48 protein-coding genes and 1 pseudogene (2 of these 49 cut by a window edge) are annotated in these 57,199 nt (G+C 73.1%); 29 read left to right on the top strand and 20 right to left on the bottom strand.

Annotated features, from left to right (window positions below; genetic code table 11):
- The 7 genes from ABFJ78_RS34470 to ABFJ78_RS34440 form a co-directional block, all read left to right on the top strand.
- A protein-coding gene (locus ABFJ78_RS34470) for an MFS transporter (RefSeq protein WP_436391209.1) crosses the window boundary here: on the top strand, positions 1–316 show its final stretch. The gene continues 1,052 nt to the left of window position 1, outside the view; 316 of the gene's 1,368 nt are visible here — the last part of the coding sequence; the start codon falls outside the window, past its left edge; it ends in the stop codon at positions 314–316.
- A complete protein-coding gene (locus tag ABFJ78_RS34465) occupies positions 313–1,302 on the top strand; it encodes an L-idonate 5-dehydrogenase (RefSeq protein WP_436391208.1) in 990 nt (329 codons plus the stop codon). Before ABFJ78_RS34470 ends, ABFJ78_RS34465 begins: the two co-directional genes overlap by 4 nt.
- Positions 1,299–2,267 (top strand): sugar kinase, encoded by a 969-nt coding sequence (locus tag ABFJ78_RS34460; protein WP_436391207.1) that lies wholly within the window; start codon positions 1,299–1,301, stop codon positions 2,265–2,267. Before ABFJ78_RS34465 ends, ABFJ78_RS34460 begins: the two co-directional genes overlap by 4 nt.
- Positions 2,268–2,383: 116 nt before the next feature.
- On the top strand, positions 2,384–3,520 hold the full coding sequence (locus ABFJ78_RS34455) for an adenosylhomocysteinase (protein ID WP_436391205.1): 1,137 nt from the start codon (positions 2,384–2,386) through the stop codon (positions 3,518–3,520).
- A gap of 63 nt (positions 3,521–3,583) precedes the next feature.
- A complete protein-coding gene (locus ABFJ78_RS34450; RefSeq protein ID WP_436391203.1) occupies positions 3,584–4,459 on the top strand; it encodes an LLM class F420-dependent oxidoreductase in 876 nt (291 codons plus the stop codon).
- A gap of 173 nt (positions 4,460–4,632) precedes the next feature.
- Positions 4,633–5,910 (top strand): hypothetical protein, encoded by a 1,278-nt coding sequence (locus ABFJ78_RS34445; protein WP_436391201.1) that lies wholly within the window; start codon positions 4,633–4,635, stop codon positions 5,908–5,910.
- Between the two features lie 166 nt (positions 5,911–6,076).
- Positions 6,077–6,724 (top strand): GTP pyrophosphokinase, encoded by a 648-nt coding sequence (locus tag ABFJ78_RS34440; protein ID WP_436391199.1) that lies wholly within the window; start codon positions 6,077–6,079, stop codon positions 6,722–6,724.
- A gap of 1 nt (position 6,725) precedes the next feature.
- On the opposite strand, the gene ABFJ78_RS34435 is transcribed toward ABFJ78_RS34440, so the two are convergent.
- Together ABFJ78_RS34435 and ABFJ78_RS34430 are read right to left on the bottom strand one after the other, a co-directional pair.
- Positions 6,726–7,367, bottom strand: coding sequence for a TetR/AcrR family transcriptional regulator C-terminal domain-containing protein (locus ABFJ78_RS34435; RefSeq protein WP_436391197.1), 642 nt, complete (start codon positions 7,365–7,367; stop codon positions 6,726–6,728).
- Positions 7,364–8,683: a cytochrome P450 gene (locus tag ABFJ78_RS34430; RefSeq protein ID WP_436391195.1), complete on the bottom strand. Its 1,320-nt coding sequence runs from the start codon at positions 8,681–8,683 to the stop codon at positions 7,364–7,366. Before ABFJ78_RS34430 ends, ABFJ78_RS34435 begins: the two co-directional genes overlap by 4 nt.
- 59 nt (positions 8,684–8,742) lie before the next feature.
- On the opposite strand from ABFJ78_RS34430, the pseudogene ABFJ78_RS34425 reads away from it, so the two are divergent.
- A pseudogene (locus ABFJ78_RS34425) lies at positions 8,743–9,111 on the top strand (ester cyclase); the annotation flags it as partial.
- A 46-nt stretch (positions 9,112–9,157) separates the two neighbouring features.
- Here ABFJ78_RS34425 and ABFJ78_RS34420 read toward each other — a convergent pair.
- The gene (locus ABFJ78_RS34420) at positions 9,158–10,129 is read right to left on the bottom strand and encodes an EamA family transporter (RefSeq protein ID WP_436391193.1); all 972 of its coding nucleotides are present in this window, start codon (positions 10,127–10,129) and stop codon (positions 9,158–9,160) included.
- 68 nt (positions 10,130–10,197) lie between these two features.
- Between ABFJ78_RS34420 and ABFJ78_RS34415 the strand changes: the two genes are divergently transcribed.
- Entirely contained in the window at positions 10,198–11,055 is an 858-nt protein-coding gene (locus ABFJ78_RS34415; protein WP_436391191.1) for a LysR family transcriptional regulator, read from the top strand.
- Here the strand turns inward: ABFJ78_RS34415 and ABFJ78_RS34410 are convergent.
- The gene (locus ABFJ78_RS34410; protein ID WP_436391189.1) at positions 11,043–11,693 is read right to left on the bottom strand and encodes a DUF998 domain-containing protein; all 651 of its coding nucleotides are present in this window, start codon (positions 11,691–11,693) and stop codon (positions 11,043–11,045) included. The genes ABFJ78_RS34415 and ABFJ78_RS34410 overlap by 13 nt on opposite strands.
- A gap of 210 nt (positions 11,694–11,903) precedes the next feature.
- On the opposite strand from ABFJ78_RS34410, the gene ABFJ78_RS34405 reads away from it, so the two are divergent.
- Complete coding sequence (locus ABFJ78_RS34405; protein ID WP_436391187.1) at positions 11,904–14,363, top strand: M14 family zinc carboxypeptidase; 2,460 nt, start codon at positions 11,904–11,906, stop codon at positions 14,361–14,363.
- Positions 14,364–14,409: 46 nt separating this feature from the next.
- Here the strand turns inward: ABFJ78_RS34405 and ABFJ78_RS34400 are convergent, their stop codons facing one another.
- From ABFJ78_RS34400 to ABFJ78_RS34375, 6 genes are all read right to left on the bottom strand, one after another.
- Positions 14,410–15,171: a LysE family transporter gene (locus ABFJ78_RS34400; RefSeq protein ID WP_436391185.1), complete on the bottom strand. Its 762-nt coding sequence runs from the start codon at positions 15,169–15,171 to the stop codon at positions 14,410–14,412.
- 70 nt (positions 15,172–15,241) lie between these two features.
- Entirely contained in the window at positions 15,242–16,336 is a 1,095-nt protein-coding gene (locus tag ABFJ78_RS34395) for a J domain-containing protein (RefSeq protein ID WP_436391183.1), read from the bottom strand.
- A gap of 429 nt (positions 16,337–16,765) precedes the next feature.
- Positions 16,766–18,349, bottom strand: coding sequence for an AMP-binding protein (locus ABFJ78_RS34390; RefSeq protein WP_436391181.1), 1,584 nt, complete (start codon positions 18,347–18,349; stop codon positions 16,766–16,768).
- A gap of 119 nt (positions 18,350–18,468) precedes the next feature.
- A complete protein-coding gene (locus tag ABFJ78_RS34385; RefSeq protein ID WP_436391179.1) occupies positions 18,469–19,074 on the bottom strand; it encodes a hypothetical protein in 606 nt (201 codons plus the stop codon).
- Complete coding sequence (locus ABFJ78_RS34380) at positions 19,071–19,430, bottom strand: hypothetical protein (RefSeq protein ID WP_436391177.1); 360 nt, start codon at positions 19,428–19,430, stop codon at positions 19,071–19,073. The genes ABFJ78_RS34385 and ABFJ78_RS34380 overlap by 4 nt, the downstream gene beginning before the upstream one ends.
- Positions 19,431–19,755: 325 nt before the next feature.
- Positions 19,756–22,197 carry an ATP-binding protein gene (locus tag ABFJ78_RS34375; RefSeq protein WP_436391176.1) on the bottom strand — a complete coding sequence of 814 codons (2,442 nt, stop codon included), beginning with the start codon at positions 22,195–22,197 and terminating at the stop codon, positions 19,756–19,758.
- A 93-nt stretch (positions 22,198–22,290) separates the two neighbouring features.
- Between ABFJ78_RS34375 and ABFJ78_RS34370 the strand changes: the two genes are divergently transcribed.
- Both ABFJ78_RS34370 and ABFJ78_RS34365 read left to right on the top strand, forming a co-directional pair.
- A complete protein-coding gene (locus tag ABFJ78_RS34370) occupies positions 22,291–22,713 on the top strand; it encodes an ester cyclase (RefSeq protein WP_436391174.1) in 423 nt (140 codons plus the stop codon).
- A complete protein-coding gene (locus ABFJ78_RS34365; RefSeq protein WP_436391172.1) occupies positions 22,710–23,129 on the top strand; it encodes a nitroreductase/quinone reductase family protein in 420 nt (139 codons plus the stop codon). Before ABFJ78_RS34370 ends, ABFJ78_RS34365 begins: the two co-directional genes overlap by 4 nt.
- On the opposite strand, the gene ABFJ78_RS34360 is transcribed toward ABFJ78_RS34365, so the two are convergent.
- The 3 genes from ABFJ78_RS34360 to ABFJ78_RS34350 form a co-directional block, all read right to left on the bottom strand.
- The gene (locus ABFJ78_RS34360) at positions 23,107–23,856 is read right to left on the bottom strand and encodes a transporter substrate-binding domain-containing protein (protein ID WP_436391170.1); all 750 of its coding nucleotides are present in this window, start codon (positions 23,854–23,856) and stop codon (positions 23,107–23,109) included. The two genes, ABFJ78_RS34365 and ABFJ78_RS34360, sit on opposite strands and share 23 nt — an antisense overlap.
- A gap of 49 nt (positions 23,857–23,905) precedes the next feature.
- Complete coding sequence (locus ABFJ78_RS34355; protein ID WP_436391168.1) at positions 23,906–24,937, bottom strand: aldose epimerase family protein; 1,032 nt, start codon at positions 24,935–24,937, stop codon at positions 23,906–23,908.
- 61 nt (positions 24,938–24,998) lie between these two features.
- Complete coding sequence (locus ABFJ78_RS34350) at positions 24,999–26,234, bottom strand: helix-turn-helix domain-containing protein (RefSeq protein ID WP_436391166.1); 1,236 nt, start codon at positions 26,232–26,234, stop codon at positions 24,999–25,001.
- 243 nt (positions 26,235–26,477) lie between these two features.
- Between ABFJ78_RS34350 and ABFJ78_RS34345 the strand changes: the two genes are divergently transcribed.
- The 7 genes from ABFJ78_RS34345 to ABFJ78_RS34315 all read left to right on the top strand — a co-directional run bounded on the left by ABFJ78_RS34345 (position 26,478) and on the right by ABFJ78_RS34315 (position 41,679).
- Entirely contained in the window at positions 26,478–28,472 is a 1,995-nt protein-coding gene (locus ABFJ78_RS34345; protein WP_436391164.1) for an MMPL family transporter, read from the top strand.
- The gene (locus ABFJ78_RS34340; protein ID WP_436391162.1) at positions 28,469–29,866 is read left to right on the top strand and encodes an MFS transporter; all 1,398 of its coding nucleotides are present in this window, start codon (positions 28,469–28,471) and stop codon (positions 29,864–29,866) included. Before ABFJ78_RS34345 ends, ABFJ78_RS34340 begins: the two co-directional genes overlap by 4 nt.
- A gap of 92 nt (positions 29,867–29,958) precedes the next feature.
- Entirely contained in the window at positions 29,959–31,683 is a 1,725-nt protein-coding gene (locus ABFJ78_RS34335; protein WP_436391161.1) for a fatty acyl-AMP ligase, read from the top strand.
- Complete coding sequence (locus ABFJ78_RS34330; RefSeq protein ID WP_436391159.1) at positions 31,680–37,862, top strand: beta-ketoacyl synthase N-terminal-like domain-containing protein; 6,183 nt, start codon at positions 31,680–31,682, stop codon at positions 37,860–37,862. The genes ABFJ78_RS34335 and ABFJ78_RS34330 overlap by 4 nt, the downstream gene beginning before the upstream one ends.
- Entirely contained in the window at positions 37,862–39,439 is a 1,578-nt protein-coding gene (locus ABFJ78_RS34325; protein WP_436391157.1) for an acyl-CoA carboxylase subunit beta, read from the top strand. The genes ABFJ78_RS34330 and ABFJ78_RS34325 overlap by 1 nt, the downstream gene beginning before the upstream one ends.
- A 29-nt stretch (positions 39,440–39,468) precedes the next feature.
- Positions 39,469–40,419: an alpha/beta hydrolase gene (locus ABFJ78_RS34320; RefSeq protein ID WP_436391484.1), complete on the top strand. Its 951-nt coding sequence runs from the start codon at positions 39,469–39,471 to the stop codon at positions 40,417–40,419.
- 114 nt (positions 40,420–40,533) lie between these two features.
- Entirely contained in the window at positions 40,534–41,679 is a 1,146-nt protein-coding gene (locus ABFJ78_RS34315; RefSeq protein WP_436391482.1) for a lipase family protein, read from the top strand.
- A gap of 3 nt (positions 41,680–41,682) precedes the next feature.
- Here ABFJ78_RS34315 and ABFJ78_RS34310 read toward each other — a convergent pair whose 3' ends face one another.
- On the bottom strand, positions 41,683–42,327 hold the full coding sequence (locus ABFJ78_RS34310; protein WP_436391155.1) for a cutinase family protein: 645 nt from the start codon (positions 42,325–42,327) through the stop codon (positions 41,683–41,685).
- Between the two features lie 131 nt (positions 42,328–42,458).
- Positions 42,459–43,124 (bottom strand): TetR/AcrR family transcriptional regulator, encoded by a 666-nt coding sequence (locus tag ABFJ78_RS34305; protein ID WP_436391153.1) that lies wholly within the window; start codon positions 43,122–43,124, stop codon positions 42,459–42,461.
- A gap of 69 nt (positions 43,125–43,193) precedes the next feature.
- On the opposite strand from ABFJ78_RS34305, the gene ABFJ78_RS34300 reads away from it, so the two are divergent.
- Positions 43,194–44,372 (top strand): PucR family transcriptional regulator, encoded by a 1,179-nt coding sequence (locus tag ABFJ78_RS34300; protein WP_436391151.1) that lies wholly within the window; start codon positions 43,194–43,196, stop codon positions 44,370–44,372.
- Here ABFJ78_RS34300 and ABFJ78_RS34295 read toward each other — a convergent pair.
- Complete coding sequence (locus ABFJ78_RS34295) at positions 44,362–45,216, bottom strand: SDR family oxidoreductase (RefSeq protein ID WP_436391149.1); 855 nt, start codon at positions 45,214–45,216, stop codon at positions 44,362–44,364. The two genes, ABFJ78_RS34300 and ABFJ78_RS34295, sit on opposite strands and share 11 nt — an antisense overlap.
- A gap of 118 nt (positions 45,217–45,334) precedes the next feature.
- On the opposite strand from ABFJ78_RS34295, the gene ABFJ78_RS34290 reads away from it, so the two are divergent.
- Positions 45,335–45,739, top strand: coding sequence for a winged helix-turn-helix transcriptional regulator (locus tag ABFJ78_RS34290; RefSeq protein ID WP_436391147.1), 405 nt, complete (start codon positions 45,335–45,337; stop codon positions 45,737–45,739).
- A 6-nt stretch (positions 45,740–45,745) separates the two neighbouring features.
- Here the strand turns inward: ABFJ78_RS34290 and ABFJ78_RS34285 are convergent, their stop codons facing one another.
- Positions 45,746–46,525: a hypothetical protein gene (locus tag ABFJ78_RS34285; protein WP_436391145.1), complete on the bottom strand. Its 780-nt coding sequence runs from the start codon at positions 46,523–46,525 to the stop codon at positions 45,746–45,748.
- Between the two features lie 66 nt (positions 46,526–46,591).
- On the opposite strand from ABFJ78_RS34285, the gene ABFJ78_RS34280 reads away from it, so the two are divergent.
- From ABFJ78_RS34280 to fgd, 7 genes are read left to right on the top strand one after another with little or no spacing between them, the layout of a single operon-like run.
- Positions 46,592–47,359: an SDR family oxidoreductase gene (locus ABFJ78_RS34280; RefSeq protein WP_436391143.1), complete on the top strand. Its 768-nt coding sequence runs from the start codon at positions 46,592–46,594 to the stop codon at positions 47,357–47,359.
- Positions 47,356–48,234: an SDR family oxidoreductase gene (locus ABFJ78_RS34275; protein ID WP_436391141.1), complete on the top strand. Its 879-nt coding sequence runs from the start codon at positions 47,356–47,358 to the stop codon at positions 48,232–48,234. The genes ABFJ78_RS34280 and ABFJ78_RS34275 overlap by 4 nt, the downstream gene beginning before the upstream one ends.
- The gene (locus tag ABFJ78_RS34270; RefSeq protein ID WP_436391139.1) at positions 48,234–48,974 is read left to right on the top strand and encodes an enoyl-CoA hydratase family protein; all 741 of its coding nucleotides are present in this window, start codon (positions 48,234–48,236) and stop codon (positions 48,972–48,974) included. Before ABFJ78_RS34275 ends, ABFJ78_RS34270 begins: the two co-directional genes overlap by 1 nt.
- Positions 48,964–49,827 carry a CoA transferase subunit A gene (locus ABFJ78_RS34265; protein ID WP_436391137.1) on the top strand — a complete coding sequence of 288 codons (864 nt, stop codon included), beginning with the start codon at positions 48,964–48,966 and terminating at the stop codon, positions 49,825–49,827. Before ABFJ78_RS34270 ends, ABFJ78_RS34265 begins: the two co-directional genes overlap by 11 nt.
- Positions 49,824–50,555, top strand: a complete 732-nt coding sequence (locus tag ABFJ78_RS34260; protein ID WP_436391135.1) for a CoA-transferase subunit beta — start codon at positions 49,824–49,826, stop codon at positions 50,553–50,555. The genes ABFJ78_RS34265 and ABFJ78_RS34260 overlap by 4 nt, the downstream gene beginning before the upstream one ends.
- The gene (locus ABFJ78_RS34255; RefSeq protein ID WP_436391134.1) at positions 50,552–51,607 is read left to right on the top strand and encodes an NAD(P)H-dependent flavin oxidoreductase; all 1,056 of its coding nucleotides are present in this window, start codon (positions 50,552–50,554) and stop codon (positions 51,605–51,607) included. Before ABFJ78_RS34260 ends, ABFJ78_RS34255 begins: the two co-directional genes overlap by 4 nt.
- A gap of 6 nt (positions 51,608–51,613) precedes the next feature.
- Positions 51,614–52,618, top strand: coding sequence for a glucose-6-phosphate dehydrogenase (coenzyme-F420) (gene fgd / locus ABFJ78_RS34250; RefSeq protein WP_436391481.1), 1,005 nt, complete (start codon positions 51,614–51,616; stop codon positions 52,616–52,618).
- Here fgd and ABFJ78_RS34245 read toward each other — a convergent pair whose 3' ends face one another.
- From ABFJ78_RS34245 to ABFJ78_RS34235, 3 genes are read right to left on the bottom strand one after another with little or no spacing between them, the layout of a single operon-like run.
- Positions 52,619–53,770, bottom strand: coding sequence for an acetyl-CoA C-acetyltransferase (locus ABFJ78_RS34245; protein WP_436391132.1), 1,152 nt, complete (start codon positions 53,768–53,770; stop codon positions 52,619–52,621). It abuts the gene before it with no gap.
- Between the two features lie 22 nt (positions 53,771–53,792).
- Positions 53,793–54,554, bottom strand: coding sequence for an SDR family oxidoreductase (locus tag ABFJ78_RS34240; protein WP_436391130.1), 762 nt, complete (start codon positions 54,552–54,554; stop codon positions 53,793–53,795).
- On the bottom strand, positions 54,551–55,696 hold the full coding sequence (locus tag ABFJ78_RS34235) for an acyl-CoA dehydrogenase family protein (RefSeq protein WP_436391128.1): 1,146 nt from the start codon (positions 55,694–55,696) through the stop codon (positions 54,551–54,553). Before ABFJ78_RS34235 ends, ABFJ78_RS34240 begins: the two co-directional genes overlap by 4 nt.
- Before the next feature lie 82 nt (positions 55,697–55,778).
- Between ABFJ78_RS34235 and ABFJ78_RS34230 the strand changes: the two genes are divergently transcribed.
- Positions 55,779–57,199, top strand: partial view of a FadD3 family acyl-CoA ligase gene (locus ABFJ78_RS34230; RefSeq protein ID WP_436391126.1) — the 5' portion only. It continues 112 nt past the right edge of the window; only the first 1,421 of its 1,533 coding nucleotides appear in the window; its start codon is at positions 55,779–55,781; the stop codon falls past the right edge of the window.

The following is a 57,199-nucleotide window of genomic DNA, read 5'->3' as shown; positions in this document are numbered from 1 at the left end:
GCTCGCACTCGAAGTCGGCATGATCATCGCGCTCAACGTCGGCGTGCTCGGCCTGTTCTCGCTGGAGAGCGTGGCGATGGCGGAGCTGTTCGGCGCCCGCACCCGGTTCACGCAGCTCGCGCTGGCCAAGGAGATCGGCGGCATCCTCGCCACCGCCATCGGCCCGGTGGTCGCCGCGACGCTCACCGCGGCGACCGGGCACTGGTGGCCCGTCGCGGCGATGCTCGTCGTGTACTCGCTGATCACGCTGGTGGCGACCGTCCTGTCGCCGGAAATGCGCGGCCGCGACCTGGTCAGGCTGGAGGACGCCGCATGAAGGCAGTGATCGTCCACGGCGCGGGCGACGTGCGCGTCGACGACGTCCCGGACCCGGTGCCCGGCGCGGGCGAGGTGCTCCTCGCCGTCGAGTGGGGCGGGATCTGCGGTTCCGACCTGGCCTACTGGCGCCACGGCGCCTCCGGGACGGCGGTGCTCAAGCACCCGCTCGTCCTGGGCCACGAGGTGGCCGGGCGCGTCGACGGCCGGCCGGTCACGGTCCACCCTGCGCAGGTCGTCGGCGGCGAGCCGCTGCCGGAGCGGCTCGCCGGGCGCACCAACCTGCACCCGCGGGTCCGCTACTTCGGCTCCGCGGCCTTCGACCCGCACACCGACGGCGGCTTCTGCGAGTACAAGGTCGTCCCGGCCGCACAGGTCCGGGCGCTGCCGGACGGCGTCGGTACGCGCGAAGGCGCGCTGGCCGAACCCCTGGCCGTCGCGCTGCACGCCGTCCACCGCGCCGGTGACCTGCGCGGCCGCGACGTCCTGGTCAACGGCGCCGGGCCGATCGGCGCGCTGGTCGTGGCCGCCGCCAAGTACCGGGGCGCCCGCACGGTCGTCGCGGCGGACCTCACCGCCGAAGCCCTGGACATCGCGCGGGCCATGGGCGCCGACGACGTGCGCGACCTCGGCGCCGGCGACCGGCTCCCGGATGACGTCGAGATCGTCTTCGAGGCCTCGGGCGCCCCGGCCGCGCTGGGCGGGGTCCTGCGGGCGACCGCCCGCGGCGGCACGCTCGTCCAGGTCGGCAACCTGCCCGGCCGGCCCGCCCCGGCCGAGCTCGGTGACCTCGTCACCCGCGAGATCACCTGGACCGGGTCCTACCGGTTCGCCGGCGAGCTGGACGACGCGTTGACGGCGTTGGGCGACGGCCTCGACGTCACGCCGCTGATCACCCGGACCTTCGCCCTGGACCGGGCCGCGGAAGCACTGGCGGCGGCCGCCGGGGGAGCCGGCAAGGTCCTGCTGCGGATCGGGGAACGATGACGGGATCGGTCGTCACGCTTGGGGAGACCATGGCTCTCCTGACCACGCCGCCGGCCGGGCGGATCACCGGCGGCGCGGGGCTCGCGGTCGGCATCGGCGGCGCCGAGTCCAACGTCGCGATCGCGCTCGCCCGGCTCGACGTGCCGTGCACGTGGATCAGCCGCGTCGGCGACGACGCGCTCGGCACCCTGGTGGTGAAGGAGATCCGCGGCGAAGGCGTCGACGTCGTGGTGCGGCGCGACGACACCGCGCCGACCGGCATGATGCTCAAGGAACTGCGCGGCGGACGCCCGTGGCGGGTCCGGTACTACCGGCGCGACAGCGCGGCGTCACGGCTCTCGCCGGACGACGTCGACGAGAAGCTGATCGCGTCGGCGTCGATCCTGCACCTGACCGGCATCACGCCCGCGCTCGGTCCAGGGCCGCTCGCCGCCGTCGAACGCGCTGTCGAGCTGGCCCGCGCGCACGGGACGCTGGTGTCGTTCGACGTCAACCACCGCCGGTCGCTGTGGCCGGAATCGACGGCGGCGCCGGTGCTGGCGCGGCTCGTCGCGGCCGCCGACCTCGTGTTCGCCGGTCCGGCCGAAGCGACGCTGGTCTTGAGCGGCGAGTGGCCTCCTTCGGACGATTCGACGGTGGCCGAGGGCGCCGCCCTGGCCGCCCGGCTGACCGGCCGCGGACCCGCCACCGCCGTCGTCAAGCTGGGCGAGCTGGGTGCCGTGGCCCGGCACCGGGGCGAGACCGTGCACGTCCCGGCGCGGGCGGTCGACGTCGTCGACACGGTCGGCGCCGGGGACGCGTTCGTCGGCGGCTACCTGGCCGAACTGGCCGCCGGCCGGTCCGTTCACGAGTGCCTGGCGACGGCGACCGCGCTCGGCACGGCGGTGTGCACGGTGCGGGGCGACTGGGAGGGCATCCCGACCCGGGCCGAACTGGCCGCTTCGGACCTCGCGGTCGTGCGGTAGCTTCGAGGCATGGACGGACGGGCGATCTTCGGCGATCACTCGTACCGTTGCGACTTCTACGGTTGACGGATCCGCGCGCCCGGATCCCGCTTTCTTCGTCAACCGTAAGGAAAGTCATGTCTTCATCCCCGCACGCCGGTACGCACTGGGCCCTCAAGCACATGCCGCTGACCGCCACCGCCGTCGAAGAGGCCGCGCCGGTGCTCGCCGGGCGGCGCCTGGCGATGTGCCTGCACGTCGAACCCAAGACGGCCGCCCTGGTCACGCTGCTGGCCCGCGCCGGCGTCGAAGTCGCGCTGACCGGCTCGCCCGGCACCACCCACGACGACGTCGCTTCCGCGCTCCGCGAGCTCGGGGTGGCCGTGCACACCCGCCGGGCCGACGACGAGGCCGACCACGCCCGGAACGTCGCCGCGGTGCTCGCGTGCGAGCCGGATCTCACGCTCGACAACGGCGCCGACCTGACGCTTTCGCTGCTGCGGTCGGGCGTCCCGTCGGGCTGGCTCGGCGGCACCGAGGAAACCACGACCGGCGGCATCCGGCTGCGGGAGGAGCGCGTCGGCCGTCCGGTCGTCGTGATCAACGACTCGCGGCTGAAGCTGCTGGTGGAGAACGAGTTCGGCGTCGGCCAGAGCGTCGTGCAGGGTTTCCTCAACGCCACCAACCTGATGGTGCCGGGGATGCGCGCGGCGGTGCTCGGCTACGGGCCGTGCGGCAAGGGCGTCGCGGACACCCTCGCGCGGCTGGGCGCGCGGGTCGCGGTGTGCGACACCGACCCGATGCGGGCGCTGCAGGCCATTTTGGACGGTCATCGAGTCGGATCGTCGGCCGAGGTCTTGTCCGACGCCCAGGCGGTGTTCACGGCGACGGGCGCTCCGGGTGTGGTCGGGGCCGAGGAGCTGGCGGCCATACCCGACGGCGCCCTGATCGCCGGCGTCGGGCACTTCGCGTGGGAGATCGACGCGGTAGCGCTGCGGGCGGCGACGGTCCGCACGGTCGAGTACGGCGCGCCGGGCCGGCGGACCGGGCACGTGCTGGCCGACGGCCGGGAGGTCGTCGTCCTCGACCGCGGCCGGATGCTGAACCTGACCGCCGCGAACGGGAATTCGATCCAGGCCATGGACCTCGGGCTCACCCTGCAGGTCCGCAGCCTGGCGGCGGTGGCCGCGGGCGGGCTCGTCGACGGAGTTCAGCCGGTGCCGGCCCCGGTCGAGCACCGGATCGCCACCGATCTGGTGGCCGCGCTGGCTTGACCTGGAGCGCGCTCCAGCCTCTAGCGTGAGGTCACGCCGACCACACGTCAGGAGCACGCTTCCATGGAACTCGGTTTCCACCTCCCCATCTTCGACATCGACGGCGGGACCACCGCCATCGCCGGCGAGCTCGCCCGCGTGGGCGCCGCGGCGGAGGAGGCCGGGGCGACCTGGCTGTCCTTCATGGACCACTACTTCCAGATCGAGCCCACCGGCCTCCCCGCCGAGTCGAACATGCTGGAGGGCTACACGACCCTGGGCTTCCTCGCCGCGCACACGTCCCGGCTCGAGCTCGGCCTGCTCGTCACCGGCGTCACCTACCGGCACCCCGGCCTGCTCGCGAAGATCGTCACCACCCTCGACGTCCTCTCGGGCGGCCGGGCCGCACTGGGAATCGGCGCGGCCTGGTTCGAGCGCGAGCACCGGGGGATGGGCGTGCCGTTCCCGCCGGTCGCCGAGCGGTTCGAGCGGCTGGAGGAGACGCTGCGGATCTGCGGGCAGATGTGGGACCCGGCGGACAACGGCCCGTTCGACGGCAAGTACTACCAGCTCGCCGAGACGTTGTGCGCGCCGCAGCCGATCAACCGGCCGAAGGTGCTCATCGGCGGCGGCGGGGAACGCAAGACGCTGCGGCTCGTCGCCCAGTACGGCGACGCGTGCAACCTCTTCGCGTCGTCGCCTTCGGACGTGACGCACAAGCTGGACGTGCTGCGCCGCCACTGCGACGACGTCGGCCGCGACTACGACGAGATCCGCAAGACGGTCCTGGCCAACAACCCGCGTCCGACGCCGGAGACCCGCGACGACTTCGTCCGCGCCATGGCGGACTACGCGAAGCTCGGGATCCAGCAGGCGATCATCACGCCGACGACCGGCTCGCCCGCCGCGTGGATCGAGGGCATGGCGCCGGCCGTGCCGCAGCTGGCCGGACTGGGCTGAAGCTTTACCTCCGGATAACCCGCGCTCTGGTAGTCAGGAAGCGGCCGGCGGTCCGCCGGCCGCTCTTCTGTGTCCACTGTGGACTTCGTCTGGTCTTTTTCCTTTTGCGGTGAACCGTTCCCGGTGTAGCGCCGTGTGCCGTGGTGAGGTGGCGACCAGAGAGGAGGGGCTCGATGCCCCACGCACGCAGTACCGGACGACACCGCAAACCGGCGACGATCGGGCTGGTCGCGCTGCTGGGAGTCGCGGGGGCGACCGCGACGGCGATCGCGCTCAGCAGCCCGGCGAGCAACGCGGCCACGGAAAGCTGCGGCGGCCTGGACACGGCGCTGCAGAACAACCTGACGTTCATCGCGGGCCAGCAGGCCGCCCCGGACGCCCAGTCGGCGGCGAGGATCGCCAACCGCCAGGCGGTGGTGGACCAGATCCAGCAACGCCGGGCGGCCGCGGGCTGCGGCGGCGAGGTGGCGGCGAACGCGGTGGCGGCCCAGTGCGCGGCGGTCGCGCAGGCGGGTGAGAACGCGGCGGCCGAAGAAGACGCGAAGGGCAAGGCGGCGAACGGCAAGGCCGCGAAGCAGCAGGGCATGGCCGCTGAGAACGGTGCGGCGGATGAGAACGGCATGGCCGCCGAGAACGGTGCCGCGGACGAGAACGGTATGGCTGCCGGGAATGGGGCGGCCGACCAGAACGGCATGGCCGACGCCAACGGCATGGCCGACCAGCAGGAAGCCGCCGCCCAGGGCGAAGCCGCCGCCGGCAATGGCCAGGCCAGGCAGAAGAACAAGGCGGCGGGCAAGAACGCCAAGGCCGAGCAGCAGGATGCCGCCGCCCGAGACGAGGCGGCCGCCCAGGCCTGTGAAGTGGTCGAGCAGTGCGTGGCCCAAGCCGCGGGAGCCGCCGACGCCAACGGCATGGCCGCCGAGAACGGCATGGCCGACGAGAACAAGGCGGCCAAGCAGAACGGTATGGCCAACGAAAACGGCATGGCCGACCAGAACGGTATGGCCGGTCAGCAGGGCATGGCCAACGAGAACGGCGCAGCCAAGCAGAACGGTATGGCCGACCAGCAAGGTATGGCCAACGAGAACGGCATGGCCGACCAGCAGGGCATGGCCGACCAGAACGGCATGGCCAACGAGAACGGCGCGGCCGCCGAGAACGGCATGGCCGAGCAGAACGGCGCGGCCGCCGAGAACGCGGTCGCCAACGTCGACTGCGCCGCCATCCTCGACTGCGTCGCCCAGGCCGCGGCCGACCCGGCCGCCGCCGCGGACCAGCAGGGCATGGCCACCGCCCAGAACGACAACGGCCAGCACAAGGCCAAGGGCAAGAACAAGAACGACAACGCGGCCGAGCAGGCCGCCGCGGTCGCCGTCGCCGAAAAGTGCGTCGCGGCCGGCAACCAGAACGAAACCGCAACCGCGACCGAAAGCGTGACCGCCGGCAAGTGAGACCAGGTGGGTGTGCGCCGGTGGCGGGCCGGTGCACACCCACCGTCAACTCGAAGTCACCCGATCCGGTGACCGGCGGGAACTCCGCCCCACCGCCGTTCGTTGATCAGACGAAGCGCAGTAACCTGGAGCGCGCCCAGACGACCATCGACAGCACGAGGCTTCAGTGACCACCGATCCGGCGGCCGACGACCTGCGGGAGGCGGCCGACGAGCTCGCCGTCGCCGGGCAGCTCCCGCGGTTCCTGCTGATGTACAAGTTCGCCATCGAAGAGCTGATGACGAAACTGCGGATTCTCAGCGAGGAATTCGACTTCGTCCACCAGCACGACCCGATCGAGCACATCACGAGCCGGGTCAAGCGGCCGGAGGCCATCAAGGAGAAGGTCCGCCGCCGCGGCCTGGGTGACGACTGGGTCGCCGCCGCGCACGTCCTCGACGACATCGCCGGCATCCGCGTCGTCTGCCCGTTCGTCTCCGACGTCCACGAGGTCGCCCGGATGCTCACCGCGCAGGACGACGTCGAGCTGTTGCGCACCAAGGACTACATCACCCGGCCGAAGGCCAACGGCTACCGCAGCCTGCACCTGATCGTCCGGATCCCGGTGTTCCTGTCCGACCGCGTCGAGAAGGTCAAGGTCGAGGTGCAGCTGCGCACGATCGCGATGGACTTCTGGGCGGCCGTCGAGCACAAGCTGTCCTACAAGTACGCCGACCGCGTCCCGGACGACTTCGCGGGCGAGCTCGCGGCCGCGGCCCGCACGGCCGCCGACCTCGACGCCCGGATGGCCGCCCTCCACGAACGCATCCGCTGAGTCACGGCGCCAGCGCGTCGAGCAGGATCCCCAGCCCGAACTCGAACTCCGCCTCGTGGTCGCACACCGCCAGATAGGGCGCCGCCTCGGCGACGGCCGGCAGCCCGGACGCCGAGAGGTCCGCGAGGCGGCCCAGGTCGCCGGTCCTGCTGAACGTCGGGGCCGCCTCGACCTCCCGCATCAGCGTGCCGATCAGGAAAGCCAGCACCGCGCGCAACCCGTGCACCGCGCGCTCCGGCGGGTAGCCCGCCGCGAGCAGCGGGCCGAGCACCGCTTCCACCGGCGCGAGCGCCGTCATCGACGCCAGCTGCCGGGTCAGCACGAGCGGCGCCGCGCGCGGGTGGTCGAGCATCGCGTCCCGGAAACCGTGCGCCAGCCCGGCCATCGTCTCCCGCAGGCCCCCACCGGGCACCGGCGCCGGGATTGCCGCCAGCAGCACCTCGGCGACCCCGTCCAGCAGGGCGTCCTTGCCGTCGACGTGGTTGTACAGGCTCATCGGGTCGACGCCGAGCCGGCGCGCGAGCTTCCGCATGCTCACGGCCTCGAGCCCCTCTTCGTCGACGAGCGCGAGGGCCTCCCGCAGGATCCCCTCCCGCGACAGGCCGCCGGCCTCCTTGGGCGGCCGCCCGCGCCGGGCCGTCACGGGGTGAGCACCGCGGGCAGCACCTCGTAACCGCGCAGGATCCGCGTGTCGCGGCGCCGGCCCCCGGGCAGCACGCGCAGCCCGGGGAACCGGTCGAAGATCGTGCGCAAGCCGATTTCGCCCTCCATCCGCGCCAGGGACGCCCCCAGGCAGTGGTGGCGGCCGGAGCCGAACGACACGTGGTCGCGCGCGCCGTCCCGCGTGACGTCGAACGTGCCCGGGTCGGCGAACACCAGCGGGTCGCGGTTCGCGCCGGCCAGCACGGTGGTCACCAGCGCCCCGCGCGGCAGCGGGACGCCCGCGACCTCGGTCGCGCGCGTCGCCAGGCGCCCGGTCAGCAGGACCGGCGGGTCGTACCGCAGGACCTCCTCGACGGCGTTGCCCCACAGTTCCGGCCGCTCGCGCAGCACGGCGAGCTGCCCGGGATCGCCCGCCAGCAGCGCGATCCCGCTGCCGAGCAGGTTGACCGTCGTCTCGAACCCGGCCGCCAGCACCAGGCCCGCGGTGGACTTGAGCTCGGTCTCGGTGAGCCCGACGCCGCCGTCGCGAGCCGCGACGAGCTTGCTGAACAGGTCCTGGCCCGGGTGCCGGCGCAGGTGGTCGAGGTGCTCGCCGAGCCAGGCGTCGAACTCGGCCAGCGCGGTCTCGACGTCACGGAACGTCCGCCAGCCCAGGCCGAGGTCGAGGCTGGGGGCCGCGGCCGCGCCCAGCGACAGCACCTTGCCCAGGTCCGACGGCGGCACGCCGAGGATTTCGCTGATCACCGTCACCGGGAGCAGCCCGCAGTAGGACTCGACGAGGTCGAGCGGACGGCTCGGGTCGAGCTCATCGAGCAATCCGTCCGCGATCTCCTGGACGCGGCCGCGCAGCTGCTCGACCGCGCGCACGGTGAACACGCCGGTGACGAGCTTGCGGTAGCGGGTGTGCTCGGGCGGGTTGACCGCGAGCAGCGACGGCGGCCGCACCGGGTGCAGGTGCTCGCCTGCCGACCACTCGACCAGCCGGCCGAGCGGGGAGCCGTCGGAGCCGATGACGCCGACGCGGAAGTCGTCGCTGGACAGCACTTCCCGCACGGCGGCGTGCGTGGTGGTCATCCAGCCGAAGCGGGTGCGGGCGAGCGGGCCGGCCGCGCGGATCTCCTCGAAGAGCCCCGTCAGGTCGCGCCCGTCGGCCGCGGCGACCACCATCCGCCCCTGCAGGTCCCCGCGCCGGGCTTCGCGGCGCAGCACGGTCCGGGGGAGCGCGTGGCCGAGCCCCCACCTGATCACCGGCTTGGCGCGGGCGAGGGTTCCTGCGAGCACGGCGTCCCCTTCCATCGGCGTGCCTACAGTGTAGGTTATCGTCGATTACCTACGTCGTAGATTTAAGGAGCGCGATGAGCGAGTTCGACATCCCCGGTCCGGAAGTCCTGGCGGCGCGGCAGAAGCTGGTCCTCGACCACTTCCGCGACGAGGTCGCCCAGGACTGGGACGCGACGCTCTCGACGTTCCCGCACCCGCACTACGAGGTCGTCGCGACGATGACCGTCCACGACGGCGACGGCGCGGTCCGCGGCTACTACCACGACACCCGCACCGCGTTCCCCGACCAGCACCACGAGCTGATCGCGCTGCGCCACAGCGCCGACGCGGTCGTCGTCGAGTTCTGGCTGCTGGGCACGCACCTCGGCCCGTTCGGCGCGATCCCGGCGACCGGGTCCCGCTTCCGCGTCCGCATGACCGCGTACTTCGTCTTCGACGCGGAGGAAAAGCTGGTCTGCGAGCGCATCTACTTCGACACGCTCTCGATGCTCAAGCAGCTGATCGGCGGGGTGGACAAGAAGAACCCGAAGAACTGGCCGCTGCTGCTGCGCGTGGCCCGGGGCTTCCTGGCGATGTCGGGCGCGCAGCCCGATCCGCGGCTGACGGAGACGACGGAACCGGTCCTGCGGGAGGTCTGAGCACCGCGAGGACGTTGACCGCGACGATCACCGCGATCGCCGCCCACGACAGCTCGTCGAGGCGCTGGCCGAGCACGACCCACCCGACGAGCGCCGCCAGCACCGGGTTCACGCTCATCACCGTGCCGAACACCGACGCCGGGACCCGCCGCAGCGTCAGCAGGTCGGCCAGCATCGGCACCGCCGACGACAGGACGCCGGCGGTCACCGCCGCGAGCACCGCGCCGAGGTCCGGCCGGTGCGCGATCATCGCGAAGACGCCGACCGGCACGTACGCGAGCCCGGACGCGCCCGCGGCGGCCGCCGAGCCCGCGACGCCGGGGATGCGCGCGCCGACCGCCCGGTTGAGCAGGATGTAGGCCGCCCAGCACGCGGCCGCCAGCAGCGCCAGGCCGATGCCGAGGTAGTCCGTGCTCGGCCGGGGCCGCACCAGCACCACCACCGCGGCCGCCGCGACCAGCGCGCCCAGCAGGTCGCTCCGCCGCCGCGACCCGGCGAGGGCGACGCCGAGCGGGCCGAGGAACTCCAGCGTGACGGCCAAGCCGAGGCCGACGCGGTCCACCGCGCTGTAGAGCGAAAGGTTCATCGTCCCGAACACGAGCGCCAGGGCCAGCACGAGCCGCCACTGGGCGGCGGTGAACGCGCGCAGGCGCGGCCGCGCGGTCGTGAGCAGCACCACGGCCGCGACCCACTGCCGGACCGCGACGACGCCGGCCGGCCCGAGGTGCGGGAAGGCCAGCGCCGCGACCGACGCCCCCACCTGGTTGGCCAGCCCGCTGCCCGTCATCAGCACCGCGCCGCGCCAACGTCCTTCGCTCGTCATGCCCCGACTATCGGCGCCCGCGAAGCATACGCAAAATGCATCCGACACGTCGGCTATACGCTGGCCGCATGGATGCCTCGCTGGAGCTGCGCCACCTGCGGCACTTCGTCGCGGTCGTGGACAGCGGGAGCTTCACCGACGCCGCGATCGAACTCGGCGTCTCGCAAGCGACGGTGTCGCGGACACTGCTCGCGCTCGAGCGGATCCTCGGCGTCCGGCTGCTGCACCGCACCAGCCGGACCGTCGAGCCGACCACGGCCGGCGTCACGGTCCTCGCCCGGGCGAGGACTTTGCTGGCCGACGCCGAAACGCTGGTGCACGAGGTCACGACCGGGCACACGCGGCTGCGGCTGGGGCACGCGTGGTCCGCCCTGGGCAAGCACACCGCGGAGTTCCAGCGGCGCTGGCACGACCGGTACCCCGACGTCGAGCTGCAGCTCGTCCGGACCAACACGGCGACCGGCGGACTGGCCGAGGGGCGCTGCGACCTGGCCGTCGTGCGCACCGCCGTCGACACGCGCCGGTACAGCCACGCGCTGGTCGGCCGCGAACGCCGGTGCGTCGCGCTCGCCTCGGACGACCCGTGGGCGCGGCGCCGCGTGATCCGGTTCGCCGAACTGGGGGAGCGGACGCTCGTCGTCGACCGGCGCACCGGCACCACGACGCCGGACTTGTGGCCCGAAGAGGCACGGCCCGCGGTGGAGTACACGCACGACATCGACGACTGGCTGGCGGCGATCGCGACCGGGCGCTGCGTCGGCGTCACCCCGGAGGCGACCGCGGCGCAGTACCGGCGTGACGGCATCCGCTACCGGCCGCTGCGCGACGCGGACCCGGTGCCGGTCCGGCTGATCTGGCGCCACCACGACGCCCACCCGGCGACGCACCTCGCGGCCGCCCTGCTGACGGAGCTCTACCGCACCTGACTCCGCGCCGGAGCGAGCAGGACGCCCAGCGCGACCAGCTCGGTCAGCGCCATCCCGCGTTCGACCAGGCCCAGCGGGATGAGCGTCCACCAGCGGCCGCCGTCGGCCGCGGCCACCACGACCGCGCCCAGGATCACCGCGAACCAGGCCAGCGACGCGATCGCCAGCACGCGCGCCAGCCGGCGGCGGCCGGGGGAGTCCGGGAACGCCGTGCGCGCCGCGACCAGCACCGCGAGCGGGAGCGCGACGAACGCCACCACGCTGGCGATCCGGTGCAGCGTGCCGCCGAAGTCCGCGCGCGAGACCGTGGCCCAGTCCGGCTTGGGGAAGGCCACGATGACCAGCAGCCCGACCGTCCACAGTGTCCCGAGCAGGGCCGCGGGCACGGGCAGCCGCCGCTGGCTGTGCAGGACGGCGAGCCCCGCCGCCGAGCCCAGCGCCACCAGGATCACCGCGAGGTCGAACACCCACTTGTGGTCCGACAGGCCGTATTCGCTGATCGTGCGGCGGGTCGCGCTGATCTCGTCGGTCGGCGGGATGACCTGCAGCAGCAGCACCAGGGCGGCGCCGACCGCGAGGGCGGCGATACCGCTCAGCGAAACCGCGAGCGAGGTTCGTCGCGCAGGGACCGTGACCATGAACCGACAGTAGCCGACTGCCGGTTGAACTCCCGGTGAAATGTCCTTTCGGGCGGCCGAAGGTGTGAAAGCGGGGTGAAGGCTGTACGACTTACGGCGGTTACCGTAGCCCGTTTTCGTCCATTACGGTCATCCGCTACCGGTACGTCCGTGCTGTGCCGGCCTCGGTCAAGGAGGTCTTTGCCTGTGGGGAATTCACCAAGAAGACTGGTGCTGGCGGCTTCGGTCGTGGCGCTGGCGGCGGCGTTCGTCGCGTTACCGGCCGGTACCGCCGGCGCGGCCCAGAACATCCTGCGTGCCGACAAATCGGTACCACGCTCGTGCTTCGCGAAAGTGCAGCCCAAGGGCACCTCGGGCGTCGATCGCCGCGAGCTTACGTCCACTGTGGACGGTTTGGTGCAGGCCCGGCTGCGGCCGGTCCCCGGCACCGAAGGCGACTGGGACGTCGCCGTGTTCGACAAGGCGACGGGCGCGGTGGTCGCCGCCTCGACGGCGTTGCGCACCCACGAACTCGCCGAGAGCTTCGTGAAGAAGGGGCAGCAGCTCGTCGTCCAGGGCTGCCGCTACGGCGGCCCGGCCGGCCAGGCCCAGCTCGGCGTCGACTTCCTCGCGCTCACGCCGCAGGGCACGCCGACGACCGTGCAGAAGGCGCAGCTGGTCCGGGTGGAGACGCCGACGCGCGCCGACAAGAACAAGCTGACCGCCTCCGGCCTCGACGTCACGGAGAAGGGTGACGCGACCGGGGTCGAGGTCGTCCTCGCCGACGACGCCGACCGCCAGACGCTCAAGAACACCGGCTTCAAGTCGAAGGTCATCGAGGCCGACCTGTCGGCCAAGTCCGTGCAGGACGCGAAGACCGACCGCCAGTACGCCGCGACCACGGCCGCCTCGGCGCTGCCGTCCGGGCGCACGAGCTACCGGCACCTCTACGACTACAACTACGAACTGAAGGAGCTGGCCCGCAAGAACCCGGGCCTGGTCTCGGCGTTCACCATGCCCGAGTCGACGTGGGAAGGCCGTGACGTCGTCGGGATCGAGATCGCCACCGACGTCAAGAACGTCACCGACGGCAAGCCGGTCAACTTCACCATGGGCGTGCACCACGCGCGCGAGTGGCCGGCCGGCGAGCACGTCATGGAGTGGGCGTACGAGCTGATCAACGGCTACTCCCGCGACGCGGCGATCCGGAGCATGGTCGGCAAGACCCGCAACATCGTCGTGCCGATCATCAACCCGGACGGGTTCGAGATCTCCCGCGAAGCCGAGCCCAAGGGTGACTTCACCCGGTTCGACTACGAGATGAAGCGGAAGAACTGCAACGTCAACGACTCGCCGGCGCAGTACTCCACCGGCGTGTGCAAGGCCAACCCGGCCGGCCGCCTGCGCGGCACCGACCCGAACCGCAACTACGGCGGGTTCTGGGGCGGCAACGGCGCCGAGATCGCCTGGAGCGGCGACACCTTCCGCGGGTCCGCGCCGTTCAGCGAGCCCGAAGTGCGCAACGTGCGCTCGATCGTGTCCTCGCGCCAGGTGACGAACCTGATCACGATGCACACCGTCGCGGCGCTCGTGCTGCGCCCGCCGGGCGTGGCGGACGTCCGCCCGCCGCTGGAGGAGCCGGCCTACAAGGCCCTCGGCGACAAGCTGGCCTCGCGCAACGGCTACGTCAGCGAGCCGAGCTGGGCGCTGTACGACACGACGGGCACCACCGAGGACTGGTCGTACTGGGCCACCGGCGGCTGGGGCTTCACCATCGAGGTCGGCGGCAACGGCTTCCACGGGCCGTACGCCGACAGCGTCGTGGCCGAGTACGAGGGCCTGGCCCCCGCGGCCGGGGCGGGCAAGGGCGGCAACCGCCAGGCGTTCCTCGACATGCTGGGCAACGCGGCCGACCCGCAGCAGCACTCGACGCTGATCGGCTCGGCGCCGAAGGGCTACCAGCTCAAGCTGCACAAGACGTTCCAGACGCCGACGTCACCGGTGATCCAGCCCGACGGCTCCACCAAGCCGCCGATCTACATCACCGACGACCTGAACTCGAAGCTCACCACCACCGGCGGGCGGTTCGCCTGGTCGGTCAATCCGTCGACCCGGCCGTACGTGGCCGGCCGCTACGGGCGCGACCCCCAGGGCCCGGCGCAGCAGGGCTTCGCGGTCGCCAACCCGGCCGGTGTGCCGCCGATCAACCAGAACTACCCGGCGGACGCGACGGCGGAGAGCTTCACCTTCCACGTCGACGGCCTGCCGAAGGTGGACAACGGGAAGTTCAGCGTCAACATCAACTGGGCCAACACCGCGACCGACTGGGACCTGTTCGTCTACGACGCGGCGGGCAACCTGGTCAGCTCGTCGGCCAACGGCGGCACGACGTCCGAGCACGCCGTGCTGTTCGACCCGCCGGCCGGCGACTACAAGGCCGTGGTGGTCAACTACGACCAGGCCGACCCGGCCACGGTCGACGACTGGACCGGGGACGTCTCGTTCGCGTCGCCGATCCCGCCGACGTACGGGACGAAGGAGGCCTACCAGCTGACCTGTTCGTCGCCGAAGGGCCAGCTCGTGGGGGTCGCGGACGTGTTCGTCGACCGCGGCCAGACGGTCGACGTCGGTGAGGTCTGCACCCGCTCCGCGCACGCGCAGAAGCAGCGCGCTTCGGGTGGGGCCCGGTAGTCGGTTCGTTGCTCGTGAAGGCCTCCTCGCTTCGGCGGGGAGGCCTTCACGGCGTTACGGCGAGGGTGACGCCCAGGACCACGAGGATCGTGCCCACGACGCGGTTGAGGGCCGGTTCCGCGCGGGCGTACCAGCGCTGGGTGGCGGGGGAGGAGAACAGCAGCGCGACGCTGAGGTGCCACGCGGTGGACGCGACGACGATCAGCGCGACCGCGGCGAGCTTGACCGCGGTGGGCTCGGTGGGCGGCAGCGTCGCGGTCAGCACGCTGCCGAAGAACGCCGCGGCCTTGGGGTTGGTCAGGTTGCTGACGGCTCCCCGGCGGAAGTTCACCGCGTGCCGGGCGCCGGGCAGGTCATGCCGGGTGCTCGCGGGCCGGGGATCGCCGGGCCTGTCCTGCGGGCCGGTCTTGAGCGGCTCGCTCTGTGGGGCCGCTTGCTTGCCAGGCCCGCCCGGCCGGGCGTCCCCGAGCGGCTCGCTCTCCGAGGCCGTTCGTCCGCCGGCACCGGCGTCCGGTGCGCGGGCCCGCCACCACAGCCGCACTCCGAGCCAGGCGAGGTACCCGCCGCAGACCACCCGCAACGCCGTCGCCAGCCACGGGGTCCGGGCCAGCACGCCGCCGAGCCCGAACACGGCGACCGCGGCCAGCACCCCGCCCGCCGCGACCACCCCGAGCGCGACCGCCACCGCCGCCCGGCGCGTCCCGGCCGCGGCCGTGTGCGCGATGAGCACGAAGTTCGGCCCCGGCGAGACGGCCGCCGGGAGGTAGGCCAGCAGCACCGTGCCCAGTGTGGCCGCGGCGGTGTTCACGGCGGACAGCCTGGCACGGCGGCCACCGGGCAGCGCACCGCGGCGGACTCCGCCGACGTGGCCGTGGCGCTCACGCCGCGCGGCCGCCCCCGCCGACCACCTGGTCGCGCATGGTCCGCAGCGCCTGGTGATCCACTGTGGACGGATCGGCGGCCAGCCACTCGCCGATCTCGTGCAGGAACTCCTCCGGCGTCATCGGCGCCGCGGGCAGGTCGCCCGGATCGGCCGTGGTCAGCTCGCCGCTGCGGCTCGGGTACACGATCATCGCCCCGCGCAGCGCGACCCCGGGCAGCAGGTCGCGGTAGGCGGCGAGGCTCTCGGCGAGCCGGCTGCCGCCGCCGCGGAACGGGCGGCCGTTGCGCAGCAGCCTGCCGTCTTCGGCCGTCTCGTAGTGCCCGGGCAGCCACAGCTTCGACTCGATGAGGACCAGGCGCTTCCCGCACAGCACGGCGTGGTCGACGTCGGCGAACACCGAGCCGGGCCAGGCGAGCCCGTGGAAGATCCGCGCGCCGGGCAGCCGGGTCAGGTAGGTCTCGAGCAGGTCGGCGGTGAGCCGCTCGGCCAGCTCGTCGCGCTCGCTGCCGGGGGCGCCGAAGACGGTGCGGCCGCCGAACTCCTCGGCGTAGGCCTCTCGGGCCCGGCTCGCCCGCAGGTAGCCGCGGGCCAGGCGCTGGACGAGCAGCGCGGTGCCGGCGGTGAGCAGCAGCCAGACGATGAGCACCGGCGTGCTGAACCCGACCCCGGTGACCAGCGGCAGCAGCACGAGCACCATCCCGCCGAGCGCGGCGACCACGGGCGTGTGCCCGGGCCCGCGGCGGCGGCCGTGGCGCATCCGGGTGTCCTGCCCGGCGAAGTGCCACCAGCTCAGGTCTTCGGCGTCGAGTTCGGGCAGGTCGGGGACGAAGCCGGGCTCGTCGCCGAAGCGCCGCCGGGGCCGCGGCCGGACCGGGACCGGCACCACGGTCGCGCCGCCGGAGTCGTACCGCGCGCGGGCGACCGGGTCGCCCAGGACGTCGTAGGCCTCGCGGAGCAGGCGGAACGTGCCGACGGTGCCGCCGCCGTCGGGGTGCATGGTCTTCGCCAGCCGGCGGTAGGCCGTCTTGACGTCGGCCGCCGTGGCGTCCCGGCGGACGCCGAGCACCTCGTAGTAGTCGACCTCGGGCACGCGGGCGTTCACCTCCGGATGGCTGCGCGAAGACTTTATGGGACCCGGTTTCCCGGTCTCCCACCGCCTCTTCGGCGCGTCGGGGTGATGCTCCTCCGGCGCAGGTCAGTGCGGTGTCCGAAGTTCTACCGCCGACGGTGCTCGCGGCGCGCGGCCGGTCTCCGCGCTCCGGCCGGTCGCGTGATCGGGCGCCGGGCGGGCTTTCCGGGGCGTTTGCCGTGGTCCGCGAGTGTCCATTTCGGACCGCGTGTCACTCGGAAGTGTTGTCGCGGCGCGGTTTCCGGGGATTTCGGTGACTTTTCGTAGCGGTAATTCACTCGAAGAGACGCGAACAGGTGTTCGATTCGGCGGGTATCGTGGAGGCATGTCCTCCCTCAGACGTGACGGGCCCACCGCCACCCCACCTCGGCAGCGGGCCCGTCACCCCCGTCAGTGTTCGCGCAGCAGGAAGCGCTGGAGCTTCCCGCTCGCGTTGCGCGGCAGCGCGTCGATGAACCGCACCCGGCGCGGGTACTTGTACGGCGCCGCAACGGCTTTGGCGTGCTCCTGCAGGGCGTGCACGATCTCCGGGCCGGGGGTGACGCCCGCGCGCAGCACGACGAAGGCGGTCACGACCGCGCCCCGGTCCGGGTCAGGCGTGCCGACGACCGCGCACTCCTCGACGTCCGGGTGGGCGAGCAGCACCTCCTCGACCTCCGGAGCGGCGATGTTGTAACCGGAGGAGACGATCATGTCGTCGCTGCGCGCCACGAACCGGAAGTAGCCGTCCGCGTCGCGGACGTAGGTGTCGCCGGTGATGTTCCAGCCGTCGCGGACGTAGTCGGCCTGTCGCGGGTCCTCGAGGTAGCGGCAGCCGGTGGGTCCCTGCACGGCGAGCAGCCCGGGCGTGCCGTCGGGCACCGGCGTGCCGTCGACGTCCAGGACGGCGGCGCGGAACCCGGGCACGACGGTGCCGGTCGTGCCCGGACGGGCGGCCTCGTCGGCGGCGGAGATGAACACGTGCAGCATCTCCGTGCTGCCGATGCCGTCGATGAGCGGGCGGCCGACGACGTCGCGGTACCGCTCGGCCACGGTGGCGGGCAGCGCTTCGCCTGCTGAGACGGCGCGGCGCACGCCGGCGAGGAGGGCGCCGTCGCCGGAGCCGAGGATCGCGCGGTAGGCGGTCGGTGCGGTGAAGAGCACGGTCACCGACTGCTCGGCGACGATCGAAGCCAGTTCCTTGGGCGTGGCGCGTTCCACCAGGAGCACGGACGCGCCGGCGTGCAAGGGGAAGACGAGGAGGCCGCCCAGGCCGAAGGTGAACGCGAGGGGAGGGGTGCCGCAGAAGAGGTCGTCCGCGGTGGGTCGCACGACGTGGCGCGAGAACGTGTCGGCGATGGCGAGCAGGTCGCGGTGGAAGTGCATCGTCGCCTTGGGCGTTCCGGTGGTCCCGGAGGTGAAGGCGAGCAGCGCGACGTCGTCGGCGGCGGTCGGCGCGTCGGCGAAGGTGGCCGGATGCCGGGCGGAGCGTTCGGCGAGCTCGCCGCCGTAGGAGACGACGGGCAACCCGGGCGGCAGCTCGTCGAGCAGGCGCTCGTCGCACAGGGCGACGGCCGGCTGGGCCCGGTCGACGATCTTGTCGAGCTCGTGGCGCCGCAGCATCGGCATGGTGGCGACGGCGACCGCCCCGGCCTTGAGCACGCCGAGCCAGCACGCCGCCAGCCACGGCGTGTTGGTGCCCCGCAGCAGCACGCGGTTCCCGGGTACGACCCCGAGCTCGGCGGTGAGGACGTGGGCGATCCGGTTGGCGCGGGCGAGGACCTCGCCGTAGCTCCACGTCTCGTGGAGCGACCGCAGGCACGGGCGGTCGGGTCCGAAGCGGTCGATCGCGCCGTCGAGCAGGGCGGTTGCGGCGTTGAGCCGGTCCGGGTAGTGCAGCTCGGGCAGGTCGAACACGAGCCGCGGCCACTGCTGCCCGGGCGGCAGCCGGTCACGGCAGAACGAGTCGGTGTGCGCGCTGGGAGAAAGCCTCATCGCAACCCCTCGGGTCGACCTGCACCACGAGGAACGTAGCACTCGTTGCGACCGTCGAGAAGACGCGATGTCGGATCGATGACGGTAGCGACGCAGGTGCGATGCGCGAGGTTCCGTGCTCAACCGCGGGCGTCGGCGGGGACGGCCGGCACGCCGTCGTGCGCCGGCGGCCGGGCCCGGGCGAGCGGGATCGCGCAGCCGAGCGCGAGCGTCGCGATCGAGGCCCAGAACAGCACCGCGACCCAGGCGCCGCGGGCGGTGGCGAGGCTCAGCGACGGCGAGATCGCCGTGCTCGCGAACGCCCACGCGGGCAACGGCACCAGGGCGAACACCCCGAGGACGATCCGCCGCCACGGCGCGCCCCGCCCGGCGATCGCGTAGCCGCCCGCCATGCCGAAGAGCGGCAACGCGAGCGCGCCGCCGCCGAGGCCGTCGCTGAACGGAATCTGGCCCGCGACGATCGCCGAGACGGTGTCCGGCGAGACGATCACGGCGATCGGGAACGCCAGTGGCGCCGTGACGAGCCACCGGCGGCGGCGCGTGTGCCAGGCCCAGCCGAACAGCGCGCCGGTGACGACGCCGGGCAGCAGGATCTGGACGAAGGTGCCGTACCAGTGCACGGCGGACTCCGGCCCGGCGACCTCGACCATCAGGCCGCGCAGCCCGGCGGCCCAGGCCAGGCCCGCCGCGCCCCCGGCGGCGAGCGGGCCCACGGCGCGGCTCATCGCGCCATCGCGTGCCGGGGCGCGCCGCTGAGCAGCAACCCGAGCCCGACGATCGTCAGCAGGACCAGGCCGCCGGCGAGCAGCCGCGCCCAGGTCGGAGCGTCGACGAAGAAGGCGGGCAGTGCGAGCAGCCCGGACAGCGCCCGCGAACCGGCGACGGTGAAGTGCCCGGCGCGGTTGCCCCGCCAGGCCGGCACGGCCGCGGCGAGGGTGACGAGCCCGAGCACCCCGCCGAGAATCACGACAACGGCGGGCGGAGCATCGTCCATGGCGATGCCGGCGACCCCGACGACGTCGGCGATCCCCAGCACGACGCAGATGACGTAGCCGGTGGTGTAGACGGGAGTGCGGGTCATGGTCTCCTCCTGGGTTTCGGACTGGTTCCCAGGCTGAGCCGACCGGCCCCGGCGAACCACGACGCGCACCCACCGAGAACTCACCGTTCGGCAGCCAAGCCCCCGGCCGGAGCCGGCGGTGGGAGGAGCCTGGGCGGTGTCGGGTTCGCGGTGGTGACTGCGCGGGTCCTGCGCCGCTCGCGGCCGTCCCGCCGTGCCCGCCGTGCCCGCCGTGCTCGCCCGTGCCCGCCGCGACTGCCGTGCCCGCCGTGCGCGCCGCGACTGCCGGGGCCCCTCGTGAGTGTGAAACCGGGTCAGAACACCGTTTCTCACTCACTACCCGCGCTCATCCCTCCCGCACCGGTCCCTTCACCGCCTCGAGGACCGCTTGGAAACCCGGCGGGTTCATCGGCGGCAGCCGCGCGTCGAGGCGGTTCAGCAGTTCCTCCCGCTCCTGGCACAGCTCGGCCGCCAATGGCTCGTCGCCGTCTGCCAAGGCGATGCCCGCCAATCCCTCCAAACACCACGACAGATACATCGGGTTGCCGATCCGCCCGAACAGCTCCCGGCTCTCCGCGAACAGCTCGCGGGCCCGCTCGACCCGTCCGTCCGCCAGCTCGACGTGGCCCAGCTGGGTCGTGGACATCGCGATGGCCCACCGGTCCTCGTAGCGGCGGGCGGATTCGAGCGCGACCACGCTGGTCTCGCGCGCCCCCGCGAGGTCGCCCGTCAGCATCGCCAGGTGGCCCAGGTGCGCGAGCAGCTGGTCGGCCGTGTGGTCGTCGCCGCGGTCGCGGTTGAGGCGTTCGCACTCCCGCAGCGCCTCGCCCGCTTCCTCGTGGCGGCCCATCAGCTGCGCGTTCGTGCCCAGGCCGCGTAACGCCTCCGCCACCCGGCTGCGGTCGCCGATCGACCGGGCGACCGAAACGCCCTCCATGCCGAGCTCGCGCGCCCGCTCGTGCAGGCCCGCGTGCATCGCCTGCCACGCCAGCAGGATCAGCGCGTCGGCGAGCTCCCGGTCCGAGCCGGCCGCCCGCGTCTCGGCCAAGCCACGTTCGGCCAGCTCGATCGCCTCGCCGGTGTGGCCGGTGAAGAACCGCGTGTAGGCCGTCCCGATGAGCGCCGCGGCTCGCCCCGCTCGGTCGCCGGCGGCCTCGGCCAGCGCCAGCGCCTCCTCGTGGTCGGCGAGCGCGTCGGCGTAGCGGTCGGCCAGCCGCGCGAGCACGCCGCGGGTGTTGAGCGCCGTCACCAGCCCGGTCCCGGTGCGCCGCGCGAGGTCGACGAGCTGCTCGCACCACGCCGTCGCCTCCTCGAACGCCGAAATGCCGGTCGCCATCCGCGCCGCCTCGGCCAGCGCGGGGATGCGGGCCGGTGCGTCGCCGGGGAGGGCGAGGACCGCCGTCGCCGCGCGAACGCCCTCCTGGAGCAGGCCGTGGTCGGCCCAGAAGCCCGACAGCGCCAGCCACAGCCGGAGCGCGGCGGTCGCGTCCCGGCGCTCGACGGCCCGGTCGAGCGCCGCGCGCACATTGTCCTTTTCGGACTCGACCGCCGCGGGATCGAGGCTCGCGAAGAACTCGATGTGCCGGGTGACGGCGGCGTTTTCCTCGCCGCAGTCCCGCAATCGCTCGAGTCCGTACTCCCGGATCGTCTCGAGCATGCCGAGGCGGCCGTCCGGCCCGGTGGTGACGAGGCTGGCGTCGACGAGCTCGGTGAGCGTGTCCAGGTCGTCGACCGCGGAGAGCGGGCACCCGCCGGCGAACACCGACAACGTCCGGAACAACGCCTGTGCCGCCGGCGACAGGAGCTGGTAGCTCCAGCCGATCGCGTCCCGCATGGTGCGCTGCCGGTCGGGCAGGTCGCGCGGCCCGCCGACCAGCATCGGCAGCCGGTGCTCGAGCCGTTCGAGCAGGACGCCCGGTGGCAGCACCCGGGTCCGCGCGGCGGCGAGCTCGATCGCCAGTGGCAGGCCTTCGAGCCGGCGGCAGATCCGCGCCACCGTCTCGTCCGCTTCGAGGGACACACCCGCGGCGGTGGCGCGCTCGGTGAACAGCCGCACGGCCGGGGCGTCCGGCCGGCCCGACTCCAGCGGGGCGATGCGGTAGTCGCGCTCGGCGCGCACGCGCAGCGGCACCCGGCTGGTGACGAGGACCGTCACGCCCGGGCACGCGCCGAGCAGGGCCACCACGTCGGCGCCGGCGTCGACGAGGTGCTCGAAGTTGTCGAGCAGCAGGAACGCCCGCTTGTCGCGGAACGCGGCGGCCAGCCGATCGGCGACCGGGACCGGCCCGCGTTCGTCCAGCCCGGCCTCGTGCGCGATGGCGGGGACGACCTGCCCGGCGTCGCGCAGCGGCGCGAGATCGGCGAAGAGCGCGCCGTCCGGGTAACGCGGGCGGACGGTCTCGAAGACCTCCAGCGCGAGGCGCGTCTTGCCGACGCCGCCGGGGCCGGTGAGCGTCAGCAGCCGCGTCTCGCCGCGCTCCAGCAGTTCGACGAGCGCGGCGGCCACCCCGGCCCGGCCGATCAACGGCGGCAGCAGCCGCGGCGGCCCGGGCGTGGCCGCCGGCGGCGGTTCCGCCGGGCGCGCGGCCGCCAGCAGCGCGACGCGGTCCGCTTCGGCCAGCGCCAGGGCGTCGGCGAGCAGCCGCACCGTGTCCAGCCGCGGGATGCGGCGCGGATCCCGTTCGAGGTCGCTGACGGCGCGCGGGCTCACCCCGGCGCGCTCGGCGAGCGCCTCCTGGGTCAGGCCGGCGGCCAGGCGCAGCCGCTTGAGCAGGGCGGAAAAGCTCACGGCCTTGAATCGTCGCGGCGGCGGCGAATGTGTCAAGCCGACGGTGAGCGGACGTCGTGGTGCCGTCGGCGCCCCGGCGCGAGGCTGGCCCGCATGACACCCGACGACATCCGGGCGCGGGCCCGCAGAATCACCGAAGAGCTGTTCAACCAGGGCGACCTCGCGGTCATCGCCGAGCTCGTCGACCCCGCGTACGTCCAGTACCTGGCGGTCGAGGACCGCACGACCGGCGTCACCGGGCTGGCGGAGTTCGTCGCCGGGATCCGGCGCGCGTTCCCCGACCTGCGCGCGCACACCGAGCAGCAGGTCGTCGAGGGGGACACACTGGCCCAGCGGCTCACCGTCACCGGCACGCACAGCGGCGCGGCGTTCGCCGGCCTGCCCCCGGCGACCGGCGGCCGGCTGCGGGTGAACGTCGTCGACATCTACCGCGTCGGCCCGGCGGGCCGGTTCACCCAGCGGTGGACTCTCTGGGACGAGCACACCCTCCGCGTGCAGCTGGGGCTGGCGTCGTGACCGCGCTGCTGCGCCTGGCGAACAAGCTGGCGGTGGCCCTGTACCGGCGCGGGCTCGGCCGGACGGCGAAGCACGTGCCCGTCCTGTTGCTCACCGTCGCCGGCCGCCGGACCGGCCGCCCGCACACGGTGCCGGTCGCCTACTTCGACCACGACGGCGGCTACCTGGTGGCCGCGTCGGCGGGTGGGGCGAAGCGCGAGCCGCAGTGGTTTCGCAACGTCCGGGCAGCGGCCGACGCGCACGTGCGAGTCGGCGACCGGGGGCGTGACGTCGGCGTCCGGGTCCCGGACCCGGCCGAGCGCGACCGGCTGTGGCGCGACGTCGTCCTCCGCCGGGCGCCGTTTTTCGCGGACTACGAGCGCAAGGCCGGCCGGACCATCCCGGTGTGCCTGCTCACGCCGTCCGGGGTTTCGTAGCAGGTGCTGCCCCGCCGGTGACTCGAGGAGCGACGGTGGCGTCCGGCTGGTTCGCGCGGCGCAACGCCTCGGCCACGAACCCGTTCGCCTTCAGCTCCTCGACCAGCTCGTGCAGGAACGCCACCGTCGCCGGGTCGCGGTCCGGCGTGGTGCCGACGGCCTGCTGGATCTGCATGAACCGCTCCGGGAGCACCCGCGTTCCCGGGTGCGCGGCGGCGTAGGCGGTCATCGGCTGCCGGATCCCGGCGGCCACCTCCAGGTCCTGCTCTTCGAACACGGTGACGCCGTCCGAGCCGCGCACGACCGTCGCGTGCTCGAGGGTCCGGGTCAGGAACAGGTCGTACGCCGAGCCCTGCTTCACGCCGACGCGGACGCCCGGCTGGTCGACGTCCGCGGGCGAAGCGAACGAAGAGCTTTCGGGGACCACGTACACGCCTTCGATGACGACGTACGGTGCGGTGAACGCCACCGAAGCCGCCCGCGCCGGCTCGATCGCCAGGAAACACAGATCGGCCGCGCCCGAGGTCAGCGCCTCGAACGACTTGTGCGCCGCGTCGAAGCAGACGAACTCCACCGGCACGTCGAGCCGCGCGGCCACTTCGCGGGCGATGTCGACGGTGACGCCGCCGGGGGAGTCCGGCGTGCCGTGCGCGAGCACGGGGTTGCCGAGGTTGACGGCGGCGCGCAGCACGCCGGTGGGTGCGAGGTCGGCGGCGAGGTCTCCCATGACCGGCGAGGGTAACGGCGGGGGTCGCCGGAGCAGGGGCGAATGTTGCTCACGCCACCGGCGGCTCGTCCGCCGTCGTCAGCTCGAAGGCCGTCTCCTGGTGGTAGACCTCGCCGGGCCGGAGCACCGTGCTCGGGAAGTCCGGCCGGTTCGGCGAGTCCGGGAAGTGCTGCGCCTCCAGCGCGAACCCCGTGTGCGGATCACCCAGGTGGTTGCCCGAATAGAACTGCAGGCCCGGCTCGGTCGTCCACATCGTGAGCAGGCGCCCGGACGACGGCTCCCAGACGCGCGCGGCGAACGGCGCACCGCTGTCGAGGACCCAGTTGTGGTCGTAGCCGTCGCCGATCGCCAGCTGGGGGTCGGGGTCGGCCAGCCGGGCGCCGATCGCCGTCGCGCGGCGGAAGTCGAACGGCGTCCCGTCGACCGGTGCCGGGCCCCCCACCGGGATCAGGTCCTCGTCGACCGCGCAGTAGCGGCTCGCGGCGAGCGCGAGGGAGTGGTCGTGCACGGTCCCGGCGCCGGCCAGGTTCCAGTACGTGTGGTTGGTCAGGTTGACGACGGTCGGCGCGTCGGTGGTCGCGCGGTAGGTGATGCGCAGCCGGTCGTCGAGGCGGTAGGTCACTTCGGTGCTCAACCGGCCGGGATAGCCCTGGTCGCCGTCCGGGCTGACCAGGATGAGCCGCACGCCGTCGGGGACCGGAGCGGCGGACCACACCCGCGTGTCGAACCCGGCGGGCCCGCCGTGCAGGCTGTTCTTCCCGTCGTTCACCGGGACGCGGTGGAGGACTCCGTCGAGGGTGAACGCGCCGCCGGCGACGCGGTTGGCGTACCGGCCGATCACCGCGCCCAGAAAGACCCGCGCCGCGCCGGGCCGGTTGTTCGCGACGTAGCCCTCGAGGTCGGGGTAGCCGAGGACGACGTCGGCCGGTCGCCCCGACCGGTCCGGCGCTTCGATCGACTGGATGACGCCGCCGTAGTCCAGCACGCGGACGGTGATCCCGGACCGCGAGAGGGTGTACCGGTGGACGTCGGTGCCGCCGGCGCGGCCGAAGAACTCCCGCGTGAGTTCGGTGCGCGTCATCGGCGGCCTCCCCATTGTTAGCGCTAACAGCATGCGGGAGAGGCGCCGCGTGGTCAAGGGGTCAGTGCTCGCCCGGCGGCTCCGTGCCGAGCAGCTGGTGCGCCCGCAATGTCATCTGGATCTCCAGCCGCTGCGCCGGATCCGCCAGCCGGTCGCCGAAGAGGTCGCTCAGCTGGCTCACGCGGTAGCGGACGGTCTGCGGGTGCACGCCCAGCGCCTGCGCGATGTCCGGCGTGTTCCCGTTGTGCTCCAGCCAGCTCAGCAACGTCTCGGCGAGCCGGACCTGCTGCTTCACCGTCAGGCCCGAGAACGGCGCCAGGGTCTTGGCCGACAGCTCGTCGAGCAGGAACCGGTCCGCCAGCAGCCAGTGCGTCGCGAGGTGGTCGGCCGTGTGCGTCACCGGGCGGTCGCCGATCAGGCCGCGGCGCAGCAGGTCGAGCGTGCGCCGGGCCCAGAGCGCCGACGTCGCCGCGTCGGCCGGCCGGACGCGCGGACCGACCGCCGCCCGCCAGCCCGGCAGCCGGCCTTCGAGATCCCGCAGGTCGCGGTCCGGGTTGGGGGTCAGCAGGCACGGTTCGGTGCCTTCGAGGTCGAGCAGGACGTCGCCGGCGACCTGCGGTGCCGGGGCCAGGTGCTGCTCGTCCCGCGGGTCGAGCGCGACGACGGTGACCCACTCCGGCATGGCCCAGTTCGCGGCCTTCGCCATGGTCACGAGCGTTGCCGGCGACGACGGCGGGCTGGCCAGGAGGAGTTCCAGCAGCCGCCGCCGGCGGCGCTCGAGCGTGCCGGTCGCCATCGCCTGCGCCAGCGTGTACCCCTCGACCGAGTACGACGAAATCTCGTCCACGTAGGCGAAGATGGCCTCGGCGCCGACGCAGAGCACGGCCGCCGGGAAGCGATGGGCCTGGCCCAGTTCCGCGATGTACCGCCACGCCGCGCGCCCGCCCGCGCGGTAGGCGGCCTGCAGCGAGTTCAGGCTGCCGCCGTCGTGGTGGACGCGTTTTCCGACCTCCCGGAACAGCTTCGGCCAATTGTCCTCTGTGGACGGCAAGTCGTCGATGCTGTCGATGCAGCTGAGCACGGCCTGTTCGATCGCCAGCACGATCATCTTCCCGAACTCGCCTTCGAGGGGCTTGGCGTACTCGGGCACGGCCCGCTGGATCTCCTCGAGGATGCGCCGCGACAGGGGATCGGCGTGCGCGCGGAACCTCCGCGCGACCTCGGTGGGCAGCGAGCACCACAGCTGCCGGGCCCGGCCGGTGCCACGGGGGTGCGGGACGGTGATCGTCCGGGTCATGGGCCCCCCTTTCCGCGTCGGCGCGGACGCCATGTACTCACACGGAAACGGGATTCGCAACCGCCGGGACCCGGTTCTGTCATGCGAGGACCAAGGCCCGCGCGCGGATTTGTCACGCGTCCGACAAACGGCGGAACACTCACCGGCGCAAGGGTTTCCGGAATTCGATTTGTGAGCCGGAACCGTATCTTCGCGGGCCATTCCGTTGTTAGCGTGATCAACCATGCGCGGCGGGAGAACGGGATGACGAGGGTCGTTTCCTGGTGTTTCCGCCACGCCGTCGTGGTCGCCGCGCTGTGGCTGACGGCGCTGGCCGGGCTCGGCTTCGCCGCGCTGCACAAGGGCGCGGACTTCCGCGACACGGTCGACCTGCCCGCCGCGGACAGCACCGCGGCGGCGAGGCTGCTGCACAGCACCGGTAGCGAGGAAAGCGTCGTCGTCCAGGCCCTGGACGGCCCGATCGACCGCGGCGCGGGCCGCGTGGACCTCGAAGCGTTCGCCGCCCGCCTGGCGGCGCTCCCCCACGTCGTGGCGGTCAGCCCGCCGCCGGGCCGGGTGTCGCCCGACGGGCGGACCGCGGTGCTGACCGTCCGGTTCGACGCGCCGGCCACGACCCTCGGGCCGGACACGGCGGACGCTTTCGCCGACGTCGTCCGCGACGCCCGCGGCCTCACCGCCGGCGCGTCGGGGGAGCTCGCCGCGATGACCGCGGGCGCGCCGAACCTGGGCAACGCCGGGATCGGCCTGCTCGCCGCGGCTCTCGTGCTGTTCGTGACGTTCCGGTCGCTGACCTGCGTTCTGCTCCCGGTTCTCGCCGCCTCGGTGTCGGTCGGCTGCGCGCTCGCCGCGGTCACGCTGCTGTCGCACGTCATGACCGTGCCGACGATCAGCACCGAGATCGCCGCGCTGCTGGGGCTCGGCGTCGGCGTGGACTACGCGCTCTTCGTGCTCACCCGCTACCGGCAGGGCCGGCGGGACGGCGCGGACCCGGCGGCGGCGCTGGCCGTCGCGGCGGCGACGTCGGGCCGCAGCGTCGTGTTCGCCGGTGTCACCGTGTGCGTCTCGCTGGCCGGGATGCTGACCGTCGGCCTGCCGTTCCTCGACGGAATCGCCGTCGCCGCCGCGGTTTCGGTGCTGCTCACGGCGTCGGCCGCGCTGACCCTGCTGCCGGCGTTGCTGCGGCCGGCGGCCCGGCGGATGCGGATCCCGGCGGAGGGCGGCGGCCGCCGCTGGGCCCGGCTCGCGCGGTCGGTGACCCGGCGGCCGGGTCCGTACACGCTCGCCGCGCTGCTCGTCGTGGCCGTCCTCGCGCTGCCGATGACCGGGTTGCGGCTCGGCGTCCCGGACGCCTCCCTCGACCCGCCCGGCAGCATCACGCGCACGGCCGCGGAGCTGCTGCACGACGGCTTCGGCCCGGGCGCCGGCGCTCCGCTGCTGGTGGTGGGCTCGGGCGACGCGTCGCTCGGCACGCTGCGCGAGGCCCTGCTCGCCCGCGCCGAGGTCGGGCCGCCCGTCCCGCTCCCGGGTGGTGGCTGGCTGCTGACGGCCACCCCGCGCACCGCGCCCGACGACCCGGCCACGACCGAGCTGCTGCGCTGGACGCGGGCGATGGCCACCACGGTCGCCGGCCCGGACACGCACGTCGGCGGGCCGGTCGCCGCCCGGGCCGACTTCTCCGCGGCCGTCACCGCGCGGCTGCCGCTGTTCCTCTTCAGCGTCGTCGGCATTTCGGTCCTGCTGCTGGCCTGGGTGTTCCGCAGCGTGGTGATCCCGCTGACCGCCGCGGTGATGAACCTGCTGACGGCGGCCGCGACGACCGGCGCGGTGGTCTTCGCCTTCGGCGCGCCGATCGAGCCGTACCTGCCGGTGTTCCTGTTCGCCGGGCTCTTCGGGCTGTCGATGGACTACGAGGTCTTCCTCATCGCGCGCGTCCAGGAGGCGTGGCGCCGCCGCGGCGACACCCGGGCCGCGGTCGTCGACGGCGTCGCGGCGACCGGCCGGACCATCACCGCGGCCGCGCTGATCATGGCGCTGGTGTTCGTGGCGTTCGCCTTCGTGGACGCCCGGGTCGTGCGGGAAGCCGGCGTGGGGTTGACGGTCGCGGTGCTCCTCGACGCGGTCGTCGTCCGGTGCGTGCTGGTCCCGGCGGTGATGGCGTGGTTCGGCGAGGCCAACTGGTGGTTCCCGGGTCGCCGGCCGGCTCCGGTCGCGCGCGAACTGGTGGGGAGCGGACGATGACGCGGCGGACCCTGGTGCTGATCGCGCTCGGCGCGTTCGTCACGACGCTGGACAACACCATCGTCGCGGCCGGCGCCCCGTCGATCGCCCGCGACCTCGCCCTCGACCTCGGCGCGCTGCAGTGGGTCGCCCTCGGCTACATGCTGCCGTTCGCCGGGCTGCTGCTGGTGGCGGGCACGCTGATCGACCGCTGGGGCCGTCGTCCGGCGCTGCTCGCCGGGCTGCTCGCGTTCGGGCTCGGCGCGGCCGCCGGCGGGCTGGCGGGCTCGGCTTGGCTGCTGGTCGCCGCCCGCGTGCTGCAGGGCGCGGCCGCCGCGTTCCTGGTTCCGGGGCTGCTGAGCCTGCTGCGGGCCAACCTCGACGCGCGGGGCCGCACGCTCGGCGCCGCCGTCTGGACGGCGTGCCTGGCCGCCGCGCTCGCGCTGGGCCCGGCGCTCGGCGGCCTGCTGAGCGAATACCTGGGCTGGGGCTGGATCTTCTTCGTCAACCTGCCGTTCGTGGCGGCAATGCTCGTCCTGCTGCCGGGGGCGGTCCCGCGGGGCCGGGACCCGGCCGGTCCGCGCCCGGCCGGCGGACCGATGGCCGTCGTGACGGCGAGCCTGGTCCTGCTCACCGCGGCGCTGGTGGAACTCGGCGAGCACCCCCGGACCGCCGTGGCGCTGCTGGCCGCCGGGATCGCGCTCGGTGCGGTGTTCGTGCTGCGTGAGCGCCGGACGCCGGCCCGGCTGGTGCCCGCCGAGCTGACCGGCAACCGGGTGTTCGCCGGCTCGCTCGCCGTGCAGGTGCTGTGGGGCCTCGGGATTTCGGGCATCGTCTTCTTCACGCCGTTGCTGCACCAGGACTTCCTCGGCCTCGACCCGGTGCGGGCCGGGCTGCCGCTGGCGCTGGTCGCGGTCGCGGTGGTGGCCGCGACACCGCTGGTCCCGGCGTCCGTCGCCCGGCACGGTCCACATCGGACGGTCGCCGCCGGGCTCGGCGTGGTCGCGGCCGGGCTGCTCGCGCTCGCCGTGGTCAACCACATCCCGGCGGTCCTCCCGCGGCTCCCCGGGCTGCTCCTGATCGGGGCCGGTTCGGCGTTCACCACTCCGCTGACCTCGCACGCATTGGACGTCGTGGCCGAACGGCAGGCGGGCAGGGCGTCCGGGCTGCTCACGGCGTCCCGCGAGCTTTCGAGCGCGTTGGGGGTCGCGCTGATCGGGGCCGTCCTGACGGCGGTGCGGACGTTGCGGCTCGACGTCGGCGCGGCGCCGGGAACAGCGTTGGCCGCCGGGTACACCGCGGGTCTGCTCGCCGCGGCCGGGTTGACGCTCGCCGGCGCGCTGCTGGCCGTGCGCGTGTTGCGGAGCCCGTTTGCCGGGACCTCGTCGCCGCGTGACAAACGGGCGGTGCCGTAATCCGTGTGCCGGTGAGTGTCGGAATTCGCTTGATTGACAACTGCCCGCGCGCAGCTATTCACTGCGCCGGTAAACGCTCTCTGCGAGGTGCCATGGAAACCATTTCCCCGCCGGTTCCCGTCACCGGGGCTGAATCGACGGCCTCACTGGCGACCCTGCTCGGCCAGTGGGCGCGGGTGCTCGGCGACGAGGTCGCGCTGACCCACGTCGACTACCGCGGCAGCGCCGACGGCCGGGCGGTCACGCTCACCTGGCGCGAACTCGACGACCGCGTCGGCACGGTCGCCGCGCGGTTGAGCGGAATCGCGGCACCAGGCGAGCGCGCGGCCGTGCTCGCCGGGCAGTCCGCCGACTACGTCGTCGCGTTCCTCGGCGCGATCCGGGCGGGGCTGATCGCCGTGCCGCTGTTCGCGCCCGGCCTGCCCGGGCACGCGGGCCGGCTGGCCGCGGCGCTCGCCGACTGCGCGCCGGGCGTCGTGCTCACCACGACCGGGGACATCGACGCGGTCCACGGCTTCCTCGCCGGTTCGCCGGTCCGGCCGGACGTCGTCGCCGTCGACGCCCTCGCGCCGGCCGAACCCCGGCACTGGCCGGCGCCGGACCCCGACGCGACGGCGTACCTGCAGTACACGTCCGGGTCCACCCGCACGCCCGCCGGTGTGGTGCTGACGCACCGCAACGTGCTCGCCAACGCGCGTCAGGCGTGCACCGCCTACGGCGCCGAAAGCCGGACCACCTCGACGGTCAGCTGGCTCCCGCTCTTCCACGACATGGGCCTGATCCTCGGTATCGGCGCGCCGATGGCCGGCGGCCTCGCCTCGGTCCTGATGGACCCGCTGGCGTTCCTCGAACGGCCGTCGCGCTGGCTGCGCGCCCTCTCGGCCAGTCCGGGCGCGATCAGCGCGGCGCCCAACTTCGCCTACGCCTACTGCGCTTCCCGCGTGTCCGAAGCGGAGAAGAGCTACCTGGAGCTGAGCCGGGTCGTCTCGCTGATCAACGGCAGCGAACCGGTGCTGCCGGCCACGATCGCGAAGTTCCAGGGCGCCTTCGCCGAGTGCGGGCTGCGGCCGGAGGTCCACCGGTCCTCCTACGGCCTGGCCGAGGCCACCGTGCTGGTTTCCGTGTCCGACGCCGGGAAACCGGCTCGGCAGGTGACGTTCGACCGCGAGCGCCTCGCCGCCGGGTTCACGGTGCCCGCCGCGTCCGGCTCGACGCTCGTGTCGTGCGGCCGGCCCGCCGGGCAACGGGTGCGGATCGTCGATCCTGGCACCGGCGAACCGGCCGCGCCGGGCGAGGTCGGCGAGATCCGGGTCAGCGGCCCGAACGTCGGCAGGGGCTACTGGGGGCGAGACTCCTCCGCAACGTTCGGCCTGCCGCCGCTCGACCCGGACACCGGCGAAGGCTGGCTGGCGACCGGCGACCTCGGCGTCGTCTTCGAGGGCGAGCTGTACGTCACCGGCCGGCTGAAGGACCTGGTCGTCGTCGACGGGCGCAACCACTACCCGCAGGACATCGAGCAGACGGCCGAGGAGCACGCCGGCGTCCGGCCGCACTCGGCCGCGGCCTTCGCGATCGCGACCGACGACGGGGAAGCGGCGGTGATCGTGGTGGAGCTCGCGAAGAACTCCGAGGTCGAGGTCGCCGAGCTGACGGCCGCGGTGCGGGCGGCGGTGTCGGCCGGGCACGGTCTGGGCCTGCACGACGTCGTGGTCCTCCGGCCCGGCGAGGTGCCGCGGACGTCCAGCGGCAAGATCAGCCGGGCGCGCTGCCGGCAGTCCTACCTGGACGGTTCGCTGACCGGACGGCGGCTCGGATGACGACGTCGGACGCGGTGCGCGCGTGGCTGCTCGCCCGGCTCGGTCCGGTGGACCCCGACCGGCCGTTGCACGAAACGGGACTGTCGTCACGGGACGCGACGGCCCTCGCGGCCGACCTCGGCGAGTTCGCCGGACGGCCCCTGGATGTCACCCTCGTCTGGCAGTACCCGACGGTCAACGCTCTGGCCGACTATCTGTCCACAGGGGACTCCGTGCCGGTTTCCGGGCCGTCGCGGGCGGACGAGGAGCCGATCGCGATCGTCGGCCTCGGCTGCCGGCTGCCGGGCGGGATCGACTCGCCGGAAGCGTTCTGGAAGTTCCTCGACGCCGGGGGCGATGGTGTCGGCGACGTCCCGGCAGGACGGTGGGAGACGTTCGCGCCGGCCGGTGATCTGGCGGGACTGCCGTTGCGAGGCGGTTTCCTCGACGACGTGGCCGGGTTCGACGCGGAGTTCTTCGGCATCACGCCGCGGGAGGCCGAGGCGATGGACCCGCAACAGCGGATCCTCCTGGAAGTCACCTGGGCGGCGCTGGAGCACGCCGGGATCCCGCCGTCGGGGCTGCGCGGCAGCCGGACCGGCGTGTTCGTCGGGCTGTCGGCCACCGAGTACGGCTCGTTGACGATGACCGACGTCGCCGGCGTCGACGTCTGGTCGGGAACCGGGGCGGCGGCGAGCATCGCGGCGAACCGGCTGTCGTACCTGCTGGACCTGCGCGGACCGAGCCTGACGCTGGACACGGCGTGCTCGTCGTCGCTGGTCGCGGTGCACCAGGCGATGCAGAGCCTGCGTCGCGGCGAGAGCGACCTCGCGCTGGTGGCCGGGGTGAACGTGCTGCTGTCGCCGGGCATCACGGCGGGCTTCCACCGCGCCGGGGTGCTGGCCGCGGACGGCCGCTGCAAGCCGTTCGACGCGGCCGCCGACGGCATCGCGCGCGGCGAGGGGTGCGGAGTGGTCGTGCTGAAGCCGCTGCGGGCGGCCCGCGGCGACCGGATCCTGGCGGTGCTGCGTGGTAGCGCGGTGAACTCCGACGGCCGGTCCAACGGCTTGACGGCGCCCAACCCGTTGGCGCAAGCAGACTTGCTGCGCTCGGCCTACGCTTCCGCCGGCGTGGATCCGTCCTCTGTGGACTACGTGGAGGCGCACGGCACGGGGACGCCGCTCGGGGACCCGTTGGAGGCGGGCGCGCTGTCGGCGGTGCTCGGGCGTCCGGCCGACCGCCCGTTGCTGCTGGGATCGGTGAAGAGCAACCTGGGCCACCTCGAAGGGGCGGCGGGCATCGCGGGGCTGCTGAAGGTGGTGCTCGCGATGACGCACCGGCGGGTGCCGCCGAGCCCGGGGTTCCGCGAGCCGAACCCGCACATCGACTTCACCGGGTTGCGGGTGGTGACGTCGCCGACGGACTGGCCGCGCTATTCGGGCACGGCCCGGGCGGGGGTGTCGGCGTTCGGTTTCGGCGGGACGAACGCGCACGTGGTGGTCGAGGAATGGCCGGCGGCGGCGTTCCCGGTGCGGGTGCCTCCGGAGATCGCGGGGCCGGCGGTGTTCGCGCTGTCGGCCCGGTCGGGTGCGGTGCTGCGGGCTCGGGCGGGGGAGCTGGCGGAGTGGCTCGAGGGTGCTTCGGCGGTGCCGCTGGGCGCGGTGGCGTCGACGCTGGCGCACCGGCGCGAGCACTTGCCGATCCGGGGTGCGGTGGTGGGGGAGAGCCGCGCCGAGGTGGTGGACGGGCTGCGGGAGCTGGCTGCGGGCCGCGGCCTGGCGGGCAGTCTGCCGCGGCCGGCGGCCGGCGATCCCGTCTTCGTGTTCTCCGGCTACGGCTCCCAATGGCACGGCATGGGCCGCGCCTTCCTCCACTCCGAACCCGCCTTCCGCGCCGAAGTCGAAGCGCTCGACCCCGTCTTCCAAGCACACCTCGGCTCCTCGCTCCGCGCCCTCCTCGAAGGCGAACCCGGCGACCTCGCCACCACCCAGCTGGCCCTCTTCGGCATGCAACTCGCCCTCGCCGGCCTCTGGCGCGCCCACGGGGTCACGCCGGCCGCCGTCGTCGGGCACTCGATGGGGGAGGTCGCCGCGGCCGTGGTCGCCGGGGCGCTCGAACCCGCCGATGGCCTGCGCGTCATGGCCACCCGCGCGCGGCTGCTCGCCGAACTCGATCGGAGCGGGGACGGTGCCATGGCCGTCGTCGAACTCTCGCCGCAGGAACTCGCCCGGTTCCCCGAGGTCGCCGTCGCCGTCTACGCGTCGCCCACCCAGTGCACCGTCAGCGGGGCCGCCGACCAGGTCGACGCCCTCGTCGAGCACGCCGAACGCCTGGGCCGGCTCGCCCGGCGGCTTCCCGTCGGCGGGGCCGGGCACTCCGCCGCCGTCGACGCCGTGCTCGGCCGGTTCCGGGCCGGCCTCGAAGAAATCCGGCCACGCACACCGGAAGTCCCCTGCTACACCACAGTTCTCGACGATCCACAGGAGACACCCGCCTTCGACGTCGAGTACTGGGCGGCGAACCTGCGCCGTCCGGTGCGGTTCAGCCAGGCCCTCGCCGCCGCGGCCGCAGACGGGCACGCCGTGTTCGTCGAAGTCTCCCCGCACCCGGTCGCCCTCGCCGCCATCGAACAGACCACGGGCGAACAAGGTCTGCCCTCCGCGAGCCGGAAGGCCGACGAACGGACGGCGTTCCTGACCAGCCTCGCCCGGCTCCACGTCAACGGCCGCTCCGGCGCACTCGCGGCCCGTCCCCGGACGGCGCCGGTCGACCTGCCCGGCCCGGTCTGGCGCCACCAGCGGTTCTGGCCGAAACGCCGGACCCGGACCCACGGCGGCCACCCGCTCCTGGGCGTCCACATCGAACACCCGGACGGCGACCTGTGGCGGGGCGACGTCGGCACCGAAGCGCTGCCGTGGCTGGCCGACCACACCGTGCGCGGGAAGCCCGTGTTCCCGGCGACCGGGTTCCTCGAACTCGCGCTGGCCGCAGCGCGGGGCGGCCGGGTCCGGGACCTCGAACTCCGCGAAGTCCTCGAACTCGGCGAGCACACCGAGGTGACGACCAGCCGCACCGGCACCGAGTTCAGCGTCCACGTCAAAACCGAAGGCGAGTGGATCCGCCACGCCACCGCGAGGATCGAGCCCGGCGGCACGCCGTCGGCACCCTTCGGCGAGGCCACCGGCGAGCCGCTGGACCTCTACCGCGTCCTCACCGAGCTGGGCCAGGACTACGGCCCGGCCTTCCGAGGCCTCCGCAACGTCGTGGCCGCCGACGGGAAAGCCTCCGCCTCGATCGTCCTCCCCGACACCGATCACCCCGCCTACCTGCTGCACCCCGCGCTCGCCGACGCCTGCCTGCATGCGCTCGCCGCGGCCGTCGGGAACGCCGACGCCCTCTACCTGCCGCTCACCATCGGCGAGGTGGTCCTGGCCGGGGAACCGCGCCGCGGCGTGCGCGTGGACGCCGTCCTCACCTCGCGGGACCCGTCCGGGGACGGGCTGCTCGGCAGCGTCCAGCTCGTCGACGCCGACGACGTCGTCCTGGTCGAGTTCCGCGACGTCTACTGCCGCCGCTTCCGGGACGCGGCGCTGGACCGGCTGCGGTACGAGACCGCGTGGCAGGAGGTGGACCTCCCCGCCGCGCCGGAGCGGGCGGACCGCTGGATCGAGCTGTCCGAAGACGTCGCCCCCCTGAAGGACCAGCTGCGGGAGAACCCGACCGCGGTGCTCGTCCACCTCGGCAGCCGAGACAACCCCGATCCGGAACGGGCGAGGAACCTCGTCGGGACCCTGTCCGAAGTCGTCGCCGAGCTGGCCGAACGGCCCGAGCCGCCCAGGTTGTGGCTCGTCACTTCCGGGGCGCAGAGCGTCGAGCCCGGCGAACGTGGCGATCCCGACCTGGCCGCGTTGCGCGGGTTCGTCCGCGTGCTCGCCTTCGAACACCCCGAGTTGCGGGTCAGCGCGGTCGACTTCGACGCCGGACCGGACCCGGCCCGGCTGTGGGTCGGGCAGTTGCGCGACGAGGTCCGCGCGGACGGCCCCGACGACGAAGTCGCCTGGCGCGAAGGCGTCCGGTACGTGCGGCGGCTGGTCCGCCCGGAGCCGGGCGACCCAGTACGCGAGCCGGTCCGCGGCGGCGCCTACGTCATCACCGGCGGGCTCGGCGGACTCGGCCTGGTCGCGGCGAAGTGGCTGGCCGAGCGCGGCGCGACGCGGGTCGTGCTCAACAGCCGTCGCGCGGCCCCGGTCCCGGACCTGGGGATCGACGTCCGCGTCGTGGCCGGCGACATCGCCGGGCCCGGCACGGCCGAAGCGCTGGTCGCGGCGGCCGTCGACGGCGGCGTGCCGCTGCGCGGGGTGCTGCACGCCGCCGGAGTCCTCGCCGACGGCGCCGTGATCAGCCTGGACCCGGCCGCGCTCGACGCCGTCTGGCGGCCGAAGGCGGTCGGCGCCTGGCGGCTGCACGAGGCGACCGCCGGGCACGACCTCGACTGGTGGCTCGTGTACTCCTCGGCCGCCGCGTTGTTCGGCTCGCCCGGCCAGGCCGCGTACGCCACCGCCAACGCCTGGGCCGACGCCCTGGTCGCGTGGCGGCGGGCCCAGGGGCTCCCGGCGGCGACGATCGGGTGGGGTGCCTGGGGTGAGGTCGGCGCCGCGGCCGGGTCGCGCAACCCGGTGCTCGAGCCACTCGGCACCGAGGAAGCGCTGTCGGCGCTGGACGCCGTCCTCGCGCGCGACCGCCAGGCGACCGGCATCGCCCGCCTCGACGCCGAGACCGTGCTGGAGCTGTTCCCGCGCCTGGCCGAGCGGCCGTTCTTCGGGCTGTTCGCGCCGCGCACCGGGTCGTCCACTTGGGACGGATTGGACGTGCTGCGGCGGAAAGCGTCGCCGGAAGCCGCCCGCGAGGCGATCGCCGACCACCTGGCCGGGCTCGTCGCGGGCGTCCTGGGCTACGCGGAGGTCGAACGGGACGTGCCGCTCACCCGGCTCGGCCTCGACTCGCTGTCGGCGATGCGCGCGCGGGGCGCGGTGGAACGCGACTTCGGCCTGCCGCTGCCGATCCCGCTGCTCCTGCGCGGCGCCAGCCTGGCCGAACTGGCCGCGCACCTCGCCGAGCAGGCCGGCTTCGGACCAGCCGAAGCCGAGCCGGCCACCGCCGGGCCGCGCGACCCCGCCGAGCGGTGGGTCGCCCGGCACTGGCGGGCCGAGCTGGGCGGCCCGGAACCCGGGGTGCACGACGACTTCTTCGCCGTCGGCGGCGATCCCGGACGCGCGCGCCGGCTGCGGGCGGTGTTCGCGGAGCAGCTGGGCGCGGTGCCACCGGTGGAGCGGCTGTTCGCCACGCCGACGGTCGCCGCGATGGCCGACCTGCTGCGCGCGGAGCTCGAAGGCCACGGCGGCGGCCCGGTGCGGCTGCTGCGCGACGGCGTCGCCGAGCCGCTGTTCCTGTTCCACCCGGCCGGCGGCCCGACCAGCGTGTACCGCGAGCTCGTCCGGCTCCTGCCGGAGGGACACCCGGTGTACGGGCTGGAACGGATCGACGACGAGGACACCGTCGAGGCCAAGGCCGCGTGCTACGCCGAGCTGATCCGCGAGATCCAGCCGCGGGGCCCGTACCGCCTGGGCGGCTGGTCGTTCGGCGGCTGCCTCGCCTACGAGACGGCCCGGCGGCTGGACGGGCCGGTGGACGTCGTGGTCCTGATCGATTCGATCCTGCCGCTGCCCGCGCCGGGGAAGCCGGCGGACCTGCTGCTGGACCGCTTCGACCGGTTCGCCGAGCACATCCGGCGGACCTACGGCGTCCCGTTCACGATCCCGCGCGCCGAACTGGCCACTTTGGACGAAGACGCGCAGATCCGCTGGGTGATGGGAAGCCTCGCCGACCAGGTTCCGGATCTCGGCGCCGGCGTCCTGCGCCACCAGTACGAGTCCTATGTGGACGCCCGAGTGGCGGAACGGTACGCCCCGGAGCGGTACGACGGCCGGGTGCTGCTCCTGCGGGCCCAGGACCCGCACCCGCTGACGACCACTTTGGACCCGCGGTACCTGCGCACGGACGACACCCTGGGCTGGGACGCGTTCTGCGCGGACCTCGAAGTCGTCCGGGTGCCGGGCGACCACGTCTCGATGATCGACCCGCCGCACGTGGCGGCGGTGGCCGCGGCGCTCGCGGCCCGGCTCGGAGCGGGGGTGCGGTGATGGACGAACTGACGCCGACCACGGCGTTCCGGATCGCCGATCTCGAGGCGCGCCAGGACGAAGCGGTCCGGATCGCCGAGAAGCGGGCCGTCGACCGCCAGCACGCGAAGGGCAAGCTCACCGCGCGCGAACGGATCGGGCTGCTGCTCGACCCCGGCTCGTTCGTCGAGCTGGACCAGTTCGCGCGGCACCGGTGCGCGGAGTTCGGCATGGACGCCAACCGGCCCTACGGCGACGGCGTCGTCACCGGGCACGGGACCGTCGACGGGCGGCAGGTCTGCGTCTTCTCCCAGGACTTCACCGTCTTCGGCGGCAGCATGGGCGAGGTCTCCGGCGAGAAGGTCCTCAAGGTGATGGACCTGGCCATGTCGCTCGGCTGCCCGGTCGTCGGGATCAACGACTCCGGCGGCGCGCGCATCCAGGAGGGCGTCGTTTCGCTGGCCTACTACGCCGAACTGGGGCGGCGCAACGCCCACGCCTCCGGGGTCATCCCGCAGATCTCGATGATCATGGGCCCGTGCGCGGGCGGGGCCGTCTACGCGCCGGCCATCACCGACTTCACCGTGATGGTCGACGGAACCTCGCACATGTTCGTCACCGGCCCGGACGTCGTGCACGCGGTGACGGGCGAGCGCGTCACCGCGCAGGAACTCGGCGGCGCGGCCGTGCAGAGCGAGGTCGCGGGCAACGCCCACCACCGGGCGGCCGACGAGCAGGACGCGATCGAGTGGGTGCAGACGCTGCTCGGCTACCTGCCGGCGAACAACCTCGACCCCGCGCCGGAGTACGCCGACGACACCAGCGCCGTCGTCACGTCCGCGGACCTCGAGCTCGACCGGCTGGTGCCCGACTCGCCGACCCAGACCTACGACATGGCCGAGCTGATCGTCCGGCTGGTCGACGACGGCGAGTTCTCCGAAGTCCACAGTGCCTTCGCGCCCAACATGATCTGCGCGTTCGGCCGCGTCCAGGGCCGCACGGTCGGCGTCGTCGCGAACCAGCCGCGGCACCAGGCCGGCGTGCTCGACATCGACGCGTCGGAAAAGGCCGCGCGGTTCGTGCGCTTCTGCGACGCCTTCTCGATCCCGTTGCTCACCCTCGCCGACGTCCCCGGCTACCTGCCCGGCAGCGACCAGGAACGCGGCGGCATCATCCGCCGCGGCGCCAAGCTGATCTACGCCTACTCCGAGGCCACCGTGCCGAAGGTGACGGTGGTGGTCCGCAAGGCCTACGGCGGCGGCTACGCGGTGATGGGCTCGAAGCACCTCGGCGCGGACGTCACCCTCGCCTGGCCCACCGCCGAGATCGCGGTGATGGGCGCGGAGGGCGCGGTGCAGGTGCTCTACCGCCGTGAGCTGGCCGAACTGCCGCCGGAGCGGCGGGCCGCGGCGCGCCGGCGGCTCACCGAGGAGTACCGCAAGCGCCACACCGGTCCCTACCTGGCCGCCGAACGCGGCTACGTCGACCAGGTCGTGACGCCGTCGCAGACCCGGCTCCAGGTCGCGCGCGCCCTGAAGACCCTGCGGACCAAACGGCAGACCCTGCCGGCCAAGAAGCACGGAAACATCCCCCTGTGAAGGAGACTTCGATGCGCGCCACCCTGCTGATGCTGGCCGTCGCGGTCCTGGTCGCCAGTGGCGTCACGGCCGCCCAGGCGAGTCCCGCCGTGGCCGACGACGGCGCGAAAGTCGTCCAGGAGACCTGGCTCGACGCCCGGACGGTCGACCTGAAGATCGATTCGCCGGCGCTGGGCACCACCGGGATGGTCCGGCTGATCGTGCCGTCCGGCTGGGCCGCGCAGCCCACCCGGACCTGGCCGGTGCTGTTCCTGCTGCACGGCTGCTGCGAGCCGGTCGACTACAAGTCGTGGGACCAGTTCACCGACGTGAAGGCGTTCACTGCCGACAAGGACGCGCTCGTCGTCATGCCGACCGACGGCCCGGCCGGGATGTACACGAAGTGGTGGAACTTCGGGCTGTCGAGCAAACCCGACTGGGACACGTTCCACACCGCCGAAGTCCGCCAGATCGTCGAACGCGGCTACCACGGCGGCACCCGCCGGGCGATCGCCGGCCTGTCGATCGGCGGCTACGGCGCGATGGCGTACGCCTTCCAGCACAAGGGGATGTTCGCCGCGGCGGCGTCGTACTCCGGCGTGCCGAACACGCTCTACCCGGGCATCCCCGTCTGGATCATCGGCATCCTCGCCCGCGCCGGCATCTTCAACTACCTGAACCTGTGGGGCGACTCCTTCGGGATGCAGCCGATCTGGTCGTCGCACAACCCGTACGACCACGTCCAGGACCTGCGCGGCACGGCGCTCTACATCTCCTGCGGCAACGGGCAGACCGGGCCGCTCGACCCGCCCGGGCAGTCCGATGTGCTCGAACCGTCGGCGTTGCTGTCCTCGCAGAGCTTCACCGACAAGCTGCGCCAGAACGGCATCCCGGCGACGGTCGACTACTACGGGCCGGGCACGCACAGCTGGCCGTACTGGCAGCGGGCCCTGCACAACTCGTGGCCGGTCCTGGCCGGCGCGCTCGGACTCCCCGCCTGAGCCTTCCTTCGAATGATAGAGCCCTTTCCCCTGATGGAGGTTGTGGTGAAGTCTGTCCTCTTGCGACGCGTGCTGTCCGCGCTCCTGGGCGTCTCCCTGGCGGCGCTGGGAGTCATGGCCGCGAGCCCGCCCGCCGGTGCCGTCGCGGCGCCGATCCTGCCCGGCCCGTTCGACGACTCGTTCTACACCCCGCCGTCGCCGCTGCCGGCCGGGAAACCCGGCGACGTCCTGCGCTGGCGCCCGTCGGTGCCGCTGCTGAACGTCGCCAACGCCGACGCCTGGCAGGTCATGTACCTCTCGACCAACGCCCGGGGCCTGCCGGACGCGGTCACCGGAACCATCCTGGTGCCGAAGGGCAAGGACCCGGCCCAAGCGCCGATCGTCGGGTACGCGGTCGGCACGCAGGGCCCGGCGTTCAAGTGCACGGCGTCCAAGGCGATGGAACGCGGCACGCTCTACGACCAGCCGGCCATCAACGACTCGCTGTCCAGCGGGTACGCCGTCGCGGTGACCGACTACGAAGGCTATTCGCCGACGACCACGCCGACGTACATCACCGGCCAGTCCGAGGGACCGGCCGTGATCGACTCGGTGCGCGCGGCGCAGAACCTCCCGGCCGCCAAGCTGGCCAAGACCGCGAAGGTGATCTTCCAGGGCTATTCGCAGGGCGGCGGCGGATCGATGTGGGCGGGGGAGAAGGCGCCTGCGTACGCGCCGGAGCTGAACGTCGTCGGCGTCGTCGCGGGCGGGGTGCCGGCCGACCTGACCGAAGTCGCGAAAGGACTCGACGGGTACATCGGCTTCGGGTTCCTCGCGTTCGCCGCGGTCGGGCTCGACGCCGCGTACCCGGACCTGAAGCTCGATTCCTTCCTCAACGACACCGGACGGCAGCAGCTGAACGACGCCAAGAAGAACGCGTGCGTCGCGGAACTGCTCTTGAACTACTCGTTCAAGAAGATCAGCGACTACACGACGTCGAACCCGCTGAGCACGCCGCAGTGGCAGGCGCGGCTGGCGCAGAACAAGCTCGGCGCGAACCCGCCGCGGGTGCCGGTGTTCCAGTACCACGCGAGCACCGACGAGATCGTCAACACGCCGCAGGCGGAGGCCCTGCACCGGGCGTACTGCGCGGCCGGGGTCCGGGAACAGTGGCAGACCTACATCTCCGACCACGCCACCGGAATCCTGGCCGGGAACGGGGATGCCCACCAGTGGATCGTCAAGCGGTTCGCCGGTGAGCAGGCCCCGTCCAACTGCTGAGGGTCAGAGCTTGCCGGCGGCGAAGGCGGCGGCGTCGGAGGCGTCGCCGCCATAGCTCAAGTGGGCCAGGAAGTTCGCGCCGCCGGGCTGGCAGACCGGGTCGCCGTCGGCGCAGTAGTCCTTGGTGCGGCTCTGGTACGTCCCGGTCACCTGGCGGCCGATCGCGCGGATCGGGTTGCCGAACAGCAGTACGGCCGCGACCCGCGGGGCCAGCTCCGCCGGGATGGTCGCGACGATCGGGCCGCCGACGACCGCGCCGTCGCTGCTGATACCGAGGGAGTTGTCGACGACGTTGGCGCCCTGGGAGTAGCCGACCAGGACGAACCGCTGCTGCGGGCAGGCCGCGGCCTGCGCCTTGACGTGGTCGACCAGGTCGGTGTTGCCCTTCTGCACCGACGCCGGCTCGCCGAGGTCGGCCGGGTAGTCGACCCGGTAGCTGCTCGTCGAACGCGGCCGCAGCCGGTTCTGCACGGCCTGGTAGACGGGGTCGCCGACGATGAAGCCGAGCGTGCCGGGTTCGAACGTGCCGCGGGCGACCGGCACGTCGACGTCGGTGCACGGCGCGGCCGACGCCGGGGGCGCGGTGGCGGCGGCGAGCCCGGCGGCGGCGAGGCCGGCCGCGACGGCGGAGGAAAGCAAGCGAATCATGGCTGATCCCACTTCTGCTGGGGAACCGGAATGTCCGCAAACGCTTTCTCGAAATGCGCGGAAAGGCAAGGGGACCGTCGATTTCCCGCGCGGAATTGTTCAGCCGGTGACAATCAGTCCGATGTGGACGCTCAGGTGGCGCACTGCCCCGCGTCGACGCGGTCCAGCAGCGCGGGGTCGAGCCCGCGCACGGCGGCCATCACGAACCCGGTGGCCAGTTCGCCCGCCGCGATCGGGTCGACGCCGGGGGAGTGGGAGACGTGCATCGCGGCCCGGCCGACCAGCCCGACCATCATCGCGGCCAGCAGGTCCGCGCCGGGGCCGGGCGTGCGGCCGTGGGCGAGCAGGTGCTCCCGCACGCGGTCGACGACGTGCGTGGTGACGGTGTCGGCCAGCGCCCGCCGCTCGTTCGACATCTCGTCGACGGCGGAGTCGAACAGCATCCGGAAGCTGTCCGGGTGGGCGCCGGCGTAGCGGAACATGGCCATCACGGCGAGCCGGACGCGGTCTTCGAGGGGACTCGCGCTCGCGGTTTCGTAGGCGGTGAGGACCCAGTTCCGCAGCGCGGCGACCTCCCGGCTCACGGTGGCGCGGAAAAGCGCGGCCTTGTCTCCGAAATGCGCGTAGAGCGTCGGTTTGGTGGAGTCGGCGCGGGCGGCGATCAGGTCCATCGTGGCGTGGGCGTACCCGCGCTCGGCGAACACCGCGCGGGCGGCGTCGAGCAGCTCGCCGTCGGTGGGCCGGGCGGCCGGGCTCCGGCGCGTGCTGGATCGATCAGGGGACCGCGGCCTGCTCATGGAGGTGTACTGTACGGTCTCGCTGCTTTACCGCTCGGTAAAGCTCACCCGCCCCGCGAAGGGAGCCCGGTGTCCGGCGACCAAGCTCGGCAGCAATTCCCGGTGGCGCACGAGGTTTCCGGACGCGCGGAGCTGGCCGCGCTCATGCGCCCGGCGATCCCGTCGCTGGTGGAGTGGATCGTCCGGGAGGTGTGGCAGGCCGTCCCGGTCTACGCCCGGCACGGCCGCGTGACCCGGCACGGGGTCGAGTGCGCGGTGGTCCTGTTCGTCGACCTGGTCGAGGACCCGCTGGCGCCGCGGGAGCGGCTGTACGAAACGTGCCGGCGGCTCGGCGCGGGCGAGGCCTACGAGGGCCGGACCCTCGACGATCTGCAAGCGGCGTACCGGATCGGCACCCGCGCGGGCTGGCGCTGGATCATGCGCCTGGGCCGCCGGCAACGGCTGTCGTCGGCGGTGATGGCGCGCCTGGCGGAGATGCTGTTCGGCTACGCGGACGACCTGGCGCGGATGTCGATCCGTGGGCACCGCGAGGCGGAGGCGGAGCTCGGCGGCACGCGGGCCGGCCTGCGCCGTCGCCTGCTGCGCCTGGTCACCGGTCCGGTGGCGCCGACGGACACGGTCGTCGCCGAGCTCGCGACGGCGGCCGGGTGGCCGGTGCCCGGCGAAGTGGCGGCCGTCGTCCTCGAGGCACCGGTCGAACCGTGCTGGGGGCCGGAGGTGCTGGCCGACCTCGAACCGCCGCGGCCCTGCCTGGTGGTGCCGGCGCCGGTGGACGAGCGGTTCCTCGCCGCCCTGGGCGTCCGGATCGCGGTGGGCCCGCCGGTGCCGCCGTCCGGCGCGGCGCAGTCCCTGCGCTGGGCGCGGATGACGCTGCGGCTGGTGGGCGAAGGCGCGCTGCCGGACGTCTCGGTGACGTGGTGCGCGAAGCACCTGACGACGCTGTGGCTGCTCTGCGACCCGGCCCTGGCGGACCAGGTGGTCCGCCAGGAACTGGCGCCGCTGGCCCGGTTCCCGGACCGCACGCGCCGCCGGTTGGGCGAGACTTTGCTGTCGTGGCTGGAAAACGGCGGGAACTCGGAGAAGATCGCGGTGGACCTGTCGGTCCACCCGCAGACGGTGCGGTACCGCGTGCGCCAGCTGAAGGAGGCGTTCGGCGAGCGGCTGGAGGACCCCGGGGCCCGGTTCGCGATGCAGGCGGCCTTGCGCGCCTCGGCGCTCCGGTCCCCGGGGCCGGTCCTCAGCCCTTGACCAGGGCGGTGACGGCTTCGGCGAGCGGCGTCGTCGGCCGGCCGATCAGGCGGCGCAGGTCGCCGGAGCCCGACGACAGCTCGCCCTCGGCGATGCCGCGGTCGGCGTCGGCCAGCATGGCCGCGACCGGCTCGGGCAACCCGGCGCCGACGAGCGCCTTGCGGTACTGCTCGCCGGGCAGGTCCTGGTAGGTGACCGGCTTGCCGGTGGCGGCCGTCACGGCGGCGGCGAGGTCGGCGTAGCTCCACGGCTCGTCGCCGGCCAGTTCGTACACCTTGCCTTCGTGGCCTTCTCCGGTCAGGACCTGGACGGCCGCCTCCGCGAAGTCGATCCGCGGGACGCCGCCCAGCTTGCCCTCGCCGGCGCTGCCCACGAAGGACCCGACGGCGAGCGCCTGGGCGATCGTCTGCGCGTAGTTCTCGGTGTACCAGCCGTTGCGCAGGAAGGTGAACGGCACGCCCGACGCGCGGATGGCCTCCTCGGTCGCCTTGTGATCGGGCGCGAGGGACAGCTTCGTCGTGTCGGCGGCCAGGATGCTCGTGTAGGCGAGGTGGCCGGCCCCGGCCTCGCGCGCGGCCGTGATGACGGCTTCGTGCTGGGTCAGCCGCTGCCCGGGCGTGCTGCTCGAGATGAGCAGCACCTTGTCCGCCCCGGCGAAGGCGGCGGCGAGGCTCGCCGGGTCGTCGTAGTCGGCCCGCCGCACCTGCACCCCACGCGCGGCGAACTCGGCGGCCTTCCCGGGATCGCGCACGGCGGCGACGACCTCGGCGGGCGGGACCTTCTTCAGCAGGCCTTCCACGACCAGGCGGCCGAGCTGGCCGGTGGCACCGGTGACCACGATCATCTGCTGCTCCTCGCTGTTGGATTGCTTACCGACAGAGTGTACTAACTTTTCGAAAGTGCAAACTGTTGGTGAGCATCCTCACCTGGGTATCCGGCGCGGGCGAGGTACCGTTGACGGCATGAGCGAGGCGCCGGAGTGGCCGGACGAGCACGGGCAGGTGCTGTTCGACGTGTTCGCGCAGGCGTGCACGTCCCGGGCGACGCTCGAGCACATCACGGGCCGGTGGGGGATCCTGGCGATGGCCGCCCTCCACGACGGCACGCTCCGGTTCAACGCCCTGCGCCGCCGGGTGTCCGGGGTGAGCGAGAAGATGCTCGCCCAGACGCTGCAGGCGTTGGAGCGCGACGGGTTCGTCCACCGCGAGGCCCAGCCGACAATCCCGCCGAAGGTGGAGTACAGCTTGACCCCCCGCGGCCGCCGCACGGCGGCGCTGCTGCTGGCGCTGATCGAGGACGTCGAGGGCCAGATGCCCGAGGTGATGGCGGCCAACGCGGAGTACGACGCCGCGAAGCGCGAGTCGTAACGCGTTCTAGTCCGCCCAGGGGAGCCGGACGGCTTCGAGTCCGGGGTCGCGAAGCAGCGCCTCGATCAGGGCAGGTGGGCCGGCGACTTTCGTGCCCCACAGGTCGTAGTCGGTGCCCAGGCACCACGAGCGGTCCCCGGCCCAGAGGTTCGACGGGCTGAAGTCGACTTCGGGGTGGTCGTACAGGATCCCGGCGTCGCCCAGGTTCCCGGCGTGCACCACCGGGTTCTCGAGGTCGAGGAACCCGAACATCGCCGGGCTGTAGTAGGCCAAGCAGGGCGTGTCCGGGCCTGCGGGACTGTGTTCGGCGAGGACGTCGATCAGCCGCGTCCAGGTCTCGCGGTCGAGGCTCCCCTCGGTGGGCGGGAGGATGCCGAGTGGCCAGCTGCCGTCCTTCTTCGCGGACGGGAAGCACTGGTAGCCGGGCAACTGTCCCTCGGGGACGACGGGGTCGCCGGTGCGCTCGGCCAGCTCCGACCAGCGCAGCCGGCGCCAGCCGGGGCCGGGGTGCTCGGCGCGGCCCAGTCCGCCGCCCGTGGTCACGGTCGCGGCTTCGAGGTCGATGCCTCCGACGACGAGTGGCTCGGCGCTTCCTTCGGCAAGGCGCGCCTGGCGGTACTCGTGGTGGGTCGCGCCGGTCGGCCCGTTCTCGTGCTCGTACATCGCGTTGAGCACCCAAGCCGCGTCGGGCATCGCCGGTGGCAGGAAACCCGTCAGGCCGTCGCCGCACAGGTCCCGCAGCCAGTCCGCCGTGCCCGATGGTGCGAGCGGCCACGGTTCGTCCATGCGCTCATGATCCCAGCCGAGTCCACCGACCTTGCCCAAAGTTGGAACGTGTTCTAGTTTTGGGGAGTGAAGACCGATCTGGGCCTGTCCGGCGCCGTCGTCCTGGTGACCGGGGGCGTCCGCGGGGTGGGGCGGGGCGTCACCGACGTCTTCCTCGCCCACGGCGCCCACGTCATCACCTGCGCCCGGCGCGAGACCGCCACCGACGCCGAGTTCGTCCAGTGCGACGTCCGGGACGAAACCCAGGTCAAGGCGCTCATCGACGGCATCGTCGAACAACACGGCCGCCTCGACGTCGTCGTCAACAACGCCGGCGGTGCCCCCTACGCTCCCGCCGCCACCGCCTCGCCGCGGCTGCACGACAAGGTCGTCCAGCTCAACCTGCTCGCCCCGCTCCTGGTCTCCCAGCACGCCAACGCCGTCATGCAACGCCAGGCCACCGGCGGCTCGATCGTGATGATCTCCAGCGTCAGCGGCACGCGCGCGTCGCCCGGGACCGCCGCCTACGGGGCCGCCAAAGCCGGGCTCGACAACCTCACCGCCAGTCTCGCCGTCGAGTGGGCCCCCAAGGTGCGGGTCAATGCCCTCGATGTCGGCATGGTGCGCACCGAACAGGCCCACCTGCACTACGGCAGCGAGGCCGCCGTCGAAGCGGTCGGGAAGACCGTGCCGCTGGGCCGGCTGGCCGAGCCGGCGGAAGTGGGCGCCTGCGCCGCCTTCCTCGCCTCCGGCCTGGCTTCCTACGTCTCCGGCGCGACCCTGCTCGTGCACGGCGGGGGAGAGGTCCCGGCGTTCCTCGCCGCGGCCGACGTCAACCAACGGGAGGATTCGTGAGCGGGTTGTGCCAGGACCGGGTGGTCGTGGTGACCGGCGCCGGCCGCGGCATCGGGCGGGCCCACGCCCTCGCCTTCGCCGCCGAGGGCGCGCCGGTGGTGGTGAACGACGTGGATGGCGACGCGACCGCCGAGGTCGTCGCCGAAATCGAAGCCCTGGGCGGGAAAGCGGTGGCGAACACCTCCGACGTCGCCGACTGGGCCGGGGCGAAGGCCCTCATCGACACCGCGCTGGCGCACTTCGGCCGCCTCGACGTGCTGGTCAACAACGCCGGGTTCGTCCGGGACCGGATGCTGGTCAACCTCGGCGAGGACGAGTGGGACGCCGTCGTGCGCGTGCACCTCAAAGGCCACTTCGCCCCGCTGAGGCACGCCGCCGAGCACTGGCGGGCCGAGGCGAAAGCCGGCCGCGCCCCGAGCGCGCGCGTCATCAACACCAGTTCCGGTGCCGGGTTGCTGGGCAGCGTCGGCCAGGGCAACTATTCGGCGGCGAAGGCGGGCATCGCCGGCCTGACCGTCGTGGCGGCGGCCGAGCTGGCGCGCTACGGGGTGACCGTGAACGCGATCGCGCCGGCCGCGCGGACCCGGATGACCGAGGCGGTCTTCGCGACGATGGCGCGGCCGGACACCGGTTTCGACGCGATGGCGCCGGAGAACGTCTCGCCGCTGGTCGTCTGGCTGGGCAGCGAGGAGTCCTCGCACGTCACCGGCCGCGTCTTCGAGGTCGAGGGCGGGAAGGTGTCGCTGGCGCAGGCGTGGCGCCACGGGCCGGCCGTCGACAAGGGCGAGCGCTGGGACCCGGCCGAGCTCGGCCCGGTGGTGAAGGACCTGCTCGAGCGCGCGCCCGAGCCCGAACCCGTCTACGGAGCGAGCTGATGGCGATCCTCACCAAGCGCGACGGGCACGTCGAGGTCGTCACCGTCGACTTCCCGCCGGTCAACGCATTGCCCGTGCAGGGCTGGTTCGACCTCGCCGACGCGCTGAAGAAAGCCGGGGAAGACCCGGACGTACATGTCGTCGTCCTGCGTGCCGAAGGCCGGGGCTTCAACGCCGGCGTCGACATCAAGGAGATCCAGCGCAGCGAAGGGTATGACGCGCTGGTAGGCGCGAACCGGGGCTGCTACGCCGCATTCGGTGCCGTCTACGACTGCGCGGTCCCGGTCGTCGCCGCGGTGCACGGCTTCTGCCTCGGCGGCGGCATCGGACTGGTGGGCAACGCCGACGTGATCCTCGCGTCCGACGACGCCACCTTCGGCGTCCCCGAGGTCGAACGCGGCGCGCTCGGTGCCGCGACCCACCTGGCGCGGCTCGTGCCGCAGCACCTCATGCGCACCCTCTACTTCACCGCCCGCACCATCACCGCCGCCGAGTTGCACGCGCACGGCTCGGTCTACCAGGTCGTCCCGCGCGCGGAGCTGGACGACGCCGCCCTGGCCGTCGCCCGGGACATCGCGAAGAAGGACCCGCGGGTCATCCGGGCGGCCAAAGAGGCGCTGAACGGCATCGACACCCAGCAGGTGCACCGCAGCTACCGGTTCGAGCAGGGCTTCACCTTCGAGCTCAACCTGCTCGGCGCGTCCGACGAAGCCCGCGAGGAGTTCTTGAATGGCCGATAAGCGCACGACCGCCGACGAGGTGGCGGCCGAGCTGAAGGACGGCATGACGATCGGGATCGGCGGCTGGGGCTCGCGGCGCAAGCCGATGGCCCTGGTCCGCGCGATCCTCCGCACGCCCGTCAAGGACCTCACGGTCGTCTCGTACGGCGGCCCGGACGTCGGCTTGCTGTGCGCGGCGGGCAAAGTGAAGCGCGTGGTCTTCGGGTTCGTGACCCTGGACTCCATTCCGTTCGATCCGTGGTTCGGCCGGGCCCGCGAGACCGGCGCCATCGCCGTCACCGAGTACGACGAAGGCATGTTCGGCGCCGCGCTTTCCGCGGCCGCGCAACGGCTTCCGTTCCTGCCGATGCGCGCCGGCCTCGGCTCGGAGGTGATGCGCGCCAACCCGGACCTGCGCACCGTGCGCTCACCGTACGCCGACGGCGAGGAGCTGGTCGCGGTCCCGGCGCAGCACCTGGACGTCGCGCTCGTGCACCTCAACCGCGCCGACGCCCGCGGCAACGCCCAGTACCTCGGCCCGGACCCGTACTTCGACGATCTCTTCTGCCTGGCGGCGGCCAAACGGTTCGTGTCGGTGGAAAAAGTGGTCGACACGGCCGAGCTGACGGCGGGCGGGCCGGTGCAGTCGCTGCTGCTCAACCGCGGCAGCGTGGACGGTGTCGTCGAGTCCCCGCGCGGCGCGCACTTCACCACGGCCGTGCCGGACTACGGTCGCGACGAACGGTTCCAGCGCCATTACGCGGCCTGCGCCAAGGACCTCGACGCGTGGCCGGGGTTCGCGGACCGGTTCCTGTCCGGGGACGAGTCGCGGTATCTGTCCGAAGTGGACAAGTTCGAAGCGGAGGCGGCATGAGGGCGACCCGGGCCGAGATCGTCGTCGTGGCGATGGCCGAGGTGTTCCGCGGCGACGGCGAGATCGTCGTCAGCCCGATGGGGCTGGTCCCGCAGCTGGGCGCGAAGCTCGCGCGGCTGACGTTCGAACCCGATCTGCTGATGTCCGACGGCGAGGCCTACCTCGTGACGACCGACGGCGTGGTCGAGGGCTGGCAGCCGTTCCGCAAGATGCTCGACACGATCGTCCCGCACGGACGGCGGCACGTCGTGATGGGCGCCAACCAGATCGACCGGTACGGCAACCAGAACATCTCCGCCATCGGCGACCACGCCCGGCCGAAGAAGCAGCTCCTCGGCGTCCGCGGGGCGCCGGGCAACACGGTCAACCACCGCACCAGCTACTGGGTTCCCCGGCACTCCACGCGGGTCTTCGTGGACACAGTGGACGTCGTGTCGGGGGTCGGCTACGACAACGCGGCCAAGGCCGGACCATCGGCGCAGATGTACCACGACGTCCACCGCGTCGTCACGAACCTCGGGGTGTTCGGCTTCGGCGGTGCCGACCACGCGATGCGCGCGGTGTCGCTGCACCCCGGCGTCACCCGCGACGAGGTCATGGCCGCGACGACGTTCGAGATCGACTTCTCCGGCGTCGAGACCAGCCGCGAGCCGACCGAGGAAGAGCTGCGGCTGCTCCGCGAGGTCGTGGACCCGAAGAGCTTGCGTGACAAGGAAGTACCGGCGTGAAGACCGCGCTGACCGAGCTCGCCGGGGTCGAGCACCCGGTCGTGCAGACCGGGATGGGCTGGGTCGCGGGCCCGCGGCTCGTCTCGGCGACCGCCGAGGCCGGCGCGCTCGGCATCCTCGCGTCGGCCACGATGACCTTCGCCGAGCTGGAAGCCGCGATCACCGAAGTCAAGAAGCGCACGGAAAAGCCGTTCGGCGTCAACCTGCGCGCCGACGCGGCGGACGCCGGCGACCGCGTCGACCTGCTGATCCGCGAAGGCGTCAAGGTGGCGTCGTTCGCGCTCGCGCCGCGCAAGGAGATGATCGCGAAACTGCGGGACCACGGGATCGTCGTGATCCCGTCCGTCGGCGCCGCGCGGCACGCCGAGAAGGTCGCCGCCTGGGGTGCCGACGCCGTCATCGTGCAGGGCGGCGAGGGCGGCGGGCACACCGGGGGCGTGGCGACCACGCTGCTGCTGCCGTCGGTGCTGGACGCCGTCGACATCCCGGTCGTCGCCGCCGGCGGCTTCTTCGACGGCCGCGGTCTCGCCGCCGCGCTCGCCTACGGGGCCGCGGGTGTCGCGATGGGCACCCGGTTCCTGCTGAGCAAGGAGAGCACGGTCCCCGACGACGTCAAGCGCGTCTACCTCGAGCAGGGTCTCACCGGGACGGTCGTCACCCGGCGCGTCGACGGGCTGCCGCACCGGGTGCTGCGCACCGACCTCGTCGAGCAGCTCGAACGCACCGGGCGCCTGCGCGGGTTCGCGCAGGCCGCGCGCAACGCCCTCCGGTTCCGGAATATCACCGGACTGTCCCCGGTTGCGATGGTCAAAGAAGGCTTCGCGATGAAGCACGGCAACGATCTGACCTGGAGTCAGCTGGTCATGGCGGCCAACACCCCGATGCTGTTGCGGGCGGGGCTGGTCGAGGGCCGGACGGACGCGGGAGTGCTAGCGTCGGGACAGGTGGTGGGCATGATCCACGACCTGCCCACGGTGGCCGGGATCGTCGAGGGCACAGTGGCCGAGGCAGGTGAGATACTCCAACGTCTTGGCCGGCAAACGGGAGGATGAGTGAGCGTGGCGCTCAAGGTCGGTTACAAGGCGTCGGCGGAGCAGTTCGGACCGCGGGACCTGGTCGAGTACGCGGTGCGTGCCGAAGAGGTCGGCCTCGACTCGGTCTGGGTGTCGGACCACTTCCTGCCGTGGCGGCACGAGGGCGGCCACGCGCCGTGGGCGCTGGCGTGGATGCCGGCGGTCGCCGAGCGCACGAAGCGGGTGCAGATCGGCACGAGCGTGCTGACCCCGACGTTCCGGTACAACCCGGCCGTGATCGCCCAGGCGTTCGCGACGATGTCGCTGCTGTCGAACGGCCGCGTGATCCTCGGCGTGGGGTCCGGCGAGGCGCTGAACGAGATCGCCGTCTCCGGGCGCGAGTGGCCGGAGTTCAAGGAGCGCTTCGCGCGGCTGCGCGAGTCGATCAAGCTGATCCGCGAGCTGTGGACCAGCGACAACGTGAACTTCAAGGGCGACTACTACGAGCTGGTGGACGCCAAGATCTACGACCGGCCGGAGCAGCCGGTGCCGGTGTACGTCGCCGCCGGCGGCCCGGTGGTGGCCAAGTACGCGGGCCGCGCGGGCGACGGGTTCATCTGCACGTCGGGCAAGGGCATGGACCTCTACACCGAGAAGCTGATGCCGGCGGTCAAGGAAGGTGCCGAGGCGGCGGAGAAGACCGTCGAGGACGTCGACCGGACGATCGAGATCAAGCTGTCGTACGACCGCGACCACGAGAAGGCGCTGGAGAACACCCGGTTCTGGGCGCCGCTGTCGCTGTCGGCGGAGCAGAAGCACAGCGTGTCCTCGGCCGAGGAGATGGAGCGGCTGGCCGACGAGCTGCCGATCGACCAGGTCGCCAAGCGGTGGATCGTGGCGTCCGACCCGGACGAGGCCGTGGCGCAGATCAAGCCGTATCTGGACGCGGGGTTGAACCACCTGGTGTTCCACGGTCCTGGGCATGACCAGGAGCGCTTCCTGAGCCAGTTCAGCGAGGACGTGCTGCCGAAGCTGCGCGCCCTCGGCTGATCACAGCCGTTCGATGATGGTGACGTTGGCGGTGCCGCCCCCTTCGCACATCGTCTGCAGGCCGTACCGGCCCTCGCGGCGCTCCAGCTCGTGCAGGAGCGTCGCGAGGAGCTTCGTGCCGGTCGCCCCGATCGGGTGGCCGAGGGCGATGCCACCCCCGTTGACGTTCACCCGCTCGGGGTCCGCGCCCGTTTCGTCCAGCCACGCCAGCACCACGCTGGCGAACGCCTCGTTGACCTCGAACAGGTCGATGTCCTCGATCGCGAGTCCCGCGCGACGCAGGGCGTGGGACGTCGCCGGGATCGGGCCGGTCAGCATCCACACCGGGTCCGCCGCCCGCACCGACAGGTGGTGGATGCGAGCCCGCGGTGTCAGCCCGTGTTCGCGCACGAAGGCCTCCGAAGCCAGCAGAGCCGCGCTCGCGCCGTCGGAGATCTGGCTGGCCACCGCCGCCGTCAGGCGCGACTCCGGCGAAAGCGGCTTCAACCCGCGCATCCGCTCCAGTGACGTGTCCCGGCGCGGCCCCTCGTCGTGCCGGAAGCCGTCCACCTCCGCGATCTCCGCGTCGAACCGGCCGGCATCGATCGCGGCCAGGGCCCGCTGGTGGCTGCGGAACGCGTACTCCTCCATGGCCTCCCGGCTGATGTCCCAGTGCTCGGCGATCATGTCGGCACTGCGGAACTGCGACACCTCGACGCTGCCGTAGCGCTCCTGCCAGCCCTTCGAGCCGGAGAACGGGTCGTCGAAGCCGTACTCGCGCCCGGCCAGCATCGCCGCGCTGATCGGGACGCGGCTCATGTTCTGCACGCCCCCGGCCAGGACCAGGTCCTGAGTGCCGGACATGACGGCCTGCGCCGCGAAGTGCACCGCCTGCTGGCTCGACCCGCACTGCCGGTCGACCGTCACCCCGGGCACGTGGTCGGGGTGGCCGGCCGCGAGCCACGCGGTGCGCGCGATGTTGCCCGACTGCGGGCCCAGGGTGTCCGTGCAGCCGAGGATGACGTCGTCGACGAGGTCCGGGTCGACGCCGGCGCGGTCGACGACCGCCCGGATGACGTGCGCGCCGAGGTCGGCGGAGTGCCACGCGGACAGCGCGCCACCGCGCCGGCCGACCGGCGTGCGGACGGCGTCGAGGAGGAAGGCTTCGGGCACAGTAGCTCCTTAAGACGGGCTCCTAGGGGTGCTGGCTGGAGACGGAGACGACTTCGCCGGTGAGGTAGCTCGCGTAGTCGCTGGCGAGGAAGACCATGACGTTGGCGACTTCCCACGGTTCGGCCGCGCGGCCGAACGCCTCGCGTTTCGTGAGGTCGTCGAGGAGTTCGTCGCTGGTCACCTTGGCGAGGAACGGGTGCATGGCCAGGCTCGGCGCGACGGCGTTGATCCGGACGCCGTGCTCGGCGGCGTCGAGGGCCGAACACCGGGTCAGCGCCATGACCCCGGCTTTCGCGGCGGCGTAGTGGGCCTGGCCTGCCTGGGCACGCCAGCCGATCACCGACGCGTTGTTGACGATCGCCCCGCCGCCGCCTTGGGCGACGAACTGCTTCAGGGCCGCGCGGGTGCAGCGGAACGTGCCGGTGAGCGTGATGTCGAGAACGCGGGACCACTCGTCGTCGGTCATGTCCAGCACCGACTTCGTGCCGCCCAGCCCGGCGTTGTTGATCATCACGTCGACCCGGCCGAAGTGGTCGACCGCGCCCTCGATCAGGGCCTGGACCTGGTCCTCCTGGGTGACGTCGCAGGGGAGCGCGTGCACCTCGCCCAGTTCGGCGGCCTTCTCCTTCAAGCGCCGTTCGTGCCAGTCGCTGATGACGACGCTCGCGCCCTCTTCGAGACACCGCTTCGCGACGGCCGAGCCGATGCCGGTGCCGGCCGCGGCGGTGACCACGACGACCTTGCCGGACAACAGGTCGTGGCCGGGTGGGTACTGCGGGATCACGGGCGGGCCTCCCTCGGCAGGCCGAGCACGCGCTCGGCGATGATGTTCCGCTCGATTTCGTCCGACCCGCCGTAGATGGTGTCGGCGCGGGTGAACAGGTAGAGCCGCTGGGCGTCGTCCAATTCACCACCGGAAGCGACCAGGGACCGCGCGCCTCGGGCCCGCATCGCGAGTTCGCCGAGCCCGCGGTGCCACTGGGCCCACAGGAGCTTCCCGACGGCGACCTCCGGTCCGGCGGGACGGCCGAGCGTCCGCAGGGCGTGGGCGCGCAGGACGCGCAGGCCGAGGCGGGCACGGGCGAGGTCGGTGCGCAGCAGCGGGTCGTCGTAGGTGCCGAGCCGCTTCGCCTCGGCGGTGATGTCGTCGAGCTCGCGGCGGAACCCGATCTGCTGGCCCAGCGTCGAGACGCCGCGTTCGAAGCCCAGGGTGGCCATGGCGATCTTCCAGCCTTCGCCCGGTTCGCCGACGACCAGGTCGGCGGGTGTGCGGGCGTCGTCGAAGAAGACTTCGTTGAACTCCGACGTGCCGGTCAGCTGCTGGATCGGCCGCACGGTCACGCCGTCCTGGCGCAGCGGCACCAGCAGGTAGGACAGCCCGTGGTGGCGCCGCGACCCGGGTTCGGTGCGGGCCACGACGAAGCACCAGTCGGCCACGTGCGCCAGCGACGTCCAGATCTTCTGGCCGTTGACGACCCATTCGCCGTCGCGCCGGACCGCGGACGTCGAGACGGCGGCCAGGTCGGAGCCGGCGCCGGGTTCGGAGTAGCCCTGGCACCAGAGTTCTTCGACGCCGACGATCTTGGGCAGGAACCGTTGTCGCTGCCCGGGCGTGCCGAAGGCGATGAGCGTCGGGCCGAGCAGCTGCTCGCCGATGTGGTTGACGCGGGCGGGCGCACCCGAGGCCGCGTACTCCTCGTGGAACGCGACCTGTTCGTCGAGCGACAGGCCGCGGCCGCCGAACTCGGCCGGCCAGCCGACGCACGTCCAGCCCGCGGCGGCGAGGTGGCGTTCCCAGGCCAGCCGCAGGTCGAAGGCCTCGTGCTCGCGTCCCGGCCCGCCGAGGCCCCGCAGCCGCGCGAACTCGCCGGTCAGGTTGTCCGCGAGCCAGCCCGCGACCTCGCGGCGGAATCGCGTCGGTTCCACGCACGCCTCCTTGCTGCCGGGCCGGTCCGGCACCTAGGGTAATGAGAACACGTTCTAGTTTGCCGGTCCAGAGGAGGGTGTGGTGGGACAGACCACGATCCCGGCCGTCGTCCGCGATGCCGCCGCGAAGTTCGGCGCGGCGGAGGCACTGGTCGACGGGGACGTCCGGCTCGGCTTCGACGCGCTTCTGGAACGTGTTCAATCGGTCGCCCGCGCCTTCGCGGCCCGCGGCGTCCAGCCCAGTGACCGCGTCGCCGTCACCCTCCCGAACACCCACCACTGGGTGCTCACGGCGCTGGGCGCGCTCTACGCGGGCGCGTCCCTGGTGCCGGTCAACACCCGGTTCACCGCCGCCGAGACCGTGGACCTGCTCGTCCGCAGCCGGGCGAAAGCCCTGGTCGTGGCCGCGGACTTCCTCGGCGCGGACCGCCACGCCGCCATCGTGGCGACCGGCGCCGACCTGCCGGACCTCGCCACGGTCGTCCGGGTGCCCCTGGAACAGCCGCACCAGCCGGTACCGGGCACCCTCGGCTGGGACGAATTCCTGGACCTCGCGGAGCAGGTGCCGCTCGCCGAGGTCGAAGGTCGCGCCGACGCCGTCCAGCCCGACGACGTAAGCGACATCCTGTTCACCTCGGGCACGACCGGCCGCTCGAAGGGCGTGCTGTCGGCGCACCGGCAGGTGGTCGGCGTCGCCGCCGCTTGGGCGGAGTGCGGCCGGGTCACCGCCGACGACCGGTACCTGGTGATCAACCCGTTCTTCCACAGCTTCGGCTACAAGGCCGGGATCGTGGTCGGGCTGCTGACCGGCGCGACGATCGTGCCGCAGGCGGCGTTCGACGTGCGTGCCGCCCTGAACCTGATCGAACGCGAACGCATCTCGGTGCTGCCAGGAGCGCCGACGATCTTCCAGTCGCTGCTGAACGAACCCGAGCGCGGCGACGTCTCGTCGTTGCGGCTGGCGGTGACCGGCGCGGCCGACGTGCCGGCGTCGCTCGTCCGGCGGATGCGGTCCGACCTGGGCTTCGACATCGTCCTGACCGCCTACGGCCTCACCGAAGCCGTCGTGGTGACGATGTGCCGCCCTGGCGACGACGCCGAGCTGGTCGCGCGCACGTCCGGCCGCGCGACGGCGGACTTCGAGGTCGCGATCCAGGGCTCGCCCGGCGAGGTCGTGCTCCGCGGGCCGAACGTGATGCTCGGCTACCTCGACGACGCCGACGCCACCGCGAAGGCCGTCGACGAGCAGGGGTGGCTGCACACCGGCGACGTCGGCGAGCTGGACGCCGACGGGAACCTCACGCTCACCGGCCGGCTCAAGGACATGTACATCTGCGGCGGGTTCAACGTCTACCCGGCCGAGGTCGAGCACGCCCTGACCGAGCTGGCCGGCGTCCGGGACGTCGCCGTCGTCGGCGTCCCGGACGAGCGGCTCGGCGAGGTCGGCAAGGCCTACGTCGTCGGCACCGGCCTGACCGAGCGGGACGTCCTGGCGTTCTGCCG

Source organism: Amycolatopsis sp. MEPSY49, assembly GCF_051337345.1.
Taxonomy (GTDB): Bacteria; Actinomycetota; Actinomycetes; order Mycobacteriales; family Pseudonocardiaceae; genus Amycolatopsis.
The sequence above is the reverse complement of the archived record's forward strand: the minus strand, read 5'-3'. Positions and strand labels throughout refer to the sequence as shown.

Coding starts and splice junctions, on each gene's coding strand:
- ABFJ78_RS34465 (WP_436391208.1), top strand. CDS start 313: ATGAAGGCAGTGATCGTCCACGGCGCGGGCGACGTGCGCGTCGACGAC.
- ABFJ78_RS34460 (WP_436391207.1), top strand. CDS start 1,299: ATGACGGGATCGGTCGTCACGCTTGGGGAGACCATGGCTCTCCTGACC.
- ABFJ78_RS34455 (WP_436391205.1), top strand. CDS start 2,384: ATGTCTTCATCCCCGCACGCCGGTACGCACTGGGCCCTCAAGCACATG.
- ABFJ78_RS34450 (WP_436391203.1), top strand. CDS start 3,584: ATGGAACTCGGTTTCCACCTCCCCATCTTCGACATCGACGGCGGGACC.
- ABFJ78_RS34445 (WP_436391201.1), top strand. CDS start 4,633: ATGCCCCACGCACGCAGTACCGGACGACACCGCAAACCGGCGACGATC.
- ABFJ78_RS34430 (WP_436391195.1), bottom strand. CDS start 8,683: ATGGAAGGGGACGCCGTGCTCGCAGGAACCCTCGCCCGCGCCAAGCCG.
- ABFJ78_RS34420 (WP_436391193.1), bottom strand. CDS start 10,129: ATGACGAGCGAAGGACGTTGGCGCGGCGCGGTGCTGATGACGGGCAGC.
- ABFJ78_RS34415 (WP_436391191.1), top strand. CDS start 10,198: ATGGATGCCTCGCTGGAGCTGCGCCACCTGCGGCACTTCGTCGCGGTC.
- ABFJ78_RS34410 (WP_436391189.1), bottom strand. CDS start 11,693: ATGGTCACGGTCCCTGCGCGACGAACCTCGCTCGCGGTTTCGCTGAGC.
- ABFJ78_RS34390 (WP_436391181.1), bottom strand. CDS start 18,349: ATGAGGCTTTCTCCCAGCGCGCACACCGACTCGTTCTGCCGTGACCGG.
- ABFJ78_RS34385 (WP_436391179.1), bottom strand. CDS start 19,074: ATGAGCCGCGCCGTGGGCCCGCTCGCCGCCGGGGGCGCGGCGGGCCTG.
- ABFJ78_RS34380 (WP_436391177.1), bottom strand. CDS start 19,430: ATGACCCGCACTCCCGTCTACACCACCGGCTACGTCATCTGCGTCGTG.
- ABFJ78_RS34370 (WP_436391174.1), top strand. CDS start 22,291: ATGACACCCGACGACATCCGGGCGCGGGCCCGCAGAATCACCGAAGAG.
- ABFJ78_RS34360 (WP_436391170.1), bottom strand. CDS start 23,856: ATGGGAGACCTCGCCGCCGACCTCGCACCCACCGGCGTGCTGCGCGCC.
- ABFJ78_RS34355 (WP_436391168.1), bottom strand. CDS start 24,937: ATGACGCGCACCGAACTCACGCGGGAGTTCTTCGGCCGCGCCGGCGGC.
- ABFJ78_RS34350 (WP_436391166.1), bottom strand. CDS start 26,234: ATGACCCGGACGATCACCGTCCCGCACCCCCGTGGCACCGGCCGGGCC.
- ABFJ78_RS34345 (WP_436391164.1), top strand. CDS start 26,478: ATGACGAGGGTCGTTTCCTGGTGTTTCCGCCACGCCGTCGTGGTCGCC.
- ABFJ78_RS34340 (WP_436391162.1), top strand. CDS start 28,469: ATGACGCGGCGGACCCTGGTGCTGATCGCGCTCGGCGCGTTCGTCACG.
- ABFJ78_RS34335 (WP_436391161.1), top strand. CDS start 29,959: ATGGAAACCATTTCCCCGCCGGTTCCCGTCACCGGGGCTGAATCGACG.
- ABFJ78_RS34330 (WP_436391159.1), top strand. CDS start 31,680: ATGACGACGTCGGACGCGGTGCGCGCGTGGCTGCTCGCCCGGCTCGGT.
- ABFJ78_RS34325 (WP_436391157.1), top strand. CDS start 37,862: ATGGACGAACTGACGCCGACCACGGCGTTCCGGATCGCCGATCTCGAG.
- ABFJ78_RS34320 (WP_436391484.1), top strand. CDS start 39,469: ATGCTGGCCGTCGCGGTCCTGGTCGCCAGTGGCGTCACGGCCGCCCAG.
- ABFJ78_RS34315 (WP_436391482.1), top strand. CDS start 40,534: ATGGCCGCGAGCCCGCCCGCCGGTGCCGTCGCGGCGCCGATCCTGCCC.
- ABFJ78_RS34310 (WP_436391155.1), bottom strand. CDS start 42,327: ATGATTCGCTTGCTTTCCTCCGCCGTCGCGGCCGGCCTCGCCGCCGCC.
- ABFJ78_RS34305 (WP_436391153.1), bottom strand. CDS start 43,124: ATGAGCAGGCCGCGGTCCCCTGATCGATCCAGCACGCGCCGGAGCCCG.
- ABFJ78_RS34295 (WP_436391149.1), bottom strand. CDS start 45,216: ATGATCGTGGTCACCGGTGCCACCGGCCAGCTCGGCCGCCTGGTCGTG.
- ABFJ78_RS34290 (WP_436391147.1), top strand. CDS start 45,335: ATGAGCGAGGCGCCGGAGTGGCCGGACGAGCACGGGCAGGTGCTGTTC.
- ABFJ78_RS34285 (WP_436391145.1), bottom strand. CDS start 46,525: ATGGACGAACCGTGGCCGCTCGCACCATCGGGCACGGCGGACTGGCTG.
- ABFJ78_RS34270 (WP_436391139.1), top strand. CDS start 48,234: ATGGCGATCCTCACCAAGCGCGACGGGCACGTCGAGGTCGTCACCGTC.
- ABFJ78_RS34265 (WP_436391137.1), top strand. CDS start 48,964: ATGGCCGATAAGCGCACGACCGCCGACGAGGTGGCGGCCGAGCTGAAG.
- ABFJ78_RS34260 (WP_436391135.1), top strand. CDS start 49,824: ATGAGGGCGACCCGGGCCGAGATCGTCGTCGTGGCGATGGCCGAGGTG.